The sequence below is a fragment of the Olivibacter sp. SDN3 genome, assembly GCF_014334135.1.
Taxonomy (GTDB): Bacteria; Bacteroidota; Bacteroidia; order Sphingobacteriales; family Sphingobacteriaceae; genus Olivibacter.
In genome coordinates this window covers 5,132,762-5,190,432 of record NZ_CP060497.1, presented here as the reverse complement: position 1 = coordinate 5,190,432, position 57,671 = coordinate 5,132,762, and the positions used below count along the sequence as shown (strand labels likewise).

Annotated in this window: 38 protein-coding genes and 1 pseudogene (1 of these 39 cut by a window edge); 28 read left to right on the top strand and 11 right to left on the bottom strand. The window is 41.2% G+C overall.

What is annotated here, in order from left to right; translation table 11 throughout:
- Positions 1–123 precede the first annotated feature (123 nt).
- The 8 genes from H8S90_RS21920 to H8S90_RS21885 all read left to right on the top strand — a co-directional run bounded on the left by H8S90_RS21920 (position 124) and on the right by H8S90_RS21885 (position 11,480).
- A complete protein-coding gene (locus tag H8S90_RS21920) occupies positions 124–681 on the top strand; it encodes a sigma-70 family RNA polymerase sigma factor (RefSeq protein ID WP_187339925.1) in 558 nt (185 codons plus the stop codon).
- A 250-nt stretch (positions 682–931) separates the two neighbouring features.
- Positions 932–1,897, top strand: a complete 966-nt coding sequence (locus H8S90_RS21915) for a FecR family protein (RefSeq protein WP_187339924.1) — start codon at positions 932–934, stop codon at positions 1,895–1,897.
- A 312-nt stretch (positions 1,898–2,209) separates the two neighbouring features.
- The gene (locus tag H8S90_RS21910; protein ID WP_187339923.1) at positions 2,210–5,665 is read left to right on the top strand and encodes a SusC/RagA family TonB-linked outer membrane protein; all 3,456 of its coding nucleotides are present in this window, start codon (positions 2,210–2,212) and stop codon (positions 5,663–5,665) included.
- 54 nt (positions 5,666–5,719) lie between these two features.
- The gene (locus tag H8S90_RS21905; RefSeq protein WP_187339922.1) at positions 5,720–7,180 is read left to right on the top strand and encodes a SusD/RagB family nutrient-binding outer membrane lipoprotein; all 1,461 of its coding nucleotides are present in this window, start codon (positions 5,720–5,722) and stop codon (positions 7,178–7,180) included.
- Between the two features lie 41 nt (positions 7,181–7,221).
- Complete coding sequence (locus H8S90_RS21900) at positions 7,222–7,617, top strand: hypothetical protein (protein WP_187339921.1); 396 nt, start codon at positions 7,222–7,224, stop codon at positions 7,615–7,617.
- A 12-nt stretch (positions 7,618–7,629) separates the two neighbouring features.
- Positions 7,630–8,772, top strand: coding sequence for an FAD-dependent oxidoreductase (locus H8S90_RS21895; protein WP_187343143.1), 1,143 nt, complete (start codon positions 7,630–7,632; stop codon positions 8,770–8,772).
- Between the two features lie 197 nt (positions 8,773–8,969).
- The gene (locus tag H8S90_RS21890) at positions 8,970–10,142 is read left to right on the top strand and encodes a histidinol-phosphate transaminase (RefSeq protein ID WP_187339920.1); all 1,173 of its coding nucleotides are present in this window, start codon (positions 8,970–8,972) and stop codon (positions 10,140–10,142) included.
- 159 nt (positions 10,143–10,301) lie between these two features.
- Positions 10,302–11,480 carry a permease gene (locus H8S90_RS21885; protein WP_187339919.1) on the top strand — a complete coding sequence of 393 codons (1,179 nt, stop codon included), beginning with the start codon at positions 10,302–10,304 and terminating at the stop codon, positions 11,478–11,480.
- Positions 11,481–11,508: 28 nt separating this feature from the next.
- Here H8S90_RS21885 and H8S90_RS21880 read toward each other — a convergent pair whose 3' ends face one another.
- The gene (locus H8S90_RS21880) at positions 11,509–12,291 is read right to left on the bottom strand and encodes an NIPSNAP family protein (RefSeq protein ID WP_187339918.1); all 783 of its coding nucleotides are present in this window, start codon (positions 12,289–12,291) and stop codon (positions 11,509–11,511) included.
- A 213-nt stretch (positions 12,292–12,504) separates the two neighbouring features.
- Positions 12,505–12,861, bottom strand: a complete 357-nt coding sequence (locus H8S90_RS21875) for a helix-turn-helix domain-containing protein (protein ID WP_187339917.1) — start codon at positions 12,859–12,861, stop codon at positions 12,505–12,507.
- A gap of 186 nt (positions 12,862–13,047) precedes the next feature.
- On the opposite strand from H8S90_RS21875, the gene H8S90_RS21870 reads away from it, so the two are divergent.
- Positions 13,048–14,043 carry an aldo/keto reductase gene (locus H8S90_RS21870; RefSeq protein ID WP_187339916.1) on the top strand — a complete coding sequence of 332 codons (996 nt, stop codon included), beginning with the start codon at positions 13,048–13,050 and terminating at the stop codon, positions 14,041–14,043.
- Between the two features lie 70 nt (positions 14,044–14,113).
- Here the strand turns inward: H8S90_RS21870 and H8S90_RS21865 are convergent, their stop codons facing one another.
- Entirely contained in the window at positions 14,114–15,028 is a 915-nt protein-coding gene (locus H8S90_RS21865) for an arginase family protein (protein WP_187339915.1), read from the bottom strand.
- A gap of 59 nt (positions 15,029–15,087) precedes the next feature.
- The gene (locus H8S90_RS21860) at positions 15,088–17,871 is read right to left on the bottom strand and encodes a substrate-binding domain-containing protein (protein ID WP_187339914.1); all 2,784 of its coding nucleotides are present in this window, start codon (positions 17,869–17,871) and stop codon (positions 15,088–15,090) included.
- Between the two features lie 298 nt (positions 17,872–18,169).
- On the opposite strand from H8S90_RS21860, the gene H8S90_RS21855 reads away from it, so the two are divergent.
- From H8S90_RS21855 to H8S90_RS21825, 7 genes are all read left to right on the top strand, one after another.
- Positions 18,170–19,507: a sugar porter family MFS transporter gene (locus H8S90_RS21855; RefSeq protein ID WP_187339913.1), complete on the top strand. Its 1,338-nt coding sequence runs from the start codon at positions 18,170–18,172 to the stop codon at positions 19,505–19,507.
- 19 nt (positions 19,508–19,526) lie between these two features.
- Positions 19,527–20,435 carry a carbohydrate kinase gene (locus H8S90_RS21850; protein WP_222852162.1) on the top strand — a complete coding sequence of 303 codons (909 nt, stop codon included), beginning with the start codon at positions 19,527–19,529 and terminating at the stop codon, positions 20,433–20,435.
- Positions 20,436–20,576: 141 nt separating this feature from the next.
- A complete protein-coding gene (locus H8S90_RS21845) occupies positions 20,577–23,648 on the top strand; it encodes a TonB-dependent receptor (RefSeq protein WP_222852161.1) in 3,072 nt (1,023 codons plus the stop codon).
- A gap of 65 nt (positions 23,649–23,713) precedes the next feature.
- Positions 23,714–25,408, top strand: coding sequence for a RagB/SusD family nutrient uptake outer membrane protein (locus H8S90_RS21840; protein WP_187339910.1), 1,695 nt, complete (start codon positions 23,714–23,716; stop codon positions 25,406–25,408).
- 21 nt (positions 25,409–25,429) lie between these two features.
- Positions 25,430–26,809: a DUF4960 domain-containing protein gene (locus H8S90_RS21835; protein WP_187339909.1), complete on the top strand. Its 1,380-nt coding sequence runs from the start codon at positions 25,430–25,432 to the stop codon at positions 26,807–26,809.
- Positions 26,810–26,825: 16 nt separating this feature from the next.
- A complete protein-coding gene (locus tag H8S90_RS21830; RefSeq protein ID WP_222852160.1) occupies positions 26,826–28,352 on the top strand; it encodes a glycoside hydrolase family 32 protein in 1,527 nt (508 codons plus the stop codon).
- 27 nt (positions 28,353–28,379) lie between these two features.
- The gene (locus H8S90_RS21825) at positions 28,380–29,903 is read left to right on the top strand and encodes a glycoside hydrolase family 32 protein (RefSeq protein ID WP_187339907.1); all 1,524 of its coding nucleotides are present in this window, start codon (positions 28,380–28,382) and stop codon (positions 29,901–29,903) included.
- Positions 29,904–30,134: 231 nt separating this feature from the next.
- On the opposite strand, the pseudogene H8S90_RS21820 reads toward H8S90_RS21825, so the two are convergent.
- A pseudogene (locus H8S90_RS21820) lies at positions 30,135–31,658 on the bottom strand (IS1182 family transposase); the annotation flags it as partial.
- A gap of 272 nt (positions 31,659–31,930) precedes the next feature.
- Here H8S90_RS21820 and H8S90_RS21815 point away from each other — a divergent pair.
- The 4 genes from H8S90_RS21815 (at position 31,931) to H8S90_RS21800 (ending at position 39,012) form a co-directional block, all read left to right on the top strand.
- Entirely contained in the window at positions 31,931–34,648 is a 2,718-nt protein-coding gene (locus H8S90_RS21815) for a M14 metallopeptidase family protein (protein WP_187339906.1), read from the top strand.
- 531 nt (positions 34,649–35,179) lie between these two features.
- On the top strand, positions 35,180–37,492 hold the full coding sequence (locus H8S90_RS21810) for a TonB-dependent receptor (RefSeq protein ID WP_187339905.1): 2,313 nt from the start codon (positions 35,180–35,182) through the stop codon (positions 37,490–37,492).
- Between the two features lie 32 nt (positions 37,493–37,524).
- Entirely contained in the window at positions 37,525–38,004 is a 480-nt protein-coding gene (locus H8S90_RS21805; protein ID WP_187339904.1) for a thioredoxin family protein, read from the top strand.
- 291 nt (positions 38,005–38,295) lie between these two features.
- Complete coding sequence (locus tag H8S90_RS21800; RefSeq protein ID WP_187339903.1) at positions 38,296–39,012, top strand: DUF4198 domain-containing protein; 717 nt, start codon at positions 38,296–38,298, stop codon at positions 39,010–39,012.
- An 82-nt stretch (positions 39,013–39,094) separates the two neighbouring features.
- Here the strand turns inward: H8S90_RS21800 and H8S90_RS21795 are convergent, their stop codons facing one another.
- The gene (locus H8S90_RS21795; protein ID WP_187339902.1) at positions 39,095–40,105 is read right to left on the bottom strand and encodes an aldo/keto reductase; all 1,011 of its coding nucleotides are present in this window, start codon (positions 40,103–40,105) and stop codon (positions 39,095–39,097) included.
- Between the two features lie 249 nt (positions 40,106–40,354).
- Between H8S90_RS21795 and H8S90_RS21790 the strand changes: the two genes are divergently transcribed.
- From H8S90_RS21790 to H8S90_RS21765, 6 genes are all read left to right on the top strand, one after another.
- Positions 40,355–40,939 carry an RNA polymerase sigma factor gene (locus H8S90_RS21790; RefSeq protein WP_187339901.1) on the top strand — a complete coding sequence of 195 codons (585 nt, stop codon included), beginning with the start codon at positions 40,355–40,357 and terminating at the stop codon, positions 40,937–40,939.
- Between the two features lie 134 nt (positions 40,940–41,073).
- Positions 41,074–42,264 carry a FecR family protein gene (locus H8S90_RS21785; RefSeq protein WP_187339900.1) on the top strand — a complete coding sequence of 397 codons (1,191 nt, stop codon included), beginning with the start codon at positions 41,074–41,076 and terminating at the stop codon, positions 42,262–42,264.
- Positions 42,265–42,370: 106 nt separating this feature from the next.
- A complete protein-coding gene (locus H8S90_RS21780; protein WP_187339899.1) occupies positions 42,371–45,715 on the top strand; it encodes a TonB-dependent receptor in 3,345 nt (1,114 codons plus the stop codon).
- Positions 45,716–45,862: 147 nt separating this feature from the next.
- Entirely contained in the window at positions 45,863–47,371 is a 1,509-nt protein-coding gene (locus H8S90_RS21775) for a RagB/SusD family nutrient uptake outer membrane protein (RefSeq protein ID WP_187339898.1), read from the top strand.
- Positions 47,372–47,429: 58 nt separating this feature from the next.
- Positions 47,430–48,644 carry a glycoside hydrolase family 88 protein gene (locus H8S90_RS21770; RefSeq protein WP_255501693.1) on the top strand — a complete coding sequence of 405 codons (1,215 nt, stop codon included), beginning with the start codon at positions 47,430–47,432 and terminating at the stop codon, positions 48,642–48,644.
- Positions 48,645–48,912: 268 nt separating this feature from the next.
- Positions 48,913–50,235, top strand: coding sequence for a sugar porter family MFS transporter (locus H8S90_RS21765; RefSeq protein WP_187339897.1), 1,323 nt, complete (start codon positions 48,913–48,915; stop codon positions 50,233–50,235).
- Positions 50,236–50,293: 58 nt separating this feature from the next.
- Here H8S90_RS21765 and H8S90_RS21760 read toward each other — a convergent pair whose 3' ends face one another.
- On the bottom strand, positions 50,294–52,483 hold the full coding sequence (locus H8S90_RS21760) for a hypothetical protein (protein WP_187339896.1): 2,190 nt from the start codon (positions 52,481–52,483) through the stop codon (positions 50,294–50,296).
- 318 nt (positions 52,484–52,801) lie between these two features.
- Here H8S90_RS21760 and H8S90_RS21755 point away from each other — a divergent pair, with 318 nt between their 5' ends.
- Entirely contained in the window at positions 52,802–55,120 is a 2,319-nt protein-coding gene (locus tag H8S90_RS21755; protein ID WP_187339895.1) for a TonB-dependent receptor, read from the top strand.
- Positions 55,121–55,131: 11 nt separating this feature from the next.
- Positions 55,132–55,959 (top strand): DUF4249 domain-containing protein, encoded by an 828-nt coding sequence (locus H8S90_RS21750; RefSeq protein ID WP_187339894.1) that lies wholly within the window; start codon positions 55,132–55,134, stop codon positions 55,957–55,959.
- 55 nt (positions 55,960–56,014) lie between these two features.
- Here the strand turns inward: H8S90_RS21750 and H8S90_RS21745 are convergent, their stop codons facing one another.
- The 4 genes from H8S90_RS21745 to H8S90_RS21735 form a co-directional block, all read right to left on the bottom strand.
- Entirely contained in the window at positions 56,015–56,575 is a 561-nt protein-coding gene (locus H8S90_RS21745; RefSeq protein WP_255501692.1) for a family 43 glycosylhydrolase, read from the bottom strand.
- Between the two features lie 60 nt (positions 56,576–56,635).
- Positions 56,636–56,938 carry a hypothetical protein gene (locus H8S90_RS26505; protein WP_222852158.1) on the bottom strand — a complete coding sequence of 101 codons (303 nt, stop codon included), beginning with the start codon at positions 56,936–56,938 and terminating at the stop codon, positions 56,636–56,638.
- Entirely contained in the window at positions 56,938–57,447 is a 510-nt protein-coding gene (locus H8S90_RS21740; RefSeq protein ID WP_187339893.1) for a hypothetical protein, read from the bottom strand. The genes H8S90_RS26505 and H8S90_RS21740 overlap by 1 nt, the downstream gene beginning before the upstream one ends.
- Before the next feature lie 81 nt (positions 57,448–57,528).
- Positions 57,529–57,671, bottom strand: the end of a protein-coding gene (locus H8S90_RS21735; RefSeq protein WP_187339892.1) for an alpha-glucuronidase family glycosyl hydrolase. The gene runs 2,014 nt beyond the window's last position; only the last 143 of its 2,157 coding nucleotides appear in the window; its start codon lies off the right edge, out of view — the gene reads right to left on this strand; it ends in the stop codon at positions 57,529–57,531.

The window sequence follows — 57,671 nt, the reverse complement described above, 5'->3', positions numbered from 1 at the left end:
TATTTTTTAATAAATATTTTGATTTGAAAAACATTTTTGTGTAAAATTGTTTAAAATTAACCAATAATCCTTGTTAAAGCTGGCGGTTTGTTTGGATTTCCACTAAACTTTAAGAAAATGTCAGTGAATATTAAAAAAATCAATGATGACGTTGTAAGTAGGTTGAAAAATGACGATCGGGAAGCCTTTAAGTATTTATATGACGAATATTGGTTTTTGCTTTTCAATCAAGCCTATAAGCGTTTGCCCAATGAAGAGATTGTTAAAGGTTTAATCCAAGATTTGTTTGCAGATATTTGGCAAAATCGTTCAAAGCTCGTTATTCAGACCTCCATAGTGGCTTACCTCAAGCAAGCACTTAAATATAAAATCTTTAACTACATTAAAGCACAGATCGTTAGGGAGAAATATATCGCCAAAATAGCTGGAAATAATCATTTGCCAAATAGCAACCAAACTGAACAACAAATTAATTATCTAGAACTCCAAAAGGCAATCTCTCATTGTATAGCATCACTTCCTCTTCAACCACAGCGTGTTTATTTATTGAAGCATGAGCAAGATATGTCTTACTTGGAAATTGCCGATCATCTTCAAATATCAGTCAGCACGGTAGAGAAACACATGATAAAAGCATTAAAAATCATAAGACAGCAGATAAAGGGTATTTATCGAGAGTAATTCGTTTCGCAGCTGTATCGACTCCTTAAGTACTATAGAAAATCAATAATGTTCAAGGATTTTAACGACTTATTTCGCGAATTCATTCATATGCAATATAAATCGAGAACTTTTTATAAAGGAAATATATAAATCATCCTTTCGAACATACAAAGAAACGTAAATAATCCAATAATTGGGAAAAAAAATCGAAATCGATAGAGGTTTGGATTATTTCAGTTGACTATATAAATGAATGTCCGGTAAAAAAATGGATAGCAGGAATAAAGATAACATTATTAAAAATATTGTTCAAAATGAGCGTTTTTTGGATAGAGATGTTTTTTCACAATGGTATGATTCTTTGGAAGAAGAACGGTCGAATGGTGTGATGGATTTTAGTGAATCTAAACGGGAAACGATCAAACAGGAGATGTTTGATGCGATACAATCGGTACAAGAGGAGGAAAAATTGAGAACCTTTGGTCGGGTGACGCTTTATTGGAGAACTGCTGCGGCTGTTTTTGTATTATTGTTCGCGATGGGGACAATTGGTCATAACTATTATAACAATAATTTTGAATCCTATTTATACCAAAGTACATATGGTGAAATCAAGAATATTCTGCTAAAGGATGGATCAAAAGTTACCCTGAATGGAAATTCGACGCTCCGCTTTGTTGATTTGCCTGATAAACGAGAGGCATGGTTAACCGGAGAAGCTTCTTTTCACGTCGTGCATAAGCATGATAACCAACGGTTCGTCGTTCATCTTTCTGATACAACATCTGTCGAAGTATTAGGAACGGAGTTTAATGTATTGAATAGGCCGAATGAAAGTCGTGTTGCTTTAAGAAATGGTAAGGTTAAGGTGGATTATCGGCCTCAGCATAAAAATTTGGATCAAACGTACTTGTCTCCAGGCGACTTACTTACCTTCAAAGAAAAGGAAAAGGGATATATGGTACAGCATGCTAATGATGTAGATAGGCATTTTTCCTGGCAAAAAGAACAGTTCATTTTGAATGAAACTTCATTGGGAAGTATGGTGGATATGCTGCATCATACCTACGGTATCTCATTGAAAGTTACTGACGACAGCCTTTATAATAGAAAAGCTTCCGGATCATTCCCGTTAGGAACCGATAAAGACCGGTTACTGAAAAATGTGACCGCTCTGTATGGTTTGGTGATGATAGAAGATGAAGAACTTCTTGTACTAAAAGATGATCAGTGACGCGTTATCTACAGCGGTGAAAAGGCATAAGCTGTAGAACTCCTTTATTTTGTTGAGTTTAATCGATTCGATAAAAAGCATTTATCGGCAATGGGAGGAGTATGTGTGTTTAGAAAGGGAATAACCTGAACGGAAAAAGAAAAACAACTTAAATATCTCGAGAGATTCCATTAACGAGAAGGTGGTGGAACTTTAAATATATCGTATACGGTACATTATAATGTGAAGGACAGCAGCTGTGGCTATGCCCTAATGGTAGAGTTTTGTTTAAAATTTAATCAAATCAACTATATGCAAAGAATATTAAAAAAAATGAGTCTACTCTTACTCTTATTTAGTGAGAGTGAGATACAGGTACTTGCCAAGCCTCAGGAAGAAGTTTCGATAACTTCCAATCAAACTGTCCTGACAAAAACTTTAACCAATCAATTTATCAGTTTACAACAACTGATACTAGATTTGGAGAAACAGCATCAGGTCTCTATTGCTTACAGGAGTGACCTATTAACCGGTAAAGATGTGGCCGTTGAAAAATTAAAGACCGTTAATAACGTAGAAGCCGCATTGACCATCGCCTTGAGAGGATCGGGTTTAAGTTTTAAGAAAAATGATGAAGGGTTTTATATCGTTTATAGAGATACTCATAAAAAAGAAGGGGAGACGTACAGTGTGTCTACAGATAATAGTTCATCAAAGCAAGCTAAAGGTGCTCAGCAGCATGTAATCAAAGGAATTGTGAAGGATGATGAGAGTTTTCCGTTGCCCGGTGTGAGTGTAGCGGTCAAAAATAATTCTCTACGCACAGGAACGAATGAGGATGGCCAATTTAGCCTGGTGATGCCTGCTGGCAGCGACACCCTGATAATAAGCTATATGGGCTTTAAACCCATGGAGCTGTCTGTAGGTGATCAAAATTCTTTGGAAATAACGCTTGAAAAAGATGAACAGGCATTATCGGAAGTTGTGGTTACAGCCTTTGGTGTACAGCGGGAGAAAAAGGCGTTGGGATACGTGGTACAGGATATTGATCAGGAAAAATTGAACGAAGTACGTACCGCTAATGTCACCAACGCGCTCTCGGGAAAATTGGCTGGTGTACGTATCAATAGCAATGCCGGTCCGGGAAGCAGTTCAACCATTCAGATACGTGGATCAGCATCAGTAAGCGGAAATAATCAACCTTTAATTGTAATCGATGGTGTTCCGATACAACAAGATGGCGACAATCGATATGGTGGTGGTATGTCTGAGGTTAGTCCAGATAATATTCAGAATATCAGTGTGTTAAAAGGGCCTAATGCCGCCGCTTTATACGGCTCTAGGGCAACAAATGGCGTTATTCTGATCACTACCAAAGATGGTTCGGATGTGCGTGGCATTGGAGTAGATATTACTTCCAATACCACTTTTGAAAGACCTTGGATTAAGCCGGACTTCCAAAATATCTATGGTGGTGGGACAGGATATGTAACGATGTTTTCTGATGGTAGAAACGGAACGGTAACTTTACCCGATGGGACTACTGTAACAGGTACTGATGGAGTCGATGAAAGTTGGGGTGCCCCTATGGACGGGCGTCTCGTGCCCCAATGGTGGAGCAATGGAGAGCGTGTGCCATTGCTTCCCCAGCCCAATAATTGGGATGATTTTTGGCAAACTGGCCATATGTTTAATAATAATATTGCGCTGGGAGGCTCTAATGATAAGGGGAATTTTAGACTTTCTGTCGGCGATGTCAGACAAAAAGGTATTGCTTATAACAACGATTATCATCGTAATAATTTTAAATTTAATGGTGGTTATCATTTTACCGATAAGCTAAGCGCTACAATAAGCACCGAATACGTCAAGTCGGGTTCCGACAATAGAAGATATCAAAGTGGACAGGAATTTATTTGGTCGCATAGGCATATAGATCACAATAGGCTCCAGGATTTAACCACATATACACCCGATAATGTCATTCAACCTGCCGATCAGTATTTCCCTTATGCCAACTGGCAATATGAATATTTTTCCAATCCGTATTATATGCAAGAACATTGGAAATATGGAAATGATAAGGATAGGCTTTTGGGAAATGTAGCTTTGCATTATGATTTTACCGACTGGTTAACGTTAATGGTACGAGGAGGTACTGATCTTTGGTCGGATACCCGCACGAATAAAATTGCTGAACATTTTGCTTTGGGATATCCCAATGGCGCCTATTCGGAAGAGGTGTTGAGACAGCAAGAAAGTAATTTCGATTTTTTACTGGGTTTTAATAAAACTTTTGGTGATGTCCAACTCACAACTAACGTCGGAGGGGTCCATCGCGACAATTATTATAAACGAAACTTTACGCAGATTAATGATCTTGCAGTTAATAATTTATGGAACCTAGGAAATTTTGCTTCTCCTCCAGTCACCGAAAGTAGGATAGAAAAATCAGAGGTGAACAGCTTATTTGCATCAGCTAACATTGGATATAAAAATGCTGTTTTCTTAGATTTAACAGCAAGAAACGACTGGTCATCCACATTACCTGTCGATAATAGGTCCTTTTTTTATCCATCGGCGTCGTTAAGTATGATTTTTACGGATATGTTACCTATTAAAAGTAAAACCCTGTCTTTTGCTAAGGGAAGATTGAGTGTGGCCGAAGTTGGTTCAGACACGGATCCATATCAGCTTCAACAACTCTTTGAATCGAAAGTACTATGGGACGGGAAGTTACCTGCTTATGGAGAAAGTGTCACCATAGCTAACCCAAACCTAAAACCCGAAATTACCCGATCTTTTGAAGCAGGTTTGGACCTACGTTTTTTTGACGATCGCGTAGGCTTAGATTTGACTTATTATAATCAAAATACACGTGATCAGATACTAGGTGTGGAAATATCAAAAGCAAGCGGTTATAACTATCGGCTTTTGAATGCTGGAAAAGTGACCAATCAGGGTTTTGAAGTGGTGTTGCACGCTACACCTTTCAGAACTTCTACTGGATTTAGTTGGGATATTGACGTGAATTGGGCCAAGAACAGAAACAAAGTAGTTGAACTGGCCGAAGGCCTGACGACCTATACGCTCGAAAATTACTACCTAACATTAGAAGCACGTGTTGGCGAGCCTTACGGGACTTTTTATGGTACTTATTTCGAAAGAACGCCTGATGGGGAGATCGTATATGAAAATGGGTTACCAATATTAGGTGATGGCACGAAGGCGCTGGGAAGCATACAGCCAGATTGGACGGGTGGTGTGCTCAATTCCTTTAACTTCAAGAACTTTAGTTTGAGTTTTTTAGTAGATATGCGCTACGGCGGAAAAATCTTTGACAACGGAACGGGTATTGGCCGATCAACCGGGCAATATTCGGAAACGGCGCTGGGGCGTGAGGAAGGGGTCATCGGTCGAGGTGTCATGAACGTCGGCACGACAGAAAACCCAGTCTATGTACCGAATGATGTGATAGCCGAAGCTAGTCCTTTTTATAAGAGGAATTTTTCGCGCACCTATCATGAAGCAGGCGTATTTGATGCCACTTATGTAAAATTACGGGAATTATCTTTCGGGTACGCTATTCCCACCACGTTATTGGAACGAACAGGATTTATAAAAAGAGCCAAGATTTCTTTGGTAGGACGAAACCTTGCCTTGCTATTTAAAAACACACCGCATATTGATCCGGAGGTAGACTTTTTCGGCGAGAATAGCCAGGGCTTTGCCTATGGTAACCTACCATCTACAAGAAATATAGGTTTCAATTTAAATGTTTCCTTTTGATAGTAAGCCTGCCGGCGGTAGATAGAATTTCATTGCTACTTAAAAATTATTCAAATGAAAAAAATCAAACAATTATTTATGGGCACACTGATGGTGATTTTATCACTTAATTTTCCAGGTTGCACAGGAGACTTTGAAGAAATGAACGTTTCACCAAACGATCCTAACGCCGTCTCCCCGCAACTGCTTTTGCCCTTTGCTATAGAATCTGCAGTCGATCGATATTGGGGGCACCAGACCCGCTTTGCACGACTGAACCTGGACGGCGGCTCAATCTGGGTACAACATCTCGCTAGACGTATCTATACGACCGAAGGGGATACTTACGCGCCACCCACTACTTTGCAGCAAGAGAATTGGCAATATTTCTTTAATGACGGATTACTCAATTTCGAAGCAATTCATAAACAAGCTATACTGGAAGGAAATACGAATTATCAAGGTGTTGCTTTGGTCATGAAATCTTGGGTGTTTTCTATTCTGACAGATGTATGGGGCGACATTCCTTACCACGAAGCCTTAAAAGGAACCGCGGAAGATCCCATTTATACACCTACCTATAATACGCAGGAAGACATTTACGCTGATTTGTTGAATCAGTTGGCAGGGGCTAATGAGCTGCTGGACGTGAACGGGCCTGCTATTGCCGGAGATATTCTCTTTAATGGTGACATTTTGCGCTGGAAAAAGTTTGCCAATTCGTTACGATTGAAGTTGGCAAATAGACAGGCAGCGAAGAAACCGGCCGAATCCAGCGCAATTATGGTAGAGATTTTAGCAAATCCAGATACATATCCAGTTTTTACTGATAACACCGACTATGCCTTTCTGCTGCATAGTGCTAACAGACCTAGTAATAACGAATGGCATGAAGTAATGATACAGGGTAGCCGTACCGACTGGCGATTAAGTAGAACATTGGTTAATCGGTTGTTGGAGCTGGATGATCCTAGGTTGCAAGTGTATGGAAGACCTCTGGCCAACGGTAGTTACAGAGGGATGGCCAACGGATTACCGGATGCTATCGCTATCGCGGAAGGCGACCTTTCCTCTTTTCCAGGCGACTACTTTACTCGGGCAGAGGCACCTAGTGTTATTATGAGTTATGCAGAACTTAATTTTGTTTTGGCGGAGGCCGCCTTCGATGGCGATATTGATGGCGGAACAGCACTTGCTCAAATGTATTTCGAAAGGGGTGTTGAGGCATCTTTTGATCAATATGGACTCGATATGCCGGCAAACTATATCAGTTCGCTTGGTACACTCAACAAAGCGCTTATTATGGAACAGAAATGGATCGCATTGTTCGGACAGGGTATTGAAGCATGGACAGAATATCGGAGAACCGGACTGCCCGCTATTATGTACGTTGATCCGCGAGCTGCCTTCGAAAATCAAGGCGTATTGCCCACGCGTATCGTGTATCCTGCATCTGAATATTCGCTTAATGGAAGTAATGTGGTGAATGGCACTTCCCCAGATAATATGCGAACAAAACTATGGTGGGCAGAATAAATCCATGAATTGTATAATGAATAATTTTAGCTATTAATAAGATGAAAAGCACATACTTACTTATCCTGACCCTATGTTTGGTTCTTGGAGCATGCGAAAAAGACGAAATGTTATTGGAAAGGGAGGTGTCTCCCGTATTGATACTCTTCAATAATGAACCGGCTCCGGAAGGCGAAATAAGCGTTCGAGCGAGTTTTTATGAACTAGATAAGACCAATATTTTAGATCAAGAATTGGGCATAGATTCTATCCCTTTGACAGGTTTGCCTATCCGGGTATATATCAACACTTCTACACCTCTAGGGGAGTTTACAACAGATACGCAAGGGCAGATACTTTTTAACGCGGACAGAAGCACACTGGAAGGTGCGAACCGGTTGGAGTGGACTGGAGAACATAAAGGCGTAGCTTTTAGACAATTACAGACAATCGAGTAAAGCAATAACTAAATGAATGAAATAGACAGAAGACGTTTTATTCAACACTCAGGCCTAGCAGGTTTGGGCATGTTGTTTGGGCTAGGAGGACTTTCATGTGCTCCTAATAAGGAGATCGTAGATCCCAATGGGCACAGTTTGGGTTATCGAAAGCTGCCAAAGGCAAAAATTGCCCCTGATTTGGTCATAAAAGAGACCGTAGGTTTACGTCCTTATCGATTGTCTGGTGCTTGTCTGAAAGCAGATAAACTTGACGAAAAGACAATTGTGCATAACTATGGTCATGGAGGAAGTGGTTTTTCACTTTCATGGGGAACGGCGATGATCGCTGCAAACATGGTAAGGGAAAGTGGGTATACAGAAATCGCCGTCATCGGAGGAGGAATTATTGGCTTGACAACGGCAAGGACTTTACAGAATAGGGGGTGCAAGGTGAGGATTTATGCAAAGGAGCTATTTCCCAATCATACTTCTTCTTTGGCCACGGGTACTTGGTCGCCCGCACATTTATTTTGTGAAGAAGAACGGATTACTCCACAGCTAATAAACGTATGGGAAGAAGCTTGTAGGTATTCCTTTCGAAGTTATCAAAACCTTTTAGGCTTAAACAATGATATGGTGCAGTGGGTTAATCATTATGTGATAGGTGGAAAAACACATATTGAAGCATCCGGGCTACATCTTGATGGACTATTGCCGGAAAGATTTCTATTGTCTAAGAACAAGCATCCATTTCGTGAAAAGCAGATCGTCTTGGAAAAGACCATGGTGTTTAACATTCCTTCATACCTAGATTATCTGACAAGAGAATTTATCGATCGCGGCGGGGAACTTTCAGTCCAGGAATTTCATTCCGTTCATGAAATGTTAGCATTGAAAGAGCCGCTTATCGTCAATTGTACGGGGTTGGGAGCAAAGAAATTATTTAATGATGATGAACTGATCCCGATATCGGGGCAGCTTGCTTTCTTGGTTCCCCAGCCCGAAATCAATTTTAGATTGAGTACACCGAATGGTTATTTTATACCAAGAAGAGATGGTTTAGTATTGGGAGGAAATGCTATTCGTGGTAGCTGGAATACCGAACCTAAAAAAGAAGTAACTTTAAATATTATTAAAGCGCTGAATGATATCGTACAACACATGCGTGCTTAAAAAAGCGCATAGTGGATTATAAACACCGATAAAATTAAATACTAACGAAATTACTTATAGATGAGATAGAGAAAAATCAACTGGTTAAAGAAAATAATTGCCAAAAAGGGCCTGTTGATAGAGGGAGTGTCTTGATGAGTTGACTATATAAATATAGCGAATCAATAAAATCTTTGAAACTTAATATATTATTACACATGTCTACAAAAATAAATCGAAGAAACTGGCTGAAATCTAGTTTGATGGCAGCTAGCAGTTTGACCTTGGCTCCAAACTTAGCTTGGTCATCTTCTACTAAGAAAGCGTATGGCAGCGTTATTTGGGAAATTGAGCACCCTTCTTATTATCGCGATTCCGCACCAGCATTAAAGGCAAAGTTAAATGCCAATGAAAACCCCTATGGCCCTTCTGAAAGCGTGAAAAGGGCTATCAACGAAGCTATTTCTGTGGGAAACCGTTATGGTCATTCAGATGCAGCTGTTTTGATCGATATGATTGCCGAAAAAGAAGGAGTGACACCGGATCATATCATGCTGGGACCCGGCTCCACAGATTTACTGGAGAAAACAGCCATCAGCCGATTTATGAAAGGTGGAAATATTGTGTCGGCAGATCCTTCTTACATGTCTTTAATTAATACTGCTCAAGCAATTGGAGCCGATTGGAAAGCTGTGCCACTTACGGAAGATTATGCACATGATTTACCTGCGATGGAAACTGCAGTAGATAGCAAAACGCAGTTAGTGTACATTTGTAATCCCAATAACCCTACAGGGTCGTTGACGGAACCAAACGCGCTACGTGATTTCTGTTCAAAGGTTTCGGAAAAAGCGCCCGTATTTGTTGATGAAGCTTATTTGGAATTTTTGGATGATCCGGAGGCCAATAGTATGGTAGATCTAGTTGCCAAGGGAAAAGATGTTATTGTAGCCCGTACCTTTTCCAAAATACATTCTATGGCAGGTTTACGTATTGGGTATGTAGTGGCTACACCGGAAAGAATTAAGAGTATTACCGATATGGTTCGTAGTACAATGGGCTTATGTGTGACATCGATCAAGGGGGCTCTCGCTAGTATGGCCGATGGAGATTTTTGCGCAGAATGTAAAACCTTAAATACAGCTGCACGAAATTATGTGTGCACAGAACTTGACCAGATGGGCTATAAATATATTCCCTCTTATACTAACTTTGTAATTTTTCCCCTACATAAGGATACATTGGAGGAAGATTTTATGAAATCCATGACGGATAACGGTGTGGGTGTCAGACTGTATAGCTTTAACGATGAACCTTGGTGTAGAGTAAGTATTGGCACTATGCCGGAAATGGAACTATTTACTAACGTATTTAAGCGCGTTACCGCTTAATATTACCGGCTTCCTAAAGGCATATGGTGAAATTGCTGTATGCCTCAAAGCACTTCATAATAATTAAAGTTCCGGTATCCTGCTACGCCTTTCCTTCATTGGCTATTCTGGCTTAAGAATTAGCAGGTTTTACTCGTATATTTAAATAAGCAAAAATTAATGAATATTGCTCTACAGAAAACATTGTCTCTAATATTGATTATTATTATAGGTTTATTGTTAAAAACTAAACTTACTAAAAAAGACCATCATCAATCGATCAAAATAATCATATTGAATGTGGCTTTACCGACGGTAATTTTTGTTGCTTTGATGAAACTTCATGTGAAGCCGAATTTGTTGATTCTCCCCTTGTTAGTACTTGTTTTTAATGTAGTTTTTCTTTTGATATTAAAGTTTATTCTTCCACTGTATGGTGCGGCTAAGCACAGTGCAGAGATGCGTACTTACATGTTGCTTATCCCGTCATTAGCACCGGGTCTTTCTTGCTTTCCTTTTATTACGGAATATATCGGGGAAGAAGCACTAGCACGTGGCGCTTTAGCAGATATTGGCAATAAAATTGCGGTGCTGTTTTTCAGTTATATGTTGGCCATGCATTGGTTTTATAAATTGAACCGACACGTGAGACATAGCAGTAACGAAAAGTTAAAATCGTTGGTCTTAGGTATGTTGAATGAACCGATCAATTTAGTGATGGTAGGTGCGTTGGTTCTATTGGGGTTTGGTGTTTATTTTGAAGATTTTCCGAATTTCTTTCAAGACACACTTAATTTATTGGGTAGCTTAATGACTCCGCTGATTTTAATGTTTATTGGTATAGCGGTAGTGTTTAAGTGGAAACAATTTAAAGCAATATTCAGGTTACTAGTCTTTCGGTCGGGTATAGTTTTTTGCCTCAGCGCCTTATTGATCTCATTTATGCCCGGAGCGTCTTACGCGTCCCTAATGCTCGCTGTGGTGTTTCCGCAAAGCGCCTGTAGTTTTTGGCCCTTTGCCCACATGGCCATAGTGGAGTCAATGAGTAAAAAAGAGGGTGATCCCAAAGCTCCAGCGGTTTTTAATAATGAATTAGCGATGAATATGCTGGCACTTTCATTGCCCTTGTCGACAATGATTATACTGGGTGTGTTTTCTGTAGGACCTTTTTTTACAGATGTCTTTAATTTGCTTTACATTGGCTTTGCTTTGATTTTGCTTTCTGCTATGCCTTCGCTGGTTCACTATTTTCGCAAAAAAAAATCCATGAATAACACTTCGCATGTTATGCAGGAGCGCGTAACAATGATTGAAACCGAACACGACAAAAAAGAAGAGGTGTTGTCGTCCTCTTCTTAAATCGCTGGTGTTTTACAGAAAGTTTGACTTAAAAATCAGAATAATCAACGGGATATAAGAAAGTAATGTCAATGTGTGAGACATTGTTTTGATATTCTGTTTTGGCTGAAAGTTCCTTCCAATATTCATCTTTACCAAAAGCATCCCAATGTGCATCCCTGGATGTTTTATTGTCAAATGTCGTAAGGTACATTAAGTTAGGCATTCTGCCTCCAGCAATCACTTCGCCATAAAATGCCGCGTTAAATTCGAGTCTTTCAAATAACCCGACCTCATCGCCCTTGTTGAACATAGCTACTTTGTTTTTATAAAGTTTTTCTGTAGGCCCCTCATAGCTTCGGAGTTCGTATACACGTTCCTGATACGGACTGTTTAATGCAGGCTTAGTAAAGTTGGGACTTCTGTCAAAAGCGGTCAGCAAAATGGTTTCTATCCTTGTATACGGGGCAGCTTCATGAGGAGCATCTAAGTAGTTTGCACCATCCTGCAAATATTTATTATCATTTTCCAATATGCCATCAAGCTGAAGATAATCCGCAACCGACGGATAGGGTATAAAGACATAAATGAGCTGCTCGGCTTTTTCAGATTCCTCCGAAGGAATTGGTTTAAAAACACCAATGTTTGCGATTTTCGCTCGATGTAAGGCGGGTAGGTAGGCGTTTTCTAGGTAGTCTTCTACGATTTTCTCCTGTTCCTTGTTTTGAAGGTGATAAATTTTTATTTGATAAAAATCTTTTGTAGAGGCATTCGCAGCGTTAACCAGAGCAAAAAAGAAGGCAATAATAAGTAATAGTTGGAGAAATCTCATAATGTTCAATTTAATTGATAAAAAATCAAAACAAAGCTAATCCGAATGGACCACAATTTAAAGTTTTTAAAAAAAATGATATCCACTCACAATTTAGGAAGTTATTGAATTTTAAGAGAGAAAAGCTTTTTTTTGTACTGTGGTATTTAAATGTATTTAATGTAATGTATGAAGATTGAAATTATCTCATTTTAAAACATAATAATTGATAAGCTAATCGGGGAAATTTATCTCATTTTCAGCAAATTGGCATAATTGATCTAGCATATCACTTAATTTTATTCCAGCTGTTGTGATAGCATAGGTTATCTTTGGAGGGGTTTCGTTGGAAATGTCGTTGCGGCGAATAAGCTTATAGTGTTCCAAATACCGGAGACGATCTGCTAAAATATTATCACTGATATGTTTAAGATTTTCTTTAATGCTGGAAAAACGATTATGTCCTTCTTCAATACTGAATAAGACATCCGTTAACCATCGTTTGCTCAGTAGGTAGATCAATTCGTTCAAGGTACATCTGTCTTCTAAATAAACTTGGTTATAATAATTTGTAGAACTCAACTTTCGCATATAATTACGTTATTTGATAGGCTAATATACATTTTTTGGCGACGGTTTGATGTGATCACTTTGTAACAAAATGCTGAGATTCGTAAAATGGTAAGAGCCTGTTATAATTTGTATTATAAAAGATTTATTAGATAAATTTTAAACAGGCGCTAAGGAAAAAAGAAAAAATAATAAATCGTAATAAATATGAACTATAGAACATTAGGAAAAACAGATTTAAGACTTCCTGTAATAACTTTTGGTGCTTGGGCAGCTGGCGGTTGGATGTGGGGAGGCAGTGAAAGAAAAGACGCTGTAGAAGCCATAAAAGCTTCTTATGATTTAGGCGTAACGGCCATCGATACTGCTCCGATTTACGGACAGGGAACCAGTGAGGAAATTGTAGGCGAAGCTATCAAAGGCATTGCCAGAGATAAAGTATATGTCCTTACCAAATATGGTATGCGTTGGGACCTGGTTAAAGGAGATTTTGGCTTCCAGAGTAAAGACAATAACGGTAGGGCGATCGATATCTATAAGTATGCCGGAAAAGAAAGTATTATCAAAGAATGCGAAGACAGTTTAAAGCGTTTAGGTACGGATTATATCGATCTCTATCAGATTCACTGGCCGGATAGCACGACGCCTATAGACGAAAGTATGGAAGCGGTAGCACAATTGATTCAAGCGGGTAAAGTAAGGTACGCTGGCGTTTGCAATTATAATGTTGAGCAGATGAAAGAAGCAGAGAAAACATTGAAATTAGCTTCTAACCAAGTGCCTTATAGCATGGTTAAAAGAGGCATTGAGGAGGAGGTGATCCCTTACTGCCTGGAGCACGATAAATCGATCCTTGCTTACAGTCCACTCGAACGTGGTTTATTGACCGGTAAGATGAAACCTGGTCATTTGTTCAATGAAGGAGATCATCGTGCTGGTTTGTACTTCTTTCAGGAAGAAAACCTTAAAAGAACCAATGTTTTTTTGGAAAGTATCAAGTCCCTTGCCGATGATAAGGGAATCTCTTTAAGTCAATTGGTGTTGTTATGGACTTTAGAGCAGCCTGGGATAACCATTGCGCTTGTAGGTGCGCGGAATAAAACGCAGGCAGTGCAAAATGCAAAAGCAATAGAGGCTTCGATTTCGGCAGAGGAGGTAGCTTCCATTACAGCGAAACTGAATCAATTGGAATTGGTAGTTTAATTATTAACCTATTGGGCTTCGGTAAAGCGTTTTGATCTTCAAGAAGTCTGATAGGTTTTTAAAATTTAAGCTACTTGGTGTTGATTTTGCCGAATATTTCTTTCATGTTTTTGACAAACTTTTTAGTATAACTACCGTCTGTATCCAATTCAGGATCTAAAATGGTGATGGTCAATCCAATAGCTTTGGGGTTATTTAATAGTGGTAATAAAATTTCCTGTAATTCATGATATAGTAAGCCATCAGGAGCCCGGCTATCCACTGCAGGCATGAGCTCATCATGCAGCACGTCTACGTCAAAATGAATCCAAAAACCGGATAGATTTTGCGACTGGATAGATTTTAAAAAAGAAGATACACATGATTTAATACCTTCATTTCTAATGCGTTCAAGTGAGAGGTAGGTTGCGTTGGATGTGGTAATTGCTTGTTCATACCAATCGACATACTCTCTGTTGCCTACGCACCATAGGTATTCTTCTTTTACATAAGGCTCCAACCCTAAGATGTTAGTCAGTTTTTTAGGACCTCTACCCACAGCAAAAGCTGCGGCCATACCTCCGGCACCTCCGGTCTTGGATAATGCGGGCCACATAAAATCCGTATGACCATCTAAATAAAAAAGGGCATGATCTCCTGTTTGAGCTAAACTCAAGAGAGGGCCTAAAAGGATGCTGCAGTCACCTCCTAATAGCAAAGGGAAAAGGCCTTTGTTTAAGGTTCTTTGAATAATTTTGTCCTGTTCCAGCGCGTAACTTACTAATGCATCTGCATTACGCACGCCTGTCTCTTTGTCTACAGACATGGAATAGGGAGGAGGATCCAATCGAATGATTTTCGAAGAGCGAATTTCATGATGAAAGTGATGTTTTCTTAACCAATCGGGTAGATATTTTACTCCCGGCTCATGCCCCGGGTAAGATTCCTTTAATCCTAAATTGGAAGGAAACTCGATGATGCAGATCTCTTTTGTTTGTGGCAGCATAGTTAAATATAATTTTATACAAAAAAAGATTGGATAGCGCGCTATTTCAGCTGTTAACATTAAGAATGATCTTTCCTTTGGAATTGCTTCTTAAACGCAGATGGGCTTATACCATATTTGTTCTTAAATAATGTAGCAAAGTACGTCGGAGAGGAGAAGCCAATCTGGTCCGCCACTTCATTGATGGTGATATCTTGTTGTAATAGGTGTTTGGATTTTTTTAGCCTACGATGGATAATATAATCATTTACACTACAGTTCAATAACGCTTTTACCTTACGATAAAGTTGTACACGCGACATGCCAATTTCTTTTGCAATGTTTTCTACATTAAAGTGACTGTTGGATAGGTGATTTTCAACGATTGCCGACAAATTGTTTAGGAAACGTCTGTCGACCTCGTTTGTATTAATTTGTACACGATCCCCAACAGGGTTAACTTCACTGGTGTACCTTTGTTTGAGCTCTTCACGATTGGTAATTAAGTTTTGTACAAGCGCTTCCAGGTGGCTACCGCTGAACGGTTTGGTAATATAGGCATCTGCCATCGCGAGAAGACCTTGATTTTGCTGTTCTTCCGTATCCAGCGCTGTAAGCAAAATAATAGGAATGGACGATGTACGCGTGTCTTTTTTTAGTATTTTGACCAACTCGATCCCACTTTTTCCAGGCATAATCACATCACTTATAATGAGATCGGGCACTTTTGCATAAGCTAATTTTATGCCTTCTTCGGCGTTGGAAGCACTGTATATTTGATAATTTTCGCTGAATTTATCTCGGAGAAAATGAACAATTTCAATGTTGTCATCGATTACCAAAAGAGAATATTCCTTTAGTGAATGATCCTTTTTTTCAGGTTGCGCCGCAGGAGATAGTGCCGTTTGCAATGCAATTAACGGGTGACTATCTCCTGTGGCCTCAAGCTTATGATCAGTAACTAATGTGGCTGCTTTTTCTGCAATGGTGAGATGGGTGTCGCCCACCGGTAAGCGAAGTGTAAAGGAAGTTCCTTCGTTTTCTTTACTGCTAACGGTAACTTGTCCATGATGTAGTTCAATAATTTCCCTCACCAACGCCAAACCCAGTCCGGAGCCACCGGTACTATAAGCGCCTTGATAAAAAGGGTCAAATATATGCTCTATATGATTTCTGCTTATCCCCCTGCCATTATCTATTACCCTGATCATCACATGATCGCCAAAGGTATTCTCCTCGATCTTCACTTGAATTTTTCCATTCTTTTGTGTGAATTTAAAGGCATTGGAAAGTAAGTTATACATCACTTTTTCCAGGAGATCCGGATCAAACCACAAATGGCTAATAGTCGTTTTGTTTTCAAGTGTTAGCGGAATGTTTTTTTGAATAGACAGGGGTTTGAATGACAGCACGATTTGATTCAGAAATGTGAAAAGATGTTGTGAAGAAGCTTTTAGACTGATCTTTTCGTGCGCTAATCGTTGAATGTCAATCAGCTCGGTCACGAGATGCATTAAGCGTAGCCCGTTTCGCTTAATACGTAATAACTGGTCTTTTAATAAACTAGATAACGTATTGTCTTTTAATAATTCTTCAACGGGAGCTAATATCAGGGTAATAGGTGTTTTAAATTCATGTGATACATTGGTGAAGAAGTTGATCTTTGCCTCAGAAGCCTCTTTGACTTTTTCGTTCATCGCTATGAGCTGCTGCTGTTGCTTCAGAATTTCAGCATTTTGCTTCGCTAAGTGTTTGTTTTTTTGCCAATTACTTTTTAAGGCATAAATGGCTATTCCAGCAAGAATAATGATCAGTACAAGACAAACGACCAGGGTGTTCAGTGTTGATTGCTGGCTCCGAAAAATGGCTTCCTGCTCGGCTAATAGTTCCTGTTGTTTGTCGATATCCTGTTGTTGACTATCGATTTTATCAGCCTGCATTTTCATTAATTGAACGTTTGCGGCATCAATCACCAGTGTTCCAAGGGTGTTTTCACGTTGATAGGCAGTTTTATTTAAAATGGCTATGGCCGTCCTGATCGCTTCAGTGCCCCCTGTTGCATAAAGCATAGACGCATCAATCGTTCCATTGGCAATCTGCTCCAGGCCATTACCGCTACCCGGTAAAGCATCTACGCCGACTATTTTTATATTATTGTTGGGATAAATCTCCTGCAATGCTTTTCTTGAACCAATGGCCATTTGATCATTAAAGGCAAATATGGCATCAGATTCCCGGAGAGATGAAGCATTGGCCTTCACTTTTTCACGGGCAACATCAATTAACCATTCACCGTTTAAAGTGTTTACAAGCTGTATCCGCGGATAACTCTTCAAAGCCTCCCTGAAACCTTTATCGCGCTCAATAGACGCTGATGAACCTGAAAGCCCGGTAATTGTTGCCACCTTACCGCTACCCTTTAATTGGTAACCAATATATTTGCCGGCTAAGTAACCGATATCATAGTTATCAGACCCAACATATGCGTTATACAATCCCGAAGAGGTTTTCCTATCCGTGACGATTACCGGTATACCTTTCTGAAAGACCTGATCTACAATTGGTGTTAAAGGCTCGGCTTCATTTGGTGAGATAATCAGTAGGTCTATATCACTTGCCAGAAGCTCCTTTACCTGCGCAATCTGCGTCTCGTTTTTTCCGCCGGCTTCCCGGTACAGGAAATTAATTTCGGGATGGAATGACAATTCCCGTTTCATCTCTTTTAGCATGGTTTCACGCCAGGCATCCGACCCTATACATTGCGAAAAGGCAATGGTATACGTTTTTGCTTTTTCTTTCGATTCACAAGCGTGAAAAAAGAAGAAAAGCAGGAAGCTAACACAAGAGATATAGATACGGTGCATATAATAAGTTTGTGCTACATTGAATGGTTGAAGATACTAATTTTTTCCACAGATCAGGTGGAGGGATAAACAGCTGTGTCTTAAATACACTAAGTGTATGGTGATGAAAAATGGTTCAAAAATGAAGGTTTTTGATATAATTTTGAAGATTTTAAAATTACATTTATGGTAAAATTCAGATAATCAACTGTTTGTGTTTTTTTAATATTTGAAACACAATTGAACGATTTTGGAACATCGGATAGTAATGTAATGTGCTGATGTAGCTACATTAGCCATGTAAACCTTATATATCATCATGAGCAACAACACGGTATTAGCATGGTCATTTGTGGTGGCCCTAGGAGGATTCTTATTTGGCTTTGATACAGCCGTTATTTCAGGCGCAGAGAAGGCCGTTCAACACTATTGGAACCTAAGTGAGTTTCAGCATGGCCTAACAATGGCTATTGCATTAATAGGCACCGTTGCGGGCGCTGCTTTAGGAGCTTTTCCTTCCGATAAATTGGGAAGAAAAAATACGCTCTTTATCGTAGCCGCATTATATTTTTTCTCGGCTTTAGGTACCGCATTGGCCACTGATTGGAATATATTTATCTTATTTCGATTTTTCGGCGGTATAGGCGTAGGGGTATCATCCGTTACCGCACCTATATATATATCAGAAATATCACCTGCAAAATCAAGGGGTAAATTGGTCGGCCTCTTTCAATTCAACGTTGTTTTAGGCATCCTGATCGCTTATCTATCCAATTACCTGATCGGCCAAACAGGCGAACAATCGTGGCGATGGATGTTGGGCGTTCAGGCGGCACCTGCTTTGCTGTTTTTTATTCTTATATTTTTTGTGCCGGAAAGTCCGAGATGGCTGCTGTTGCACCGCAATAACATAGACGATGCGGAAAAGGTCATGAAAAAAATAAACGCACACACTTACAAGGAGGATATCGCTGCGATTTTAGCAAGCCATCGCGCGAACGATGGCAACGGTAGCGGAGAAAAGCTCTTTGCAAAGAAGCATCGTTTGCCTGTGATGTTAGCCATCTTGTTCGCTATGTTCAACCAAGTTTCTGGAATCAATGCGATCATCTACTATGCTCCCAGGGTATTTGAAATGGCTGGTTTAGGTGCGCAAAGCTCATTATTGTCTACGGTAGGAATTGGGATCGTTAACTTTATATTTACCTTGATCGCCATTAACTTTATTGATAAAGTTGGACGTCGTAAACTCATGATGATCGGTTCCTTCGGGTTGATTTTTGCGCTCTCCATGGTCTCCTTCGCTTTTTATTCAGGTCAAACAGAAGGTTTGGCAATTACCATATATCTGATGCTTTATATTGCCTTTTTTGCTTTGTCTCAAGGAGCGGTGATTTGGGTTTTTATATCGGAAATTTTTCCCAACGAGATCCGGGCAAAAGGGCAAACGCTGGGCAGCTTAACGCATTGGGTGATGGCAGCGATCATTACGTTTTGCTTCCCCGCGTTAACGGAGTTTTTAGGAGGTGGAAATACTTTTATTATTTTCGCTTGTTTTATGGTATTACAGTTGTTATTTGTATGGAAATTAATGCCGGAAACGAAGGGGCGTTCGCTTGAGCAGGTAGAAAGCGAAGCTGCGGTATTAATACATTAACTATATCATGATGTCAAAAATGAAGAAAGTAGTATGTTTCGGTGAAGTATTATGGGATGTACTTCCCGATGGGAAAAAGCCAGGCGGTGCCCCCATGAATGTGGCCTACCATTTAAATAAATTGGGGATAGATAGCAGCATGGTCAGCAGGGTAGGCAACGATGAGGCCGGTAAAGAACTTACCGAATTTCTCACAAAAATGGGACTTTCAATTGATTATGTACAGGTAGATGCCAGATATCACACCAGTGAGGTGATTGCCACCATGGGTGATAATCATGAAATGCGTTACGATATTCTGAAACCGGTAGCTTGGGATTTTATCACTTACACTGCACCGCTGGAAAAATTGGTAACAGCAGCGGATGTGATGGTTTTTGGAAGTTTGGTAGCGAGAAATCAGGAAACACGGGATACCCTTTATCGATTGTTAGACCATGCAAGGTTTAGGCTCTTTGATGTCAATTTTCGCGCACCGCATTATCAACGGGAAACCGTTGAATATTTATTGCATAAAGCGGATGCTGTCAAGCTAAATGAACATGAATTGCTCATCATAACCGATTGGATGAATGCTCGGGCAAAAGATGAGCATACTGCCGTGTCGACTCTCCAAGAGCAATATGGCCTTTCAGAGGTTATTGTCACTAAAGGCGCTGGTGGGGCTTCTTATTATACGCTGGAGAGCAGGCACGACTATCGTGCTTATCCAGTGACCGTAAAGGATACCATTGGCAGTGGCGATTCCTTTCTGGCAGCCTTTTTAGCAAAGAAGTTATTTGGTAAATCCATCGATGATATGCTCGACTATGCGGCTGCCCTAGGGGCTTATGTAACGGCGCAGTCGGGCGCAAATCCGGATTATCGAACGACCGATCTCCAGCGTTTCATGTGGGAAAAGCAGCTGGAACGGGTTAAATGGAAGTAGAAATATGGCCTAAGAAAATTTAAAACCAAAAATATATTAAGGAAGAAATAAGAACATCTTCCGAATAATAGCGTGATCCAAAAAACGACTAAGTGGAAGCGTATTGCCTAAATTTTAACCAATTAAACGATGTACAAAAGAATGACAAAAAAGCTATTTATCTATCTAATGCTGCTGCTATGGGGTACGGAAGCGGTATGGGGTCAGGTCGATAAAATCACCGGTAAGGTGACAGACCTGTCTGGAGAACCACTGGATGGTGTGACGGTCACGGTCGAAGGAACAACTATTCGATCAATGACCAATGCGGATGGTTCTTATAGCATAGCGGCCGAGATTGGACAAACCCTTGTCTTCTCTATGGTTGGCGCAATTAGCGAGAAACAGACTATACAAAACGAAGAGCCCTTAAACGTGCCGCTTGACGTGAATTTTAACTTGGACGAAGTGGTTGTAACCGGTTATCAAGCCGAGCGAAAAAAAGATTTAACGGGAGCAGTAGCCGTAGTAGATGTTGATGAAATGAAGAAACAAAGCGTTGCCAACCCAATGAAGGCATTGCAGGGGCAGGTTCCGGGTATGTATATTACGGGAAATGGTGCGCCAAGCGCACCTGCCACCGTACGCATCCGTGGTGTAGGAACGCTGAATAATAATGACCCACTTTACATTATCGACGGTGTTCCCACAAAAGCAGGTATGCACGAATTGAATCCGGCCGATATCGAATCCATGCAGGTTTTAAAAGATGCCTCCGCAGCAAGTGTATACGGTTCGCGTGCAGCCAATGGTGTTATTGTGATCACAACCAAACACGGCAAATTAGGCGGTACACAGTTAAACGCTAATGCCTATACTTCGGTATCCTCTTATGTCAATCGGGTCAACATGCTGGATACCGAAGGCTACGGAAAAGCGCTGTGGCAAGCCAGTATGAATAATAATGTCAACCCGAACAATAGTGGCTTACCCTATCGGTTCGAATGGTCGGTAGATCCGGTTACCGACCAACCGATACTGGATAACGTGTTGGTGCCTGATTTTCTGGATGCCGCCCATACGATGCGTTCATCCAATACCGACTGGTTTAAGGAGATTTCGCAGGAAGGCGTGATTCAGAGTTATGACGTACAACTCTCCAATGGTACAGAAAACGGAAATTACCTGCTTTCTTTAGGCTATTTCGATAATAAAGGAGTGGTTAGGACGACCGGTTTTAATAGACTCTCCGCACGCCTCAATTCTGACTATAAACTGTTTAACGGGAAGCTAACCGTTGGTCAGAACTTGAGTATTACCAAAACGAGCGAGCTGGATGTTACGCCTTTGAATGAGGCGCTGCAGGCCTTGCCTATCATTCCGGTGCGAACGGTGGATGGAACCGGGTGGGGCGGTCCGGTAGAGGGGATGAACGATCGACATAACCCCGTGCGGATCTTAGAAGATAATAAGCAGAATAACTATGATTATACCCGTCTTTTCGGAAATTTCTTTGCCGATCTTAAGATCATGAAAGGTTTAACACTGAGATCCAATGTTGGGATAGACTACGGTAATTATACATCAAGAAACTGGGAAAAAAGATATCAGTCGGGATATCTGGTAAACGATGTCAATAAAGTCATCAACACGCAGACACATTCCGTAAAAACTACTTGGACAAATACCTTGAACTATAACGCCGAATGGAATGATCACCGATTGGATGTGATTGGTGGTACCGAATACTATGTGGAAAATTTTAACGCCTTCATGGCATCTAGGGAAGGATATATATTGGAAGATCCTGATTATATGTACCTGAATGCGGGTACCGGTATTAAAGACAATGAAGGTGATGGCGCTAAACATGTATTGCTATCGTATTTCGCCAAAGCAAATTATTCCTATCTCGATAGGTACCTCTTATCTGCTACGGTGCGTTATGACGGCTCTTCCAGATTCGGTGAAAATAACCGGTTTGGTACATTTCCTGCCTTCTCTGCCGGTTGGCGGATCAGTGAAGAAGCTTTCATTAAAGACCACACCACCATACTGGACGACTTAAAACTCCGTTTCGGCTGGGGGATGACCGGTAACCAGGAAATAGATAATCATGCGATTTACAACATCTATTTACCCAACTATAATGTAACGTCTTATGATATCAATGGTAATAAAAGCGGTGTATTGCCTTCCGGTTTCTTTCTTTCACAAAATGCAAACCCCAATTTAAGATGGGAAGCCACCACCATGGCAAATGCCGGGGTGGACTTTTCTTTTCTTAACCAAAAAATTTATGGTAGTGTAGATGCCTATGTAAAGAAAACATCGGATATCCTTTTATTGCCGCCTTATATCGGTGTATTGGGTGAAGGTGGAAACACCTGGGTGAACGGAGCATCGATGGAAAATAAAGGTATTGAACTGGTGCTTGGGCACCGTAGCAAAATCAATGAAGATCTTCACCTGGACCTTACCGCTAATGTTGATATCGTTCGTAATAAGGTGACGCACTTACCCGATGAGGTAATCAATGCCTATGGCGGTGATGGTAGAGGACAGAACATTTTAGGGAGAACTTTTGAATCGCACTTTGGTTACGTGGCAGATGGCTTGTTTCGAACACAGGAAGAAGTGGATGCCCATGCAGATCAACCGAATAAAGGGCTCGGTCGTATCCGTTATCGCGATCTCAACAACGATGGCGTGATAAATGATTTCGACCGTACATGGATAGGGGTTCCGATCCCAAAATTCACTTATGGATTTAATGCCGCTATTAACTATAAAAATGTTGATGTTTCCTTTTTATTGCAAGGTGTAGGTCCGGTAGATGTGCACAATGAATTTAAAATCTATACAGACTTCTGGAGCGCCATTGAATCGTCCTCCAATAAAGGGGAACGATTGTTGGGAGCCTGGTCGCCCACTAATCCTAACAGTGATATCCCGGCTATTTCATTGACAGACGACAATTGGGAGGCGCGCTATTCTACCTATTTTATTGAAAATGGTACCTATTTGAAGCTCAGAAATGCACAGATTGGATACACCTTTGGCAAAGAATCCCTAACGAAGCTCCGTATGCAATCACTGCGCGTGTATTTGGGAGGCGACAATCTGGGCATTTTATTCAAGTCGAAATCATATACAGGTCTGGATCCGGAAAATCCCGGTTTTGGCTACCCGAATCCCCTAGTGGTGACGGTTGGAGCTAATATCAGGTTTTAGATAAAAAACACCTTATAAATCAATTATAAAAGCGATAAATCATCAATGTTTAAATTACAGAAAAGATGAAAAGATATTTTTTGATAGTTATTTGGATAACCACGATGGTCTCCTGCAGTAAATCGCTGGAGGTAGGTCCGAGAGGGGCACTTAATGAAGATCAGGTTTCCAACCCAGAACAGGCTGAAGGTTTTGTTATAGCCGCCTATTCACAGTTGGGGAATGATGAAATCAACCGGGCATTCAGCATGTATCAATATGGTAATGTGAGAGCCGATGATGCCTATAAAGGAGGCGGAGGTATTAACGACGGTGACATCTTTCACTTCATGGAAACTTTTGTCACTTCCAGGCCTGATCAGTGGAACTATGATGACATGTGGTTCAATATCTATGTAGGCATTAGAAGAGCAAATGAAGGTTTGCGGATTATGCAGAAATTCACACAGGAAGAGTACCCGATGGTAAATGTACGTATGGCAGAACTGCGCTTTCTGCGTGCTTATTGGTATTTAATGTTGGAGAACCTGTTTAAAAACATTCCCTACATCGACGAAAACTTACCTGCCGAAGAATACAAATTGGTGTTGAACAATGAGTTTAGCAGGGATGAAATTCTGGAGCGGATAGCGGCTGATTTTGCCTTTGCTGCGGAGACATTGCCCGCTGTACAGGAACAGGTGGGGCGTGCAAATAGGTATGCCGCTTATGCGTTTTTGGCAAAAACGAGGTTGTTCCAGGCTTATGAGCAGGATGACACACACGCAGTGGTTAACATCAATCAATCACGCCTGGAAGAAGTGATCGCTGCGGCCGATCAAGTGCTGGCCGCTAATTACGATCTTGAACCTGATTTTGCCAATAATTTTTTACCCGGAAACTATGAAAACGGGATGGAGTCCATTATGGCGGTACAGTTCTCAAGTAATGATGGCGTAGGGCGCGGGCGCGTAAACTTTGGTGATATGCTCACCGTTCCGCAAGGTATCGGTTGTTGCGATTTTCAAAAGCCATCGCAAAGTTTGATGAATGCCTATAGGACAAATGAAGCGGGCATACCTTTATGGGATACCTATAATCAGCAAGATATAAATTTTGCGCAACATACAGTAGATCCGAGGGTTGATCATACCATCTCCAGGCCCGGTGCCCCGTGGAAATATGAGCCTGAACGTGTGGTGACCAACGGTTGGAGCAGGGCGGTGTCCATCTATGGTACCTATAATTCCATGAAGGAGAATGTCTCGCCGGATTGCGATTGTTTTATCAACATTGCACCATTTTTTGGTAATACTAAAACACGTATCCTGATGCGGTATGCGAATGTGATGCTCTTTAAGGCAGAAGCGCTGATTGAGTTAGGACGACAGGACGAAGCGCTGCCATTAATCAATGCATTGCGGAGTCGGGCCGCTAACAGTACCGACCGATTGGTGACGGCTGATGGGCAGCCTACCTCACAGTATTCAGTAGAAGTATACCTGCCCGGAGATAATATCGTTTGGAATCAGGAAAATGCGCGGAAGGCCTTGCGGTTTGAGCGTCGACTGGAAATGGCGCTGGAAGGAGAACGTTTCTTTGATCTGCTGCGGTGGGGTGTAGCCGATCAGGAGCTTAATGCTTATTTTAATGTAGAAAGGCCTAATCGTTCCATCTATCAGCAAGCGCGTTTTACTAAAGGAAAGGACGAATATTTACCTATTCCGCAAAATCAGATTTTCTGGAGTGAAAATAGGTATGTACAAAATCCCGGTTACTAACCTTTTTTATAAGCAAATGATATGATCAACTATTTGAATCGGATAAAGTTCTTGTTAGCTATCTTCCTATTGGGAGGTGCGGCCTGCAAGAAAGAAGGAAATAAGGACTTCAATCTCCATGCGGAGGTACAGCTGACGTCTTTTAAGCTACATAATGTGGCCGGTGAAATTAACCAACAGACCGGTGAAATTGTTGTTAACTTACCCTTTGGCACCCATCTGGAAGCCTTGATTCCTGAGATAGGCCTACCGCTGGATGCCTTGAGCAAACCTGCGCCGGGAGAAGCCGTCAACTTCACGGGAACCATTAGTTACCGTATAACCAATGGTAATATATATAAGGGTTATACCGTAACCGCAAAAATCATCCCTCCTTTGATTGCATTTCGCATCAATGATGAGGAGGCAACGATCGATCATGCGAACAGAACGGTTTCGCTGGTTTTACCCGATGGAACAGATTTGCGTACCTTGACACCGGAGATTGAATTACTGGAAGGTGTGTCGACAAGCCCGGCTAATAACGAAGCGCAGGATTTCTCGCAGTCGCTGGATTATACCTTTGCTCTTGGAGAGGAAACGGTCACTTATCAAGTACATATCATCAGCAATTCCATCAGTGCATATGCCTTTTTAGGGCTTGCAGCTAGTCGGGAAGCTATTGGTAATCCCGATGAAAAAGCTGCGGCCGACTGGTTCTTTGCCGCCTATCCCGATGCAGAGTATATCTCCTTTCAAAGTATTGCCTCTGGCAGAAACTTGTCCAATTACCAAGTGATCTGGTGGCATTTTGATGCAGCACAGGAATTACCTGCAATAGCACTTACGAATGAGGTCATAAACACACTCAAAACTTACCGAAGTGAAGGTGGTAGTCTTCTATTGAGTGCTTTTGCTGTGCAATATGTGGAGGCATTAGGGGTTGTTCCTGACGGAAGAGGGCCGAATAATGTTTTTGGCGACTTTCTGCCGAATGGTTTCATTGAAGAAAACAGCGATTGGGGGATATCTTTTAAAGGACGCGAGGATCACCCGATTTTTCAGGGCCTGGACACCTTTGAGGAGGGAAAAGCTTACTTGTTGGCCAGCGGAACTTTTCGATTGAACCATACGGCATGGTGGTTCCTGCCTGAATGGGGAGGTTATGGCGACGCTGCTACCTGGCGCAGCGAAACCGGCGGTATAAACCTGGCTTCAGAAGCATGGGACGATCATTTTGATGGCAGAGTAGGTATTGCGGAATGGCCAGATAGCGGATCGCAGGGAAATGTGGTCATTATTGCCTTTGGCGCATACGACTGGTACTCAGAACCGCAAAATGGAGCGAGCACAGATAACCGGTATATGAACAATATCCGGCAACTTACCAAAAACACGATTGATTATCTGAAGAGTAATTAAAAAAAACAATATGTATTTGAAAGAAATTTTTTTAGCGATAACATTATTCATAGGTCTCGTAGCTTGTAGTAAGGATAATGCGCCGTCTTTAGAAGACTGGCCGGATGATTATGTACCGAGAATATATCCCCAACCAACAACAGGATGGGTAGGTGATGTGATGCCTTATTTTTATGATGGCAAGTTTGAAATTTTCTTTCTCCATGATGCTACGGATAAAGAAAAACAGCGTAGTGCGGGGCAGCACCCTGTTCATAAATTTACCACGACAAGTTTGGTGGATTATCATTATGCTGGAGAAATGATACCCTACGGAAGTGTGAATACACAGTATCATTTGATAGGTACGGGTTCTACGGTACGTGTTGATGATACCTTCCACTTCTATTTTACGGGGCATAATGGCAGCAACAGCTGGCTGCAGAACAATAATCCGGGTTGGGTAAGCAATAATAATCGGGAAGCGGTGATGCTCGCTACCAGTACCGATCTGAACAGCTGGACACAACGGGACGATTTTCTGTTGAAAGCACCTGAAGGTTATTCGGGCTTTGACTTTCGCGACCCACACGTTTTTTATAATGATGAGTTTGGGGAATATTGGCTATTGGTAAGCACGCAGCAAAACGGTAAAGGTGTATTATTACTTTTTACGTCGGATGACCCATCATCGGCTACTTGGGAACCTGTAGGCCCTTTAGATGTGGAAGGGGATTATTTGATGTTGGAGTGTGCCGATATTTTTAAAATGGGCGATTTATACTACCTGGTTTTTGCGGAAGATTGGAGTGATAGTCCCGGTACACATTATCGGATAGCACATTCTTCCAAAGGCCCCTGGCGAAAACCGGCAAGCGGACAGGATATGTTCGATGGCCATCAGTTCTATGCGGCAAAGACGGCGTCCGACGGTGATAAACGTTATGCTTTTGCCTGGGCGCACCGTAGGCGTCCGGAGAATAATAGTGGTGAGTGTACCTGGGCAGGAAACCTAATCGTGCATGAAATTGTGAGGCAGGATGACGGAAGTTTGGGGGTGAGGATTCCTGATGAGGTGCAACAGCATTTTGTTGATGCAAAGGCTGTACAGTTGACCACGAAGAGCAATAATGTGACGGAAAATGGTGAGGAATTAATATTAGATGCAAACGCTAATCCGGCAGAGCTGCAATTTGAGGAAATAAAAGGCACGCAACGTATTAATGCCCAGTTGGAATTAACCAATGCTTCCGGAAATATTTCTTTTCTCTTTAATATGGATGAAGAAAACAATGAAAGTTACACGATTACCTTTGAACCGGAACGGCAGCGAATAGCAGGGTACAACCTTGGCGAGGAGATGACTCGGGTACCTTTTGATCTCCAGGCAGGCAGAACATATGAGATAAGTTTAGTAACAGACGGAACCGTATGTGTACTGTATGTGGATGGAAAAGTAGCCTTGAGTAACCGTATTTACGGTATGCAAAATAAAAGCTGGGGAGTTAGGGCAGAAGGCACACAGGCCAACCTTTCTGCTATTCAGGTGTCTAATATAAAGTAAACGTATTATTATTTAAAATCCTTAAAGATGAAGAAAAGTATATTAACAATTTTTTCCATGGCTATTTTGGCCTTGGGGTGCGACAGTAAACAACGGGGCGACGGAGAAAACGATATGGATGATCATGAACAATATCGACCTCAATTTCATTTTTCTCCTAAAAACGGATGGATGAATGATCCTAATGGAATGGTCTATCTAAATGGTAAATACCACCTTTTTTTTCAACATAACCCGGATAGCAATGTATGGGGGCCGATGCATTGGGGGCATGCGATCAGTGAAGACTTGATCCATTGGGAGGAGCAAGCTATTGCTTTATTCCCCGATAGTTTGGGGACTATATTTTCTGGTAGTGCGGTCGTCGATAAAGATAATACCGCCGGATTTGGCGAAAACGCGCTCGTTGCGATATTTACGCACCATAGTCATGAAGTTGAAGAGGCTAAGACGGGCTTGCATCAAAATCAGAGTTTGGCTTATAGCACAGACGAGGGAAAAACGTGGACAAAATATGAAGGTAATCCGGTACTGCCCAACCCGGGAATTTGGGATTTTAGGGACCCAAAAGTGATGTGGCACGAGAATTCCAAACAATGGATCATGACCTTGGCTACAAAACAAACCATAACCTTTTACGGTTCACCAGACTTAAAACAGTGGACCAGGTTAAGTGAATTTGGAGAAAATATCGGTGCACATGGTGGCGTCTGGGAATGTCCGGACCTTTTTAGTTTATCTGTTGATGGAGAAGGGAAATGGGTATTGATCGTGAGTATTAACCCGGGCGGTCCAAATGGGGGATCTGCCACACAGTACTTTGTTGGGCAGTTCGACGGTAAGAGCTTTGTTCCTGATCATCAAGACACCCGCTGGCTGGATTACGGTCCGGACGATTATGCCGGAATAACTTGGTCTAATACCGGCGACAGAAAAGTGTTTATCGGATGGATGAACAATTGGCAATATGCCAATGAGGTGCCAACAGAAGCCTGGCGCGGAGCCGCAACCATCGCCCGCGAATTGGAGCTGAAAAAAGTAGGGGAAGATGTTTTTCTGACATCGACGCCTGTTAAAGAATTGGAGCATATCGTGGAAGACGCCCACACCGAAAATGACCTTATGATCGAAGGTAATCACGATTTATCGACGAAGGTTAAGTCTTTCGAGGGTAAATATCTGCTTGAGCTAAAAGGGGCGGATAGGGAGAGTTTTGCGGTGAAACTCGCAAATGAGTTGGGAGAAGAGATCTTGATCGGCTATGATAAACAGCAAAATACCTATTATATCGATCGCTCAAAATCGGGGAAAATCGATTTTGAGTCGGATTTTGGACAAAGGCATGAAGCACCCCGTATCGCCAAAGGCGAAAAGCTACAAATGAAATTGTTGATCGATGTAGCTTCTGTGGAGCTTTTTGCCGATGATGGCCTGAGCGTGATGACGAGCGTTTTTTTTCCAAATCAGGTGTTCGATCAGCTACTGGTGCAAAGCTCGGGGGAATTAAATGTCGGAGACCTGACGGTCGCCAATATTCAGCATACGCTATAAATAACACGATTTACAGTTATTCAATAACGTATCAAAACGCCATTTGATGCTATAGGAAGGCGTCTAAAAAGGGCGCCTTCTTTCTTTTTGTATCTACCTGTAGAGTCTATCGGTTTTAGGATGTTACTCTGCGACCAATGGTTGATAGCAGTAGTTTATCCATTTGGGGTCATAAATAAGGGGATTATTGTATTTAGGTTCGTTGTTTGGGCCTGACGAAGTTGTTTTCAGGAGCTTTTTCGACCATTTTCTCAGGTTATGCCCTATACACATCAGGGCGAACTCAATATCGACCTTTTCAAGCCCCCTCATGGTTAACCTGTTGAATCTGTTGTTGCTTTTCATCTGTCCGAAGACCGCCTCCACTTCTATGGGGCGTTTACTCCGGTGGTACTTTCCTGTTTCCGATGTTAGACGTTCGCGTGCCCTGGTCTTCAGTTCGTTCAACCGGTGGTTGACTTCGATGATCCTGTTTCCCTGCGCTTTATGGCACTGCCCCCGAAGCGGGCAGCCTTCACAGCGTTCGGCCCTGTAATAGCTCACCCGGGAACTATATCCATTGGTGCTTTTGCGTATTCCCTTACCGGCAAACTCCATCTTCTGTCCCATCGGGCACACATAGAAGTCCTGCTCTTTATGATAATACAGGTTCTGTAATAGAAAAGGATTGTTCCTCTGGTTGCGTTTCTGCTCTTTGTGGAAGTAATTATATTTCACGTAACCTTCTATGTTCTTTGATTCCAGCATTTCATAGTTCTCTTCACTTCCGTAACCGGCATCGGCCACCACCATATCGCTCTGCCTGTTATATTGATCTTCGAAGCTATCAAGATGGTCTTCCAATGTGGTGGTATCGGTGCTTGTCTGGTGGATACTGTAGTGGGTGATGAACTGTTCTTCCGTACTGATCTGCGTGTTGTAGGCCGGTTTGAGCTGCCCGTTCTGCATGTGGTCATCTTTCAGCCGCATGAAGGTGGCATCTTCATCGGTTTTGCTGTAACTGTTCCTTTCCCCCAGTGTAGCCAATTGCTTTTCGTACTTTTCCAGCCTTGGAAGATGTTCTTCCCGCAGCTTTTTAAGCTGTTTTTGGGTAGGTTTTGCTGTTGCTTTGAGCTTTTCGTTCAGTAAAGAAAGTCTGTCCCTGAGCTCATTGCTCTTAATAGGTTTGGGTGTTTCATCCCTGCCCAGTTCCGATTGGTCCTGTTTTATCTGTGATTCAATGTCCGAGAGGACCGACTGTATTTTATTTTCCAGTTTTGCTTTGTTCTTTTCCACCGAACCTTTCCATACAAAAGTGTAACGGCCTGCCGCCGATTCAATCTTTGTACCGTCTATGTACTGGACCTTTAGGCTTACATAGCCCAGTTCGGCAAGCAAACGGACAACATCGGCAAAAAGGGAATGGATATGCCCTTTAAGTCTTTTGCCACGGAAGTGGTTGATCGTTCGGTAATCCGGTGCACTGTGGCCCGAAAGCCACATGAAATAGATATTCTCCTGTAAGGCCTTTTCTATCCTGCGGCACGAATAGATGTTGCCCAGATAGGCATAGAACAGCACTTTGATCATCATACGCGGATGGAAACTGCTCGTGCCGCCACCTTTGTACTGTCCTATGATGTGGTCGATGTTCAGTCTGTCAACCACTGCATTTACCAGACGTACCGGGTGGTTCTCTGGGATCTTTGCAAAAATATCTTCCGGAAACAGGCTCGGACTGTTGGACGGTAATGCTTTGAATAGTATGTTTGCCATATTGTTTGGGTGCACCTAAAAATAACTGTTTTTTAGGACAAAAAATAAAAATCCCCGACACTTTTTCAGTATCGGGGATCTTCTATTAATAGGGCTTTTTAGACAGCTCCTGTTTTTTATTGATCCGACCTTTAAATTATAGATTTATCCACTGAAAAAAGTTATTTTAGCGCAATGTGCCGGTGACCATCCTCCGGCTATTTCTTTCAGCACCCAAAAGTATGCCTGATTTACGAATAAATGGCTGATGACAGATGATATAGAATGACGTTATGATATATTTAAACAAAATTTCCTGGATACTTCTTTTATGTTACACCATAGGTGTGAGTCAGTCGGTAAAGGGGCAGATAATACCCGACCCTAAGGCGCACTTTGGCTTTACCATTGGTGACGACTACCAATTGGCAACGTATAGCCAATTGGAGGCGTATTTTCAAGAGGTTGATGCTGTTTCGGATCGTGTTAAAACCATTGAAATTGGTTTAACAGAAGAAGGGCGGAAACAATACGTATGGGTGGTGTCATCGGCGGAGAATCTACAGCGAGTTGACCGGTATAAAGAGATTTCCCAAAAGTTAGCGCGCGCAGAAGGACTTTCCCGCGAGGAAGCTAAGCAATTGGCTTGGGAAGGTAAGCCAGTTGTTTGGATAGACGGCGGCTTGCATGCCAATGAAACCGTAGGAGCGCATCAGCTGATCGAAACGTTTTATCAGTTGGTAAGCCGTAACGACAAAGAGAACAAGACTATTTTGGATAACGTGATTATCTTGCTCTCGCAGGTAAATCCTGATGGACAGGAGCTCATGAGTTCCTGGTATATGCAGGAAAAAGATCCCACTAAGCGTAATATGCGTATTCCCCGCTTATACCAGAAGTACATAGGGCATGATAATAACCGTGATTTCTTTATGATGAACATGAAAGAGAGCACAAATATTGCCCGTCAGCAATACATCGAATGGATGCCCCAGATCGTTTATAATCACCATCAGCGGGGTCCTGAAGGCTCGGTGTTAGCGGGGCCGCCATACCGGGATCCGTTTAACCATGTTTTTGACCCCTTGATCATTACCAGCATCGATGGCGTTGCTGCGTCGATGAATAACCGTTTGAATGCTGAAAATAAACCAGGATACACACGCTTGAGCGGTTCGGTGTTTTCCACCTGGTGGAATGGCGGACTGCGCACAACGCCTTATTTTCATAATATGATCGGTATACTGACGGAGATTATTGGTAACCCCACACCAGAGGAAGTACCATTAGTTCCTAAAAGACTCATACCGAACAATGCTACACCAAATCCTGTTACACCACAGACCTGGCACTTTAAACAATCCATAGATTACTCCGTATCATTAAATTATAGCATTTTAGGTTACGCTCAACGGCATGGCGACGAATTGCTTTATAATATGTATGTAATGGGCAGAAATGCGATTGACAAAGGAGATAGCGATAGCTGGACGCTGTTACCACGTTATGTAGACTCCATTGAGCTTGCCTATCAACGCGATAAAGATGCCGGAAAAATAAAAGGGGATACTATACCAAAAGCGTATTACGAACAGGTATTAAAAAATCCAAGCTATCGTGATGCAAAGGGCTATATTGTCCCTGCCGATCAAGCTGACTTTCCAACGGCTGTTAAATTTATTAATGCGCTTATCAAATCTGGAATACAGGTGCATAAAGCAACTGATGATTTCCAAGTGGATGACAAGTCTTATCCCGTGGGCTCCTATATCGTTAAAACGGGTCAAGCTTTCCGGGCACATGTATTGGATATGTTTGAACCCCAAAACCATCCAAATGATTTTCAATATCCGGGAGGTCCTCCAGTGAAGCCCTATGATGCTGCCGGTTGGACATTGGCCTTCCAAATGGGGGTAAAGTTCGACCGCTTGTTGGATACGTTTGACGGGCCTTTCGAGCCGGTAGGTTATGGTGTGTTACAGCAGTTATCAGCGAACGAGATCCCCACCGCTAAGGGCGGTTATTTGATCAGTGCGCAGATGAATGACGCTTTTACGGTAGCAAATGATCTTTTAAAAGCGAATACGAAAGTGTACAGAATTTCGGAAGCAGTAGAAATGGCTCCACGTGGTTCTTTTTATGTGGAAGCAGAGAATGCTAATATGTTAAAACAGGTTGCGAGTCGCTACGGAATCCCTGTCCAATCGATAACAAGCAGGCCTAAGCAAATGACTGAAATAAAATCGAGTAGAATAGGTTTATTCGACTATTATGGGGGCTCTATGCCTTCGGGGTGGGTGCGTTGGCTGATGGAACAATATCACTTCGATTTCCAAGTGGTATATCCACAAGATATTGATAGTGGCGACCTACATAAAAAATACGATGCTATACTCTTCATCGGTGGTGGAGTACCAGCACTTAGCGCTGATAACAATAGGTCTAGTCGTTACTTCAGAATGCCCGAGAAGGAGGAAGTGCCGGAAAAATACCATTACTTGCTAGGTACACTCAGTGTGGAAAAATCGATTCCGCAGCTGAAGCGCTTTTTAACGGATGGTGGAAGGATCATTTCCGTCGGGAATGCGACTAAGTTAGCTTATCATTTTAAGTTGCCTGTGGAAAATCTGTTGACGGACGTGAAAGATGGTAAACCTGTTCCGCTGGGGGGAGATAAGTTTTATATTCCAAGTAGTATACTGACCGTCAAAGTGGATACTACCTTGATGCCCAACTGGGGTTTATCCAGTTATGTAGATGTCGTATTTAACAATAGCGAAACGTTCCTGATAAAGGATGGAGCAAACGATGTGAAACCTTTGCTTACCTTTGATTCTGATAAGCCACTTAAAAGTGGGTGGGCATGGGGACAATCACACCTGGAACGAGGAGTGGCCGCCTTTTATACGCCAGTTGGTAAAGGTATGTTCTACGCTTTTGGACCCGAAATCACCAACAGAGGACAAACGCACGCGACTTTTAAGTTGTTGTTTAATGGATTATATCAGTAAATAAAATTTAGTCGCTATGTACTTTGGCATGGCGGCTAAGTGAAATGTTCTTTTCCGAAAACGGTTGCCTGTCATTAAGGCGATAGTATTTTATTTTGTAGTTCATAAATACTATCCCATAAGTTTTTCCAATTAAGAGATTGCTTAAATTTCTCTATAATTTTTAATGTTTCCCCAGCCTACCGGTAGGTAGGTTTTGGTTGCAACTCGTTAAATTTCTAGTGATAGGATCTCAACCATCCTTGCGAAACTTGTCTCGTCTCGTTCAAAAATAGGGCTTTAAGATTATTAAGAGAATTAATTCAGTATTTCGTTAAGAAAACCAAGAGTTTTCTTAACGAAATACTAACCTATTTTACAGTTCAAGCTTTGCTGAAACAGATAAAAATATACCTTTGCATAAATGCAACTTTATTGCTTTTATTAAAAGTTAGTTTTGTTTGATATTTATTTGTTAGATAAAACTAACTTTTGTAGTTTTGTATTGTAAAAATACTTTGTAAGGTTATACTAATACTATAAAAGACAAACATGAAGCAACTTCACTTTATTTTATTTTATTTGCTGTTACCATTCAGCCTAATGGCCAAACAGTCCGTTACACTAGAAGGAGTAATCACAAGTGATGGCGTACCGGTAGAAGGCGTTACGGTGAAAGTGGAGCGTTCCCCGATCGGTACGGTATCGGGCGCTGAGGGAGAATATTACTTATCATTATCGACCGGAACCTATCGAGTAAGTGTCAGTATGGTGGGCTACGAGCCGTTAAGTAAATCAGTTAATGTATCCGGAGATACCGTGCAGACCTTGAATTTTGCATTGAAGCCCGTGGAAGGAGGTCTGGAAGAAGTCGTGATAACAGGCACAATGAAAGAAGTGAATCGATTGGAAACGCCAGTGCCAGTGGAGGTGTATAATCATCAATTTTTCAAAAAGAATCCAGTTCCGACCTTATTTGATGCTTTACAACTGGTTAACGGTGTCAGACCTCAGATCAATTGCAATGTCTGCAATACCGGTGATATCCATATAAATGGCTTGGAAGGTCCCTACACCATGGTATTGATTGACGGTATGCCTATTGTAAGCGGTCTTTCGACTGTATATGGATTATCTGGTATTCCTTTCTCCTTAATTGAGCGTGTGGAAGTCGTAAAAGGGCCTGCGTCTTCCTTATATGGTTCGGAAGCGGTGGGAGGTCTTATCAATGTGATCACGAAAAAGCCTCAACAAGCGCAACGACTAAGTGCTGACGTGTTTGCGACTACCTGGGGGGAGTACAATGCAGATCTAGGTTTAAGGCAGTATGTGGGTCAAAAAGCCAATGTATTAACCGGGATCAACTATTTTAATTTTAGCAATCGGATCGATCATAATAAGGATGGCTTTACCGATATGGCTTTGCAGGATAGAATATCGGTGTTTCAGAAATGGAATTTTGATAGAAAGGAAAACCGGCTGTTTTCATTGGCAGGGCGCTACCTTTATGAAGATCGATGGGGAGGCCAAACAGACTGGAACCGGTCTTATAGGGGCAGTGAAGAAGTGTATGGGGAGAGTGTTTACACGAAACGTTGGGAAGTTTTGGGAAACTATCAATTACCCGTTCGGGAAAAAATGTTCTTCATGTTTTCTTACAACGATCATGATCAAAACTCCGTTTATGGAGACGAATGGTATTTGGCCAAACAACGTATTGCTTTCGGACAACTTACTTGGGACAAACAAATGGGAAAGCATGACCTGTTGGCAGGTGCTGCACTACGTTATACCTACTATAATGATAATACCCCGGCCACCGCAAATGAAGCCAGTAAAATAACCATGCCTGGTATTTTTTTGCAAGATGAAATCGGCCTTGCAACAAAACATCGTTTATTACTGGGCATGCGATACGATTACCATTCACAGCATGGTCATATTTTCACTCCTCGACTGGCTTATAAATGGAGTGTCACCGATCAGGATATTATACGTTTGAATGCAGGTACAGGTTTTCGTGTGGTTAATCTTTTTACCGAAGACCATGCTGCGATTACCGGAGCAAGGGAAGTGGTGATAAGGGAGGATTTAAAACCAGAACGCAGCGTCAATGTCAACTTAAATTACATTAAGAAATTACAATTGGGAGAGGGTAATTTGCTTGGTTTAGAATCATCTGCCTGGTATACTTATTTTACCAATCGAATATTACCGGATTACGATGAAAATCCACAACAGATTATTTATAGCAATTTGGATGGGCATGGTGTAACGCGGGGGATAAGCCTAAATGCAGACTTGGCGCTATACAATGGCTTAAATATAACCGCTGGAGGCACATGGATGAACGTGTTTAACAAAGAAAGGAATGACGATGGTACAATGGAAAAGTTTAGGCCTATTTTAACAGAAAATTGGATGGGAACATGGGCGGTTTCTTATACGGTTCGACCTTGGAATCTCCAAGTGGACTATACTGGGAATGTATATGGACCTATGCGTTTGGCATTGTTGAGCGATCTGGATCCGAGACCGGAATACTCACCCGTTTGGAGTATACAGAATGTCCAATTGACTTGGCACGCTGCGGAACGCTTCGAGGTATATGGGGGCGTAAAGAATTTATTGAATTGGACAATTTCCAAAAGTGTACCAGCCTTTGAAGCTGGAGAGGGGGCTGGTGTGAGGTCGCCCGTAACAAGAGCCTTTGATCCTTACAACGAAAGGGTAGTGTATGGCGCGGATGGTCAAATTGTACCCACTCCTAATAACCCGTATGCCTTACAATTTGATCCAGATGGTTATGCCTATGGGCCAAATCAAGGAATTCGTGGTTTTCTCGGTATTAGAATGACTTTGTAAATGTTAGTTGAAAAGACTATATAGGAATTTTTATGTTTTTACGTTTTCTTTATTTGCTGATTTGTTTTATCGTAATGCAGACTGCTGCTATTGCAGCACCAGCAGATACGGTGGATATTACACGTTTACCCACCTTACAGGCTAAAGAAAAGCGGCCCGTGATTTTACTGATAGGTACTAACTGGTGTGCCTATTGTCATGCCATGAAGCAGAACTTAGCAAAGGAACCACTCGCTTCCTTAGTTGCGACTAGCTATTATTATGTGGTTTTGGATGCCGAAGAAAAAAGAACTATCCGCTTTGCTAGTCGTTACTTCAGTTACCGACCGAACGGAGTCGATACGGGTTTACACGAGTTAGCCGAATGGTTCGGAAAAAGTGAAGAGGGTGAACTTTCCTATCCAACATTGTGTATATTGGATAGCAACGGAAATGTGCAATTTAAATATGCCGGATTTCTTCGGAAAAATGAACTTGATCGTTTACTTAGGGAAGCTCTTCTACCCAATTGATTGAATCGATGTGTGTACTTTCAGAAAAATGGACTTCTTTCAAAGCGGTGTTAATGCCGTCTTCTTCCGGCTGGCAAACTAACCAATAACTGGATAAAATACTAAAGAATCACTGTATAACATAATACAACTGTTTGTATTAGTTTTTGCTCATGACTAGCTAAACTTCAAGAAAGCCTTAGTGTGTAAACGTGTTTGGGGTAATAATTTAGTTTGCATTTATTTGGAATAATTCTAAATTGTGGTATATTTGGGTCGTTGTAATTAAACCCGCTCACTTAAAAAAAATAAATGAAAACAATTAAAATCACTATTCTAGCATTGCTATGTTTAACAATTTATACACAAGTGCATGCGCATGCATTATGGATTGAAACCGCTGCTTACGGAAAAAAAGGCACAACACAGGAAGTAAAAATTTTTTATGGAGAATTCGCAACAGACGAGCGTGATGTGCCAGATAAATGGTATTCGGATGTAAATGCCTTCACTCTATGGTTGGTTAGTCCTACGGGAGAGAAAACGAAATTAAGTACGGCGGAAGGAGAGTCATTTTATACCGCTAATTTCACTCCTGAGGACGACGGCGTTTATACTTTGTTGGTCAGTCACGAAGCTGCCGAATTAGGTGGCACCACCAAGTATCATTTTATTTCTTCGGCTTATGTATCCGTTGGCAAAGCAACGAAAATTAACACTGAACAGAATGTCAATCCATTGAAAATTTATGGTGACGACAATAAGATTTATGGAAAAAATAAGTCAGTCAAATTATTTGCGCAATTAAATGGTAAGCCCTTAGCAAATAAAGCGGTGAGTGTTGCTTCACCCGAGGGTTGGGTAAAAGAAGTTACGACCGAAGCGGATGGATCATTTGAATTTGCGCCTTTGTGGCCTGGCCGTTATGTTGTGGAAGCGCAGAATTATGAGAAAGCAAGCGGTACGCATAATGGAAAAGCTTACGACGCCTCTTGGATAGGTTCAACCTTTTCCTTCGAGGTAAAATAGATTTGCCTTGATTGGCTATACTTGAATCCCTATGATGATTTTTTATAGATAAAAGAACTATTGTGTATAAAGCTTTGCCGGCTCATTGAGGGAGACAAGGCATAGACGTTATCAATCCTTTTTTTAATAGCGCTTCCCAAAAGGCGGGCGCTATTATTGTTTGTACAGCGTTGATATTATGTGTCACATTTGCCGATTTTGAGGTGTTAAGGGCAATACTACTTATGCCTGGTAAATGTAAACCGTAGTAAATACAAGCCGCGGCGGGATTGATATTAAACGTATGACATTGCTCAAAAAAAAGTTTTCTCCAGGTATGCAATACGCGGCCACTATCGCTTTGACCATCGACGTATAAATAATTATAATAGTTTCCGCCCGTTAAAAAGCCACCATTGAAAACGGCTGAATTGATGATTTTTGCTCCGTTTTTTCTTAACTCTTTGACAAACGTTAGTAGCGCTTTTGGATGCCGATGTATGGTTAAACTATTGGCGATCATAACCCAATCGAGTTTTATAAGAGAACTGATTTTTTGGATGATTCGCCAGTTTTTTGCCCCTATACCTATCGATGTTACCTCACCCCGCATTTTTAATGATTCCAAGGCCTGATAGGCTTGCAATATTTTTTTTAATCGCAATTCTTCTTCTTTCACGCAGGATGCCCTTGCTAAAAACTCGTCTGGATCATGGACGGAAACCATTCCGGGTTTATATCCCTGTAGCAAATCGTTGCCCTGTTCGAAACATTCCAATATACCATCATAACTTATTTTTTGTATGGCATCATGTTGAATGTTTTTCCAGACACCTTTTTCAAAGCTCGGTTCTTTCGACTGCAAAGGTATTCTATACCACCCTAGTTTATTGCTAATGACGACGTCTTCTTGTTTTATTTTCAATTTTTTTAGTGATCGGCCAAGGACTTCTAAGGCGAGTCCTGCGCCATACTTGCCCGCTGAATCGAATACGGGTTGCCAGTCACGCTGCTTTATGCAAGCGGCGATAATTTCATGTTTGGTCTTTTCGTCTATGTATTCATATAGATTCCCTAAACTGCTGGTGCCATATACTAAAGGAGGTAGGTGCATTTGTTTATTAGGTGGTAGCGATAAATGTAATGTATACGTTTACAAAAAAAACTGATTTGCCTTATTTTCCGTTTATATATTTTAACCAATTTTTAAAAGATATTGTCTTTTTCAAAAAAAATAGAACATGGGATATTCCGTTTATGATACTTTGCACGCGGTTTAAAAATTTCGATTTTTTTAATAAAAAGCATAATTTAGCTTTATCAAGGATGAGCTAAATACGATGCTAATAATAAACCTATAGCCATGTTATTGTCCAAGTTACAAAATGAGTATGATTTGCTGCAAAGGATTGCAATAGATGACGAAGCAGCTTTTAGTGAATTATTTCTTGCCTATCATCAGGAATTGGGCATTTTTGTAAATAGTTTATTAAATAATAAAGAGAGTACTAAGGAGGCAGTTCATGATATTTTTATAAAAGTATGGATTAACAGGAGTGATCTTCACAAAATAGCCGATTTTACTGCTTATCTTTTTATTGTTGCCAGAAACCATACACTTAACAAGATTCGGTGTATGGTAAACGAAGAAAAGAAGTTGGGGTCTTACCTTCAGGCTGTCGGTTTCCAAAAGGAAATTTCAGAAGAAGAAACAGGCTATTTAGAAGCACATTATGAATTAGTGGAAAAAGCGGTACATGAACTTCCTCCGCAGCAACAGAAAGTTTTTACGTTAAGACAGCAAGGTTTAAAAAATCCGGAAATTGCAGAACGCTTAAATATTTCAAGCGCGTCTGTTGCGAAATATCAGCAATTGGCGCTTCGATTTATTAGTGAATATGTGAAAACATACGGTATAATCTATACCCTGCTATATCTGCAAGCTTAATTTTTGCGTTTATAATAAATTATTTTAAAAAAATTCATTTACTATATCCATAAATACAATTTTTCGTGTCTTTAATATTGATTGACCAATGATGCTATGTTTCTAATGGAGATATAGAGACATGTTGTTGACCTATGAAAAAAAATAGACTTATATTATTATTTAATAAAGCGTTTGATGATACACTTTCCGAAGCAGAACGGAAGGAGCTTTTTCTGTATTTAAATGATGTTAATAGAAAAGAAGAAGTTTTTCAGCTTTTTGACAAGGCAAGAGATACATTTAAAAATGACAAGCACCTTTTTACGGCTCTTGAGACGCAGGTTTTAAAGCAGCGTCTATTAGATAGTATACCTATAGAAAAAGCAGTAAAAGAAAGATCTTTGACAAAATGGTTCATCGCTGCATCGGTGATGCTTTTGTTAATGGGAGGTGTTTATTTTCATCGGAATAACCATTCATCCATTGTTGAAGATAATGTTCTTTTAACGCGAGATGTGATAAAACCGGGAACTAGTAGGGCAAGCTTGTCAATAGGAGATGGAAAGACGATTTTTTTGGACAGCATAGACGGCTATCTGGAAATAGGTGATGGCGTAACAATTCATAAAACAGCGGAAGGCCAGTTAATATACCATACAGATGCCAATGGTACCATATCAATAGGTGAGCAGGTAAAAGAGAATGTACTGTCTACACCGCGAGGCGGGCAGTATCAGATGATTTTGCCTGATGGAACAAAAGTATGGTTGAGCGCGGCTTCTTCGTTAAGTTATCCAACCCAATTCACTGGGCTAACAAGAAGTATTTCGTTGATTGGTGAAGCTTATTTTGAAGTAACAAAGCAGGAAGATAAGCCTTTTGTGGTGAAATTAAGTAACGCAAGCATTCAGGTTTTAGGAACTAGTTTTCTTGTCAATGCCTACGAAGATCTTCAAGAAATGAAAACTACTTTAGTTGAAGGCAAAGTGCATTTAAGTGCCAATGGAAGCACATCGTCAGACGGGATATTCTTAAGTCCCGGACAACAGGCCATTCTGCACAAAAAGACACGTCATATCGAAATACATAATGTCGATACAGATGATATCCTTGCCTGGAAAAAAGGGCATTTTGTTTTTCAAAACGACCATATTGAAGAGGTAATGCGGGCAATTGCGCTTTGGTACGATGTCGATGTGGTGTATCAGGGCGATATGACTGGTGAAACGTTCATAGGCACGATTTCTAGGTTTGAACGTATAGAAGAATTATTAAAGACTATTGAATTAACAGGGGGTGTACATTTTAAAATAGAAGGGAGGAAAATTCTTGTAACTAAATAGGAAAAGTATCAGAGGCGGTTTGCGGCGCCCCTGACACCTTGCCCGAGCAATTTGCTTCGGGAATTAAAGATTTAATACTAACATACCAATTCTTTAACCTACTCAAATGTATAAAATAAAATCTGCTATTTGGCATGATTGGAAGATCTATGCCTTTATTAAACCTATATTTATAATGAAATTGTCATTCATCTTGCTCTTATTTGGCATGTTGAAAGTACAAGGAACTGTTCTCGCGCAGCGGTTAACACTTAGTAAAAAGAATGTGCCTCTGGAAATCGTTCTAGCGGAAATAAGAAAACAGAGCGGTTACAATATACTTTATACAGGAAGTGTTATTAAAAACACCCAACTGGTGAGTGTTGACTTAAATGAGGCGTCAATCGACGAAGCTATGAAGCAATGTTTAGCAGAACAGTCTCTAAGTTATCGAATAGTTGAAAAGAATATTGTTATTTCCAGAAAGGAGCATACCGCATTTAAAGTGCAGGATATCACTGTCCAAGGTAAGGTGATTGACGAAAATGGACTGGCGCTTTCTGGTGTATCTATTAGCGTGAAAGGGATGGCCAATAGGGGGACATTGTCTAATGAGCAAGGAAACTTTTCCTTAAACGTCCCCGCCGATGCGGTCATCATTATAAGCTCTTTAGGTTTTCAACGTCAAGAAATACCCTTGAATGGACAAACCACGATAAGCATTACCTTAATAGAAGAAGATTCAGCTCTTGACGAAGTGGTCGTGGTGGGATACGGTACACAGCGGAAAAGTGATTTGACGGGTGCTGTTTCATCCGTATCTTCTTCTGAAATCAGTGCCTTTCCATTAGCTGGAACAGCACAAGCCTTACAAGGGCGCGCTCCGGGTGTTGCGGTATCCAGCATCAACGGAGAGCCGGGAAGGGCCCCCAGGGTGCGAATCAGGGGAGGTACCTCTATTAACGCCAGCAGCGATCCCTTGTATGTAGTTGACGGTTTTCCGGGGAGTACACCGCCACCGCCTGAGGATGTAGAATCGGTGGAGGTCCTAAAAGATGCCTCGGCAACGGCGATATATGGGTCTAGAGGAGCGAATGGTGTGATTATGATCACCACAAAAAAAGGGAAAGTAGGTAAGCCTGCTATTGACCTGAACAATTCCTTTGCGATCCAGGAAATAGGAAAGCGCTTGGAACTTTTAAACGGAGCTGAGTTTGCGGACTATATCAATGATATCTATATAAACAGTGGTAATAATGAGGTGCCTTATCCTAATCCGGCGTCTTATGGAGAAGGCACCGATTGGCAAGATCTTATCTTTCGCACCGGAAATCTAGCAAATAACCAATTGACAGTATCCGGAGGGAGTGAAAATGTACGGTATTATACCGCCATCAATCATTATGGACAGAAGGGGACCGTTCTTAACTCAGATTTCAGGCGTTTATCAGGCACCTCTAATCTCGATATGGCCATATCGGACAGGGTGAAGGTAGGCACGCGTCTTTTTTTTAACCGAAACACATTGAATGGCGTGCGGACCCAAGAAACCAGCAGTGGAACCAGTGGTGCGGGAGTAATCTCAGGTGCCCTGCGTTTTGAGCCAGTGCAGGGCGTGTATACTGAAGAGGGAAGTTACACCCTGAAACAAGTAGGCGACCCTCATGATAATCCTGTTGCCGTAGCCCGTGAGCGTGAAAATGAAGTTGTAACCGACCTTTTTCAGGGGAATGCCTTTGGGGAAGTGGAATTATTGACCGATCTGAAGTTCAGAACTACTTTAGGGGTACAGATTAGTAATCAACGTACAGGGAATTACATCTCCACCGCTTTGGTTGAAGGAAGAAATTTTGGCGGCGTGGGATCGGTGGCGGCACATAAGAATACCAATATTATTAATGAGAATTTCTTAACCTACGACCGCTCGTTCAATGAAGACCATCACCTAAATGCCATGGCCGGATACTCTTATCAGAGTTCACGAAATGAAACCTGGCAGGCAAATAATCGAAATTTTATTTCCGATAATTTTTCTTTTTGGAATCTGGGTGCGGGTTCAAACTATCAAAATGCAGCTTCAGAATTAATTGACTGGATCATGTCTTCTTTTTATGGTCGATTAAATTACAGTTACAAAGGAAGATATCTATTGACGGTAACCAGTCGTTATGATGGGTCATCCCGTTTTGGAACTAATAATAAATGGGCCTTCTTTCCTTCCGGTGCATTGGCTTGGAACGTCAGCCAGGAACCCTTTATGCAGCAGGTGGAGGGTATTAGCAACTTGAAGATAAGGGCTAGTTTCGGTGAGACCGGGAATTCTGAAATCGGTTCTTATCAATCACTTGCACGTTTTTCTCCTACATTGACAACGGTGGGAGGTATGCCCGTGAATGCCGTTCGTCCAACAAACGTAGCCAATCCAAATTTAACGTGGGAGACAACCAAGCAGACCGATGTGGGATTGGATGTAGGCTTTTTGAATGGGCGGGTTAATTTGGCGATCGATTATTATTACAAGAAAACTACAGATTTGCTTTACGAAGTTCCCTTACCGTTATATTCAGGCTTCACTACTTCCTTACAAAATATCGGAAGTGTAGAAAATAAAGGCTGGGAATTTGCCCTTCAAACCGTTAATTTGGACGGTGAGTTTAAATGGAACAGTGATTTCAATATTACGTTTAATCGCAATAGGATTCTGGAATTACCAGGAGGAGATATTCGGTACAATACCATACCTGGCCATATGTTATCTACGGAATCACAGATTTTACGGGAAGGCGAAGTTGTTGGCGCTTTTTTCGGATGGATCTTTGACGGCGTTTATCAGGAAGGAGATGATTTTAGCGTTCAACCCGGAAAACAACCAGGAGACGTGAAGTATCGTGATATTTACGGCAGAAACGCCGATAATAATTTAGTTGAAGGGGCTGACGGGGTGGTCAACGCCGATGACCGTACCATTATCGGAAACCCGCATCCGGATTTTATTTTTGGCTTTAACAATGATTTTAAATACAAAAATTTTGATTTAAATATCTTTTTCCAGGGTTCTTATGGTAATGATATGTTGAATATTACACGCATGGAGTTGGATTGGATGGCGGGAAAGGGGAATGCTACGAAAGATGCCTTGAACCGGTGGACACCAAGTAATACCAACACGAACGTGCCTCGCGCTAGCGCTGCCAACAATCCAGAGGTTTCGTCTCGCTGGGTAGAAGACGGTTCCTACCTTCGTTTAAAGAATATTGCGTTGGGATATAATCTGCCTCAATTTATGTTGGGAAAATTGCAAGTGGCTCGTTTACGCATTTTTGCGAGTGCCCAAAACTTGCTCACGTTTACGAATTATAAGGGCTTTGATCCAGAGGTTAGTTTTCAGGACTCGAACCGCAATGTAGGGTTGGACTATATGGGGTATCCAAATATCAAGTCCTACACGGTTGGCATTAATGTCGGATTTTAGAAAAAATAAACGATGAACCCTGATAGGATTAAAATAATCATTATGCATATTCATGTCTGCTTTTGATGACGTTCATGAAAACACACGAAGTAATGATTAATTTGGTCAAAGGCTCCATCTGACAATTGACAACAAAGAAATAAACAGATGAAAAGAAATCTTAAATATATATTGTTAAGCACCTTGCTGTTCGGGGCATTTTCTTGTACGAAACTGGATGAAGAACCTGTTAGTATATTGGTTCCCGATCAATATTTTAACTCAGAGGCTGACGCCGAAGCGAGTGTGATGGGTATATACAGCTTGCTGGCTAACGCAGATTATTATGGTAGGCGATTGACAATGGTATTGCAATTGCTGGGAGACGATTGCGACATTGCCGATATCGGTACACAGTCCAGCCGTATTCAACTTAACGGATTTACACATGATGCCAGTAATCAGGATGTCTTAGCCGTTTGGCGTACAGCTTATTTGGGTATCGGTGCGGCCAATGCGGCAATCAGCGGTATACCGAATGTGGATATGAATGAAGAACGTAAAGCTGCTTTAATTGCGGAAGCCCGCGTTTTACGGGCATTGAACTATTACCATTTGGTTCAACTTTTTGGGGATGTTCCCTACATTGGCGAATTTGTAACGGATCCTACAACGATTACTGACGTTAACCGAACGCCGGCTGCGGAAGTTTACCAGCATATTATTGACGATTGTGAATTTGGGATTTCCAATTTACCGAATACTTTTGCCAATGGTTTAAAATCAAGACCTACGAAAGGTGTAGCTCATACCTTACTGGCTTCTGTGTACATGGTTATGCAAGAGTGGAGTCAGGCAGTTGTACATGCCGAAGAAGTCATTAATCAGGCCGCTACCTATCAATACAGTTTGGTTCAAGATTTTCAGAATCTCTGGAATGCAGACTTGGGGCATCAGTCGGAGCATGTTTGGGTGGCCGATTTTACCGGAGGTATTACGGGTGAAAATGAATCGAACCAGGATTACACGGCACCCATGACAGGTGTACGGGACGCTGATATGTTGGGATGGAGTGTTATTGTACCGTCTCCCGGAATGTATAACAGTTTTGCTGGTGAAGATTACCGCAAACAGGTAAGCTATTTGACCGAAACGCCAGTTCGTGGTGTAATGACACCTTATCAGCAATGGCGTTGGCCGCGTATCCATACGGCTAAATGGTGTTTATATCCAGGCGCTAATGCAAATGCGGAAGGTGCAGATTCTGATATAAAGCATGTCATATTTCGTTATGCTGAAGTATTGCTGATGGCTGCCGAAGCTATCAACGAACAAAATGGAGGCCCGAATGCACAGGCTTATCAGTATATTAACGCGGTACGGGCCAGAGCTCGGAATACACCGGATGGGCCTAGGACATATCCGGAAGATTTGGCGAACGGTTTAAGTCAGGAGCAGTTTAGAGATGCTGTATGGGAAGAAAGGCGGATAGAACTGGCTTTTGAATGGAAAAGGTGGTATGACCTGAAACGTTGGGGAGTCGTGGTTGAAGCTTTTACAAGCAATGATGCATATGAAAGTCGTCCGAATGTGCGGGAATTTCATGCATTATTGCCTATTCCGCAAGAAGAAATTGGAAGAAATCCTAATCTGTTACCGCAGAATCCGGGTTATTAGGAAAAGCGATAAGCGTATTGAATTTCACGAATCAAAACTAATAAAAAAATAATAAGACATGAATGACATGAAGTATCTTCAATCCCTTTGCTATTTGTTACTCGTCGGCCTTTTTGCTTGTCAAGCTCCTGAAAAAGATGAGTATGCTCTCAACGCCGATTTTGTCGACAAACAGTTACAAGATGCCGTAGCGCAATATCAAGTGATGGCGAACCGGCTCGAACCCGATGCCTTACCCAAAACATATTACCAGCGGGATGATTCATTGGAAACGAGCGGGACACGTTGGTGGACTTCTGGATTTTATCCAGGCAGTCTCCTATATCTTTACGAGTTCTCCGGTGATGAAGCACTGCTGAAAGAAGCCCAAGCAAAGTTGTCCCAATTAGAGAAAGAGAAGGACAATACCGGTACGCATGATCTCGGGTTCATGCTATACTGTAGTTTTGGAAATGCACATCGTTTAGCGCCCGACTCGGCTTACCGGGCAATCATGTTAAGGGGAGCAGAATCTTTGGGTACCCGTTTTAACACCACTGTGGGATGCATTCGTTCCTGGGATCATAATGGAGATAAATGGCAGTTCCCTGTAATTATCGATAATATGATGAATCTGGAGTTCTTGAATTGGGCGTCCCGCGAAAGCGGTGATCCGAAGTATGCCGAAATGTCCGATACACATGCGCGTACCACCTTGAAAAATCACTTTCGGGATGATTACAGTTCGTACCATGTGATCGACTATGATACATTAAGCGGAGAGGTCCGTAACCGTCATACGGCACAGGGAGCGACACATGAATCCGCTTGGGCTAGGGGCCAGGCTTGGGGCTTGTATGGTTACACCATGATGTACCGCGACACGAAAGACCAAGCTTACTTGGACCAGGCACAGTACATTGCAGACTTTATCCTAGATCATCCAAACCTTCCGGAAGATGGCGTGCCTTATTGGGATTTTGATGCGGAAGATATTCCGGATGCCAAACGGGATGCTTCTGCCGCTGCTATTATAGCCTCCGCTTTGTTGGAATTAAGTACTTTTGCTGAAGGCGGTACGGCTACAAAATATCTTCAAGCTTCGGAGCGGATGCTGAAAAGTCTCTCTTCAGATGCATACAAAGCCCCTACAGGCAGTAATGGAGGCTTTATACTCTTGCATTCCGTGGGTAACATTCCAGGCAATTCGGAAGTCGATGTACCACTCACCTATGCAGACTACTATTATATTGAGGCACTCATGCGTTATAAAAAGCGGTTAAGTGAGGACTAATCGATCAGGGATTTCGCTTTTAAGCATTTTGGATACGCCACGCAATTAACGCTCGCTCTGCTCACGTCACAAGGTTGCTTATGCGCATCCAAAGCTGCGCCCGGATCCAGACGTGGAGCAACGGGCGCAAAACCAATTCAATTTTGTTAAAAGCGAAATCCCTGTTTTAGTTATGTTGTGTTTTTGAATGTAAAGCATTTTATCTAAGTTTGCTCGGTTTAATATAGCATTTTCTTAACCATTTATGAATGATAAATACCGATAATATATGTTTACATACCCTACAAAAATAGCACTAATAGCCGCGTTAGGTGGTTTTCTTTTTGGTTTTGAAACCGCGGTAATTTCTGGAGCTGAAAGTACTATACAGCAGTTTTGGTCACTTGACGCTTTTTGGCTTGGCTTTACGGTTGCTGCGAGTTTAATCGGAACGGTACTGGGTTCACTTATTATTGGAACACCAGCGCAGTTATATGGCAGGAAAAAGATGTTAATAATTATTGGGCTATTATATCTTTTTTCGGCTATTGGATGTGCGCTTGTATCGCAATGGTTGCTATTTGTCATTTTTAGATTTCTTGGAGGAATTGCAGTAGGGGCTTCTTCGGTGGTGGGCCCCATGTATATCGCGGAAATTTCTCCGGCAAGAAACCGCGGTCGCTTGGCAGGTATGTTTCAATTGAATATTGTAGGGGGTATTTTAATTGCCTATCTAACAAATTATATCATTTCCGGTATCGGGGGTGATGAATCTTGGCGTTATATGTTAGGAATCATGGCTGTACCTGCTATTCTTTTCTTTGCTTTATTGCAGTTGATCCCGGAAAGCCCGCGGTGGTTGGCAATTAATGGAAAGGACAAAGAGGCCGCAGCTATTTTTTTACGGTTGGGCGAACAAAGGGCCATAGAATTAATAAAGGAAGAACATACGCTGGCGAGCTCGGGAATTAAGGAAAATTTATTCAATGGAAAATACAATAAGCCTATTTTTTACGCAATACTATTAGCGATGTTTAATCAGCTGTCGGGAATAAATGCTATTCTTTATTATGCACCGAGAATTTTTGCAATGGCAGGTTTTGACAGAGCAGATGCTTTTCAGCAATCTGTTTATATTGGCCTAGCGAATTTTATCTTTACAGCTTTTGCTATGACCGTAATTGATAAGTTTGGGCGTAAGCTTTTACTATTAATCGGGGCGGCAGGTATGGTCTTTTTTTTACTGCTTACGGCAATGTCTTTCAATAACCCTGCAATGGCAGATAAAAATGTCATTTACTATTTAATTGGTTTTGTCGCTTTCTTTTCTTTTTCGCAGGGTGCGGTTATTTGGGTTTTTATATCAGAGATCTTTCCGAATTCGGTACGGTCGCAAGGAGGCTCACTGGGAAGCTTTACCCACTGGATCATGGCAGCTATTATTTCGTGGGTGTTTCCTATTGTGGTAGAAGGAAGTGAAATGGGCGGTTTTTATTCCTTTATTTTTTATGCAGCGATGATGTTTCTCGCTTTCCTATTTATATGGAAGTTTATACCGGAAACTAAAGGTAAAAGCTTGGAGGAAATACAAAAAGGGCTGGGTATAGAATAAAACCAGCTTCTCTTTTCGATAATAGCTTAATCAAATATGGATAATTATGCCTGCTGCGTTATTTTTCAATAAAGCCGACATTATCTAATATGATGACACCTTTATTGATTTGGTCGAATATAAAGCTGATTTTCTTTAAATGGTTAAAGGAAAAAGTCGGATTTGCCCGCTGTAAATTTTGTAGGTCAAAATAAAAGAAATCAGAAATGGCCTCGGCATCGCTCCATTGATTGAGGAAAGCAAATTTCGTGATCTTCTTCTTAATCTGTGGTTGTAAAGCGCTGCATTCGCTCAATAGAAAGCGTATTTTTTCGTCATTTTGATCAACTAATTCAATAGAGAAATCAATCGGTTTTTCTTCGCTATCTTTATCTTTTTTCTTAATATTTTCTTCATCTTCCTTGGTTCTATTTTGATTGTCCTTTGCCGTGTTTTCTTTTTTCTTGCCTTTTTCTTGGTGAGCAGCATCTTCTTCGCTTGTAGCTAAAGTAAAGGTAAGGAGCGTGTTGGCTATGTCTTTTGGAAGCGAATCTGGTAAGTTGAACGTATAAGAGCCAACAAGCGTATCAACAGCAGACCAATCCCATCCAATATAAGCGGCCCTCGATAGTGCATTACCCCACATAAGTTCCTGTTGTTGTTCATGCCATACACTTAAATGATTACTGGAAATTACACTATCACCGATTGTCGCGCTCTGTAGGTCTAAATCTTCTTCATAATCTGCGATGAGAAAAGTTTTGCTGTCTTCAAACTGGTTGAGGTATATTTCATTGGGCAACCATTGACGGGCAAAGCGGTAATCCATGAATAAAGGTTTGTAAACCAATTGATCACGAAGAGTCGTTTCCAGAAAAGAACTGATATAAACTTTCGCAATCTGCTGCTGTTGCTCTGCTGACATTAATTGTTTCAAATTGAATTGATTAATGGAAGGACTCCAATTATCACGCCTACCCCATGAGGTGTTGAATTGCCCATGATTAGCTCGATGGATATACAGACCGGCTTTAAAACCTTCGAAACCATTGGAAAATTTTATACGATTATATGTGCTTAATCCGCCATATGATTGCATATCCATATCATGGCTGCCATGAATCACAAAATAATTAATATCTTTTAAAGGGGTCAAAATAGACGCCGGTTTGTATTGGCCATCTACGGGAGCGATAGCAATAACCGATTGGATATTGAAGTTGAAATTAAAACGTTCCTGGGCGTGGTCGGGAAAGCAAGGCAGGGTGTTAAAGAAAGCTGCATGTCCAACTGCTTCTCCTCCTCTTGAATGACCGATCAATGCGATACGTTCCATATCAATTTTTTTATAAAAATTACTTGACGGATCATCATTCCATTTTCTCCATAATTCAAGATGCTTTAATAACAACCATCCACGGGTACCGTTTTCTTTCTCCAATCCTCCTTTGTAAAGATCGGTGAAACTTCCATTCAAAAAATTTTCATCCACCGAAGCCACAACATATCCTTTACTAGCTAGCAATTCTCCCAAGTAATCGTAGCCTCCATCTGAATAATCCTGTGCTAGATGGTTTCCGTGAACAATCAGTACTAGAGGAGATGCTGCCTCTGCATGTTTCGGATACCAAACTTGGGCATTTAAGGGAAGTGCTGTCTGATCAAATCCAAAGTATTTAGTGCGTAATTTACCCGTAAATCCCTTCCAGGATTTTAATAAAAAGGAAGCATCCACTGATGGTGTTTTAATGGTCGTCCCAGCGCCATATATGTCCCTATACTTGTCTTTTCCGCTTCCATAACATAAGTAGGCGACTTCAGCTGTTCCTGGTAGTGATGGATCTAGCGCTTCTATTGGTTCCGGCGCATTGCTTAACGATTTGGCATTAATCGGAGCTTGTATGTCCTTCCCAGGATAAAGCAATAGATAAGCACTGGTGAATATTCCCAGGATTCCGATAACAGATACGGTAATTTGAAGATACCTCCTTTTTTTCTCGGATTTATTGTTGTGCAGGGCATACAATCCCCCGACAAAAAAAGATGGGAAGAGCATCAATATAGCAATCAATGTCCAGCCATACGTTTTCCCAAGTTTGTAATAATAAAAGATAACTAAGATGGTGAAGATAACAGCGATTATTAGGAGAGGGGGAAGACGGCCAATAAATTTAACGAGATAAGCAACCACAAAAGATATGATCAATCCAACGATGATGTATAAGGCTAATAATAACAATGCATAGCCTATACCAATGTGGCTATACAAGTTTAGAAAGTAGTTTGCTATGTAAAATAGAGTAGCTGTTATTAAAACAGCAGCGCCACATATGTATAGTGTTGTTTTTAATGGACGTAGAAAGGCTATGATATGGAATATCTTTCTCTTAAGCGTGTGAAAACGATGATCTGGCATAAGGCTTTTGTCTATTTATTGTAATATGACGAGGAAAATAACAAAATGTTGCAAAAAAAATATAATTAGCGAGCCTTTATTACTAGTGGCATCGTCCGATCATAAAATAAATATCCATAGCGAATAGGGGGGATGCTTGAATAAGCTGTCTCGTATAAAAACGTATTAAAAATGAAGTTTATTTGCTTATTAATTCTTAGTCCTTTTGTTTTTATGTTTTCTTACGCACAAACTAAAGTTACGCTTAGTGGTACCGTAAAATCAAGCTCGACGGGGGAAACACTTATCAGTGCAACCGTTCAGGTAGATGGAACATATAGTACGCAAACCAACGATTACGGTTTTTATTCTTTGACTGTACCCGCAGGCAGACACCAAATTGTTGTGAGCTCAGTTTCCTTTTCACCGTTTAATGATACGGTTGATATTTACAAGAATACCACCTTACATGTGCGTTTGGACGACGCTTCACAGACATTAGACGAAGTAGTTATCTCTTCTTCCAGAGGCCGAAGCTTAAGCAGTCCGCAGATGGGAAGGGAACAAGTAAACCTACAAGAGGTTAAACATGTGCCCGTATTGATGGGCGAACGGGATGTCTTGAAGGTTGTGCAATTGTTGCCCGGCATTAAACCGGCTGGTGAAGGTAACAGTGGTATGTTTGTGCGGGGTGGAGGTGCCGATCAGAACTTGATTTTATTGGATGAAGCAACGGTTTATAATGCCTCACATTTGTTGGGTTTTTTTTCCACATTTAACTCAGACGCCCTTAAAGATATTACCGTATATAAGGGAGGCATGCCCGCAGAGTATGGTGGTAGGTTATCGTCAGTTTTGGATATAAAAATGAATGATGGAAATAATCAAGACTTGAATGTAAGCGGTGGGGTAGGTTTGATATCTGCCAAATTAAATGTTGAAGGGCCCATACAGCGAGACAAATCATCATTTTTAATTTCCGGTAGAAGAACCTATGCCGATATGTTTTTAAAACTTTCCAACGACTCTTCGCTCAACAACAATCAATTATATTTCTATGATTTAAATGCCAAACTAAACTTTCAGTTAGGAGAAAGAGATCGTTTGTATGCGTCGGGATATTTGGGGCAGGATCGATTAAGCGTGGGTGATTTATTTGGTTTAGATTGGGGAAATAAGACCGGTACCGTAAGATGGAACCATATTTTCAATAGTCGTTTATTTTCAAACACTTCGCTAATCTATAGCAATTACGACTATAAAATATCCATTAACAGTGGAACGGATAGATTTAATATCTACTCTAATATCACTGATTATAACCTTAAACAGGAATTTGAATGGAATGCAAATAATCGGAATCATTTGCGCTTTGGTTTAAATACGATATACCATACCATCCGTCCAGGGGAAGTAACGGCTGTTGGTGAGGAATCCAGCATTAACGACAATTATTTACAAAAACGTTATTCTTGGGAAAACGCTCTCTATGCGAGCAATACATGGCAGGCCTCCGACAAATTCAATGTTACCTATGGCACGCGTTTTTCTGCGTTTAGCATTTTAGGAGAAGGAGACTTCTACAACGTCGATCAAGAAGGAAGAGTCACGGATACAATGCGTTATGGTAGCGGTGACTTTGTTAAAACCTATTTTAATCTGGAACCTCGCTTGGCTGCGAGCTATCAAATGAATAGCTATTCATCAGTTAAAGCCTCTTACGTGAGAAACACACAGAACTTACACCTCATCGCAAATAGTACAACAACTAATCCAACCGATAAATGGATAGCCAGTACCAATATCATAAAACCTGAAATATCCGACCAATTTTCTTTAGGATATTACCGAAACCTGTTCAATGATCAATATGAGTTAAATGTGGAAACCTATTATAAAAGCTTGCAGAACCAGATTGACTATCGAGACGGGGCAGATGTATATAGTAGTAATAATGCTATCGAAACCGAACTACTTTTTGGCAAGGGAAGAGCATACGGAATAGAATGGTTACTAAAGAAAAATACCGGAAGATTGAGCGGGTGGATAAGTTATACACTATCTAAAACGGAACGGAAGATCGATGGTATCAATAGTGGACAATGGTATAATGCTAGGCAGGATAGGACCCATGATATTGCGATCGTCGCCATGTACCAGTTAAACGACAAATGGACGCTATCTGCCAACTGGGTGTTTTATACCGGTGACGCAGTAACTTTCCCTGCCGGTAAATACTTTATTGATGATCAGACGACTTATTACTACACCGATCGGAATGGCCATCGGATGCCTAACTATCATCGTCTGGATTTAGGTGCGACGATGCAACTGAGGCAAAGAAAAAAATGGCGTTCGGAACTCAGTTTTAGCTTGTACAATGCGTACGGAAGAGAAAATGCCTATGTTATAGAATTTCAGGACAGTAAAGATGATCGAAATACAACTATTGCCAATCAGCTTTCGCTTTTCCGGTTTATTCCATCAGTATCTTATAATTTTAAATTTTAAAATAGGGAAAAATGAGACACATATTATCTTTTTGGTATAAAATATATAGAAAATTGATGATCATCTTAGGATTTATCAGCTTTATTTCCTGTGAAAAAGAGATCGACATGCAACTTGATGGAGTGCCCAAAAAATATGTAATAGAGGGTATGGTAACTGACCAGTCAGGTGGATGTCAGGTGCTAATCAGTCAAACAAAAGACTTTAATGAAGATAACGCAAGGCAGACGATCAGTAATGCCCTAGTGACCATCAGTGACGGAACAGATGCATTTGATCTGCTTGAGACGGCACCTGGAACTTATACTAACAGTGATCTTGTTGGCTTACCAGGTAAGACTTATCATCTGTCTGTCAAGATAGATTCAGAGGAATATACAGCACAATCGACAATGCCCGAAGTGGTGAAGATGGACAGTTTATATATCAGTGAAGAGTTTCTATTTGATCAGACGGAGAAATTGGCCACTATTGACTTTTTGGATCCGGCAGGTATTCTTAATTATTATCGTTTTGTGTTATACGTCAATAACGAAAAGAAAAAGCAAATATTTGCTTTTAATGACGATTTAACAGACGGCAATCCAAATGCTGTCAGGTTATATTATTTTACAGAAGAAGAAGATGATGAAGATAGGATCAAGAGCGGTGATTTAGTTAGAGTGGAGATGTTGACCACTGACGCATCAGTGTATAAATACTTTTTCAGCTTAAATAATGGTGCTACAGGTGATAATAATGCAGCTGCACCCGCTAATCCGGTAAGTAATCTGACGGGGGATGCATTAGGTTATTTCAGTGCACATACTTTTCAATATAAAGAGATTAAAGTTCCTTAAATAAATAGCATACGTTGGGTATTACGTCAAATATTCCTTGAAAAAAAAGATCGTTTCATTCAGCACTTTTTGCATCGCTGGTGGTTGATGGATATCTGGCCACGGGTGTTTTCTCCGCTTTAAACGGACCACTGGGGGAAGAGGAAGTAGCAACGCCGATACGGAAGATTTCATCCTGATCTTTCGTTGGGAAATAAAGGAAATATTGTCCATCCTTATAGGCGGCATCGGGCGCCCACAATTGTTTCTTTGCCCAAGGAACATCATTTACGCTTAGGGTAACCCCGTGATCGGTAACCTTTCCGCCAACACTATCCATGGAGTATACATGATAGTCATTCATGTCAAAGTGGTCACCATTATCATTTTCTGGTGTACCCGAATCAATGTCGTGGGAAGGGTAAAGATATATCTTTCCATTAAAGACGTGAGCAGAAGGGTCTGCTGTGTAATTGTCTGTAATTAAAGGAGGTGAGATGGACTCTTGAAATAATTTGTTGTCTTCAATAGTTGTTTCATCCCCAGATGTTCTCTTGTTTTGACAAGCGATTATACCCATGGCTACGATGGTAGCAATCGTGGTCAAGCTGCTAAATTGTTGTTTTCGAATGATCATACTTTTTATAATTTATAAGGTTATTTTTTTACAAAATTACTTTCAGGCGGACCGAGATAACTAGGCCTCAATTCTCCCAAATCGATGACGAGTCATTGAACGAATACTCCCGAGTCTAAAGCTCATAATTTTACGGTGTTTGCCAAGGCTAAATAAATGATGGTTGCTTTCGAGAATTTTAATATTATCAGCGACATACTGTTTCCAAAATTCGTCTTCCTTTGCATTGATATTGATTATTTGTGGAGATTCATCATTTATATAAAAATATCCCGATATTTCACTGCGGGGCTGCCGCTGCCATGTATCCCTGGCCGGATATATAGCACTGTCTGTTGAGGGATAGGTACATCGGTCCACCATTACCAAGGGGAAACACCAATGTTTTTACTGATATCATATATGCCATATAAGGTGCCTCGAAGATCACTTCCGGCGATAACAAGCGCTTTTTCAATACCCGTAAAGGGCTGTTTTATCATTTGGATCGAAAAGGTTTCCCAGCAACCCTTAAGGCCTTCTACTACTATCCTTCCTTCTTGTATAAGCTGATCGATCAACTTGTTCTTTCCGATCGTTCCTACAATGATAATCTCTTTGTTGGAGGGTGGGAATGCATTTGAACAAGCTTTTACATCTGGCCGAAAGACGCTAACGGCCATAATATCGCGCTGCAAATCGTTAACTGCCGTTACAATTGGCTTATACTCTTCCTGGTCATAATAAATAGGTGGGGCACTTCCGTTTTCGCTAGGGGTGAATCCGTTTGCTGCGGGATCGGTGCTTACGTAAGAAGAGAGCATTTGAGCAGTGGCTATTGACCCGCCGATAAGTAGTGAAAATGGGACAAGGTATATATTTACTTTATTCATATGGCTAATAAATATGCAATCGGTTGCAAATTTTTCTAATCATCAGCTATCCTCAACCAAATTGTAAACACTTCCTTTTATTTATATTCCCGGTACGTAATGAAACTGAAGGTTTTCGTAGTAGTTTAATGGATGTAGAGGAGGATTTGTGTTTTTTGGATATGTTTTTTTCGCTTGGGACTGGAAATAAGCCAAGCAGGCGTCTCGCCACCATTGCGCTTCCT

Excerpts from the sequence above, each read along its gene's own strand:
- H8S90_RS21790 (WP_187339901.1), top strand. The coding sequence starts at position 40,355 with ATGTTATTGTCCAAGTTACAAAATGAGTATGATTTGCTGCAAAGGATT.
- H8S90_RS21845 (WP_222852161.1), top strand. The coding sequence starts at position 20,577 with ATGACAAAAAAGCTATTTATCTATCTAATGCTGCTGCTATGGGGTACG.
- H8S90_RS21885 (WP_187339919.1), top strand. The coding sequence starts at position 10,302 with ATGAATATTGCTCTACAGAAAACATTGTCTCTAATATTGATTATTATT.
- H8S90_RS21770 (WP_255501693.1), top strand. The coding sequence starts at position 47,430 with ATGAATGACATGAAGTATCTTCAATCCCTTTGCTATTTGTTACTCGTC.
- H8S90_RS21855 (WP_187339913.1), top strand. The coding sequence starts at position 18,170 with ATGAGCAACAACACGGTATTAGCATGGTCATTTGTGGTGGCCCTAGGA.
- H8S90_RS21870 (WP_187339916.1), top strand. The coding sequence starts at position 13,048 with ATGAACTATAGAACATTAGGAAAAACAGATTTAAGACTTCCTGTAATA.
- H8S90_RS21780 (WP_187339899.1), top strand. The coding sequence starts at position 42,371 with ATGTATAAAATAAAATCTGCTATTTGGCATGATTGGAAGATCTATGCC.
- H8S90_RS21835 (WP_187339909.1), top strand. The coding sequence starts at position 25,430 with ATGATCAACTATTTGAATCGGATAAAGTTCTTGTTAGCTATCTTCCTA.
- H8S90_RS21900 (WP_187339921.1), top strand. The coding sequence starts at position 7,222 with ATGAAAAGCACATACTTACTTATCCTGACCCTATGTTTGGTTCTTGGA.
- H8S90_RS21815 (WP_187339906.1), top strand. The coding sequence starts at position 31,931 with ATGATATATTTAAACAAAATTTCCTGGATACTTCTTTTATGTTACACC.
- H8S90_RS21795 (WP_187339902.1), bottom strand. The coding sequence starts at position 40,105 with ATGCACCTACCTCCTTTAGTATATGGCACCAGCAGTTTAGGGAATCTA.
- H8S90_RS21785 (WP_187339900.1), top strand. The coding sequence starts at position 41,074 with ATGAAAAAAAATAGACTTATATTATTATTTAATAAAGCGTTTGATGAT.
- H8S90_RS21905 (WP_187339922.1), top strand. The coding sequence starts at position 5,720 with ATGAAAAAAATCAAACAATTATTTATGGGCACACTGATGGTGATTTTA.
- H8S90_RS21745 (WP_255501692.1), bottom strand. The coding sequence starts at position 56,575 with ATGATCATTCGAAAACAACAATTTAGCAGCTTGACCACGATTGCTACC.
- H8S90_RS21860 (WP_187339914.1), bottom strand. The coding sequence starts at position 17,871 with ATGCACCGTATCTATATCTCTTGTGTTAGCTTCCTGCTTTTCTTCTTT.
- H8S90_RS21755 (WP_187339895.1), top strand. The coding sequence starts at position 52,802 with ATGAAGTTTATTTGCTTATTAATTCTTAGTCCTTTTGTTTTTATGTTT.
- H8S90_RS21775 (WP_187339898.1), top strand. The coding sequence starts at position 45,863 with ATGAAAAGAAATCTTAAATATATATTGTTAAGCACCTTGCTGTTCGGG.
- H8S90_RS21865 (WP_187339915.1), bottom strand. The coding sequence starts at position 15,028 with ATGCTGCCACAAACAAAAGAGATCTGCATCATCGAGTTTCCTTCCAAT.
- H8S90_RS21875 (WP_187339917.1), bottom strand. The coding sequence starts at position 12,861 with ATGCGAAAGTTGAGTTCTACAAATTATTATAACCAAGTTTATTTAGAA.
- H8S90_RS21915 (WP_187339924.1), top strand. The coding sequence starts at position 932 with ATGGATAGCAGGAATAAAGATAACATTATTAAAAATATTGTTCAAAAT.
- H8S90_RS21880 (WP_187339918.1), bottom strand. The coding sequence starts at position 12,291 with ATGAGATTTCTCCAACTATTACTTATTATTGCCTTCTTTTTTGCTCTG.
- H8S90_RS21740 (WP_187339893.1), bottom strand. The coding sequence starts at position 57,447 with ATGAATAAAGTAAATATATACCTTGTCCCATTTTCACTACTTATCGGC.
- H8S90_RS21850 (WP_222852162.1), top strand. The coding sequence starts at position 19,527 with ATGAAGAAAGTAGTATGTTTCGGTGAAGTATTATGGGATGTACTTCCC.
- H8S90_RS26505 (WP_222852158.1), bottom strand. The coding sequence starts at position 56,938 with ATGGTGGACCGATGTACCTATCCCTCAACAGACAGTGCTATATATCCG.
- H8S90_RS21890 (WP_187339920.1), top strand. The coding sequence starts at position 8,970 with ATGTCTACAAAAATAAATCGAAGAAACTGGCTGAAATCTAGTTTGATG.
- H8S90_RS21750 (WP_187339894.1), top strand. The coding sequence starts at position 55,132 with ATGAGACACATATTATCTTTTTGGTATAAAATATATAGAAAATTGATG.
- H8S90_RS21810 (WP_187339905.1), top strand. The coding sequence starts at position 35,180 with ATGAAGCAACTTCACTTTATTTTATTTTATTTGCTGTTACCATTCAGC.
- H8S90_RS21840 (WP_187339910.1), top strand. The coding sequence starts at position 23,714 with ATGAAAAGATATTTTTTGATAGTTATTTGGATAACCACGATGGTCTCC.
- H8S90_RS21825 (WP_187339907.1), top strand. The coding sequence starts at position 28,380 with ATGAAGAAAAGTATATTAACAATTTTTTCCATGGCTATTTTGGCCTTG.
- H8S90_RS21895 (WP_187343143.1), top strand. The coding sequence starts at position 7,630 with ATGAATGAAATAGACAGAAGACGTTTTATTCAACACTCAGGCCTAGCA.
- H8S90_RS21765 (WP_187339897.1), top strand. The coding sequence starts at position 48,913 with ATGTTTACATACCCTACAAAAATAGCACTAATAGCCGCGTTAGGTGGT.
- H8S90_RS21805 (WP_187339904.1), top strand. The coding sequence starts at position 37,525 with ATGTTTTTACGTTTTCTTTATTTGCTGATTTGTTTTATCGTAATGCAG.
- H8S90_RS21800 (WP_187339903.1), top strand. The coding sequence starts at position 38,296 with ATGAAAACAATTAAAATCACTATTCTAGCATTGCTATGTTTAACAATT.
- H8S90_RS21910 (WP_187339923.1), top strand. The coding sequence starts at position 2,210 with ATGAGTCTACTCTTACTCTTATTTAGTGAGAGTGAGATACAGGTACTT.